Annotated in this window: 47 protein-coding genes and 8 pseudogenes (1 of these 55 running past the window's edge); 27 read left to right on the top strand and 28 right to left on the bottom strand. The window is 59.9% G+C overall.

The features are described 5' to 3' along the window. A protein-coding gene (locus tag AC244_RS18345; RefSeq protein ID WP_053250264.1) for a cytochrome c crosses the window boundary here: on the top strand, positions 1-455 show its 3' portion. The gene continues 118 nt to the left of window position 1, outside the view; the window shows 455 of its 573 coding nt (coding positions 119-573); the start codon falls outside the window, past its left edge; the stop codon is at positions 453-455. 7 nt (positions 456-462) lie between these two features. Then, a pseudogene (locus tag AC244_RS18340) lies at positions 463-685 on the top strand (penicillin-binding protein 2); the annotation flags it as partial. Between the two features lie 448 nt (positions 686-1,133). On the opposite strand, the gene AC244_RS18335 reads toward AC244_RS18340, so the two are convergent. Together AC244_RS18335 and AC244_RS18330 are read right to left on the bottom strand one after the other, a co-directional pair. Next, positions 1,134-2,384, bottom strand: coding sequence for an MFS transporter (locus AC244_RS18335; RefSeq protein WP_053250262.1), 1,251 nt, complete (start codon positions 2,382-2,384; stop codon positions 1,134-1,136). A gap of 3 nt (positions 2,385-2,387) precedes the next feature. After that, a complete protein-coding gene (locus tag AC244_RS18330) occupies positions 2,388-3,125 on the bottom strand; it encodes an MBL fold metallo-hydrolase (protein WP_053250261.1) in 738 nt (245 codons plus the stop codon). A gap of 75 nt (positions 3,126-3,200) precedes the next feature. On the opposite strand from AC244_RS18330, the gene AC244_RS18325 reads away from it, so the two are divergent. Then, positions 3,201-3,875, top strand: a complete 675-nt coding sequence (locus AC244_RS18325; protein ID WP_053250260.1) for an ArsR/SmtB family transcription factor — start codon at positions 3,201-3,203, stop codon at positions 3,873-3,875. A gap of 85 nt (positions 3,876-3,960) precedes the next feature. Further along, the gene (locus AC244_RS18320) at positions 3,961-4,611 is read left to right on the top strand and encodes a class I SAM-dependent methyltransferase (protein ID WP_053250259.1); all 651 of its coding nucleotides are present in this window, start codon (positions 3,961-3,963) and stop codon (positions 4,609-4,611) included. 204 nt (positions 4,612-4,815) lie between these two features. Here AC244_RS18320 and AC244_RS18315 read toward each other — a convergent pair whose 3' ends face one another. Further along, positions 4,816-5,301 carry an SRPBCC family protein gene (locus tag AC244_RS18315; RefSeq protein ID WP_053250258.1) on the bottom strand — a complete coding sequence of 162 codons (486 nt, stop codon included), beginning with the start codon at positions 5,299-5,301 and terminating at the stop codon, positions 4,816-4,818. Between the two features lie 6 nt (positions 5,302-5,307). Then, positions 5,308-5,616 (bottom strand): ArsR/SmtB family transcription factor, encoded by a 309-nt coding sequence (locus tag AC244_RS18310; protein WP_053250257.1) that lies wholly within the window; start codon positions 5,614-5,616, stop codon positions 5,308-5,310. Between the two features lie 32 nt (positions 5,617-5,648). On the opposite strand from AC244_RS18310, the gene AC244_RS18305 reads away from it, so the two are divergent. Continuing rightward, entirely contained in the window at positions 5,649-6,461 is an 813-nt protein-coding gene (locus tag AC244_RS18305) for an ArdC family protein (protein ID WP_234716970.1), read from the top strand. Here the strand turns inward: AC244_RS18305 and AC244_RS38170 are convergent. Together AC244_RS38170 and AC244_RS18295 are read right to left on the bottom strand one after the other, a co-directional pair. Continuing rightward, positions 6,395-6,658, bottom strand: a pseudogene (locus AC244_RS38170) (NUDIX hydrolase); the annotation flags it as partial. The gene AC244_RS18305 and the pseudogene AC244_RS38170 sit on opposite strands and share 67 nt — an antisense overlap. Positions 6,659-6,944: 286 nt before the next feature. After that, a pseudogene (locus AC244_RS18295) lies at positions 6,945-7,181 on the bottom strand (helix-turn-helix domain-containing protein); the annotation flags it as partial. A gap of 301 nt (positions 7,182-7,482) precedes the next feature. Here AC244_RS18295 and AC244_RS18290 point away from each other — a divergent pair. The 3 genes from AC244_RS18290 (at position 7,483) to AC244_RS18280 (ending at position 10,836) form a co-directional block, all read left to right on the top strand. After that, the gene (locus AC244_RS18290; protein ID WP_053250254.1) at positions 7,483-7,737 is read left to right on the top strand and encodes a type II toxin-antitoxin system Phd/YefM family antitoxin; all 255 of its coding nucleotides are present in this window, start codon (positions 7,483-7,485) and stop codon (positions 7,735-7,737) included. After that, entirely contained in the window at positions 7,737-8,144 is a 408-nt protein-coding gene (locus AC244_RS18285) for a type II toxin-antitoxin system VapC family toxin (protein ID WP_053250253.1), read from the top strand. Before AC244_RS18290 ends, AC244_RS18285 begins: the two co-directional genes overlap by 1 nt. 550 nt (positions 8,145-8,694) lie before the next feature. Continuing rightward, a complete protein-coding gene (locus tag AC244_RS18280) occupies positions 8,695-10,836 on the top strand; it encodes a TonB-dependent receptor (RefSeq protein WP_053250252.1) in 2,142 nt (713 codons plus the stop codon). Positions 10,837-11,037: 201 nt separating this feature from the next. On the opposite strand, the gene AC244_RS18275 is transcribed toward AC244_RS18280, so the two are convergent. The 4 genes from AC244_RS18275 to AC244_RS35470 all read right to left on the bottom strand — a co-directional run bounded on the left by AC244_RS18275 (position 11,038) and on the right by AC244_RS35470 (position 14,783). Continuing rightward, positions 11,038-12,156, bottom strand: a complete 1,119-nt coding sequence (locus tag AC244_RS18275; RefSeq protein ID WP_053250358.1) for an ABC transporter substrate-binding protein — start codon at positions 12,154-12,156, stop codon at positions 11,038-11,040. Positions 12,157-12,731: 575 nt separating this feature from the next. Then, entirely contained in the window at positions 12,732-13,805 is a 1,074-nt protein-coding gene (locus AC244_RS18270) for a GSU2403 family nucleotidyltransferase fold protein (RefSeq protein WP_053250251.1), read from the bottom strand. A gap of 366 nt (positions 13,806-14,171) precedes the next feature. Continuing rightward, on the bottom strand, positions 14,172-14,471 hold the full coding sequence (locus tag AC244_RS18265) for a HigA family addiction module antitoxin (protein ID WP_053250250.1): 300 nt from the start codon (positions 14,469-14,471) through the stop codon (positions 14,172-14,174). Positions 14,472-14,501: 30 nt separating this feature from the next. Continuing rightward, on the bottom strand, positions 14,502-14,783 hold the full coding sequence (locus AC244_RS35470; protein WP_082366907.1) for a type II toxin-antitoxin system RelE/ParE family toxin: 282 nt from the start codon (positions 14,781-14,783) through the stop codon (positions 14,502-14,504). A 925-nt stretch (positions 14,784-15,708) separates the two neighbouring features. On the opposite strand from AC244_RS35470, the pseudogene AC244_RS38160 reads away from it, so the two are divergent. Beyond that, positions 15,709-15,819: pseudogene (locus AC244_RS38160) on the top strand (nucleotidyltransferase); the annotation flags it as partial. Between the two features lie 334 nt (positions 15,820-16,153). Here the strand turns inward: AC244_RS38160 and AC244_RS18245 are convergent. The 5 genes from AC244_RS18245 to AC244_RS18225 form a co-directional block, all read right to left on the bottom strand. Then, positions 16,154-16,978 (bottom strand): aldo/keto reductase, encoded by an 825-nt coding sequence (locus AC244_RS18245; protein ID WP_053250247.1) that lies wholly within the window; start codon positions 16,976-16,978, stop codon positions 16,154-16,156. A 144-nt stretch (positions 16,979-17,122) separates the two neighbouring features. Next, a complete protein-coding gene (locus AC244_RS18240) occupies positions 17,123-18,019 on the bottom strand; it encodes an NAD-dependent epimerase/dehydratase family protein (RefSeq protein ID WP_053250246.1) in 897 nt (298 codons plus the stop codon). A 41-nt stretch (positions 18,020-18,060) separates the two neighbouring features. Further along, positions 18,061-18,285, bottom strand: coding sequence for a hypothetical protein (locus AC244_RS18235; protein ID WP_053250245.1), 225 nt, complete (start codon positions 18,283-18,285; stop codon positions 18,061-18,063). A 25-nt stretch (positions 18,286-18,310) separates the two neighbouring features. Beyond that, a complete protein-coding gene (gene mgrA / locus AC244_RS18230; RefSeq protein ID WP_053250244.1) occupies positions 18,311-19,336 on the bottom strand; it encodes an L-glyceraldehyde 3-phosphate reductase in 1,026 nt (341 codons plus the stop codon). A gap of 144 nt (positions 19,337-19,480) precedes the next feature. Then, a complete protein-coding gene (locus tag AC244_RS18225) occupies positions 19,481-20,383 on the bottom strand; it encodes a LysR family transcriptional regulator (RefSeq protein WP_053250243.1) in 903 nt (300 codons plus the stop codon). 213 nt (positions 20,384-20,596) lie between these two features. Here AC244_RS18225 and AC244_RS38155 point away from each other — a divergent pair. The 3 genes and pseudogenes from AC244_RS38155 to AC244_RS35450 all read left to right on the top strand — a co-directional run. After that, a pseudogene (locus AC244_RS38155) lies at positions 20,597-20,758 on the top strand (LysR family transcriptional regulator); the annotation flags it as partial. A gap of 390 nt (positions 20,759-21,148) precedes the next feature. Next, on the top strand, positions 21,149-21,811 hold the full coding sequence (locus AC244_RS18220; protein WP_053250242.1) for an XRE family transcriptional regulator: 663 nt from the start codon (positions 21,149-21,151) through the stop codon (positions 21,809-21,811). Then, positions 21,812-22,429 (top strand): annotated as a pseudogene (locus AC244_RS35450) (RES family NAD+ phosphorylase). A 60-nt stretch (positions 22,430-22,489) separates the two neighbouring features. Here AC244_RS35450 and AC244_RS37190 read toward each other — a convergent pair. The 3 genes and pseudogenes from AC244_RS37190 to AC244_RS18200 form a co-directional block, all read right to left on the bottom strand. Next, a complete protein-coding gene (locus tag AC244_RS37190; RefSeq protein ID WP_161807878.1) occupies positions 22,490-22,633 on the bottom strand; it encodes a hypothetical protein in 144 nt (47 codons plus the stop codon). A gap of 140 nt (positions 22,634-22,773) precedes the next feature. Then, positions 22,774-23,535 (bottom strand): annotated as a pseudogene (locus AC244_RS18205) (type IV secretory system conjugative DNA transfer family protein); the annotation flags it as partial. 303 nt (positions 23,536-23,838) lie between these two features. Continuing rightward, positions 23,839-24,972: an ROK family transcriptional regulator gene (locus tag AC244_RS18200; RefSeq protein WP_063934115.1), complete on the bottom strand. Its 1,134-nt coding sequence runs from the start codon at positions 24,970-24,972 to the stop codon at positions 23,839-23,841. 210 nt (positions 24,973-25,182) lie between these two features. On the opposite strand from AC244_RS18200, the gene AC244_RS18195 reads away from it, so the two are divergent. The 7 genes from AC244_RS18195 (at position 25,183) to AC244_RS18165 (ending at position 31,852) form a co-directional block, all read left to right on the top strand. Further along, positions 25,183-26,493 (top strand): extracellular solute-binding protein, encoded by a 1,311-nt coding sequence (locus AC244_RS18195; RefSeq protein WP_414735934.1) that lies wholly within the window; start codon positions 25,183-25,185, stop codon positions 26,491-26,493. 72 nt (positions 26,494-26,565) lie between these two features. Further along, entirely contained in the window at positions 26,566-27,456 is an 891-nt protein-coding gene (locus tag AC244_RS18190) for a carbohydrate ABC transporter permease (RefSeq protein WP_053250238.1), read from the top strand. A 3-nt stretch (positions 27,457-27,459) separates the two neighbouring features. Next, complete coding sequence (locus AC244_RS18185; RefSeq protein ID WP_053250237.1) at positions 27,460-28,377, top strand: ABC transporter permease subunit; 918 nt, start codon at positions 27,460-27,462, stop codon at positions 28,375-28,377. A 5-nt stretch (positions 28,378-28,382) separates the two neighbouring features. Then, positions 28,383-29,513, top strand: a complete 1,131-nt coding sequence (locus AC244_RS18180; RefSeq protein WP_053250236.1) for an ABC transporter ATP-binding protein — start codon at positions 28,383-28,385, stop codon at positions 29,511-29,513. Continuing rightward, positions 29,510-30,340, top strand: coding sequence for a glycerophosphodiester phosphodiesterase family protein (locus AC244_RS18175; RefSeq protein WP_053250235.1), 831 nt, complete (start codon positions 29,510-29,512; stop codon positions 30,338-30,340). The genes AC244_RS18180 and AC244_RS18175 overlap by 4 nt, the downstream gene beginning before the upstream one ends. A 19-nt stretch (positions 30,341-30,359) precedes the next feature. Continuing rightward, positions 30,360-31,190, top strand: a complete 831-nt coding sequence (locus AC244_RS18170; protein ID WP_053250234.1) for a glycerophosphodiester phosphodiesterase family protein — start codon at positions 30,360-30,362, stop codon at positions 31,188-31,190. Then, on the top strand, positions 31,187-31,852 hold the full coding sequence (locus AC244_RS18165) for an inositol monophosphatase family protein (protein WP_053250233.1): 666 nt from the start codon (positions 31,187-31,189) through the stop codon (positions 31,850-31,852). The genes AC244_RS18170 and AC244_RS18165 overlap by 4 nt, the downstream gene beginning before the upstream one ends. Here AC244_RS18165 and AC244_RS35445 read toward each other — a convergent pair. The 3 genes and pseudogenes from AC244_RS35445 to AC244_RS18150 form a co-directional block, all read right to left on the bottom strand. Then, the gene (locus tag AC244_RS35445; RefSeq protein ID WP_234716969.1) at positions 31,763-32,152 is read right to left on the bottom strand and encodes a type II toxin-antitoxin system VapC family toxin; all 390 of its coding nucleotides are present in this window, start codon (positions 32,150-32,152) and stop codon (positions 31,763-31,765) included. The two genes, AC244_RS18165 and AC244_RS35445, sit on opposite strands and share 90 nt — an antisense overlap. Then, the gene (locus AC244_RS18155; RefSeq protein WP_053250356.1) at positions 32,149-32,349 is read right to left on the bottom strand and encodes a type II toxin-antitoxin system VapB family antitoxin; all 201 of its coding nucleotides are present in this window, start codon (positions 32,347-32,349) and stop codon (positions 32,149-32,151) included. The genes AC244_RS35445 and AC244_RS18155 overlap by 4 nt, the downstream gene beginning before the upstream one ends. A gap of 224 nt (positions 32,350-32,573) precedes the next feature. Beyond that, a pseudogene (locus AC244_RS18150) lies at positions 32,574-33,185 on the bottom strand (LysR substrate-binding domain-containing protein); the annotation flags it as partial. A 763-nt stretch (positions 33,186-33,948) separates the two neighbouring features. Here AC244_RS18150 and aspA point away from each other — a divergent pair. The 4 genes from aspA (at position 33,949) to AC244_RS18130 (ending at position 39,976) form a co-directional block, all read left to right on the top strand. After that, complete coding sequence (aspA, locus tag AC244_RS18145; RefSeq protein WP_053250232.1) at positions 33,949-35,367, top strand: aspartate ammonia-lyase; 1,419 nt, start codon at positions 33,949-33,951, stop codon at positions 35,365-35,367. A 62-nt stretch (positions 35,368-35,429) separates the two neighbouring features. Continuing rightward, positions 35,430-36,710 (top strand): dicarboxylate/amino acid:cation symporter, encoded by a 1,281-nt coding sequence (locus AC244_RS18140; protein ID WP_053250231.1) that lies wholly within the window; start codon positions 35,430-35,432, stop codon positions 36,708-36,710. A 141-nt stretch (positions 36,711-36,851) separates the two neighbouring features. Next, the gene (locus AC244_RS18135) at positions 36,852-38,672 is read left to right on the top strand and encodes a sensor histidine kinase (protein ID WP_053250230.1); all 1,821 of its coding nucleotides are present in this window, start codon (positions 36,852-36,854) and stop codon (positions 38,670-38,672) included. Next, positions 38,648-39,976, top strand: coding sequence for a sigma-54-dependent transcriptional regulator (locus AC244_RS18130; RefSeq protein ID WP_053250229.1), 1,329 nt, complete (start codon positions 38,648-38,650; stop codon positions 39,974-39,976). Before AC244_RS18135 ends, AC244_RS18130 begins: the two co-directional genes overlap by 25 nt. A gap of 465 nt (positions 39,977-40,441) precedes the next feature. Here the strand turns inward: AC244_RS18130 and AC244_RS18125 are convergent, their stop codons facing one another. Then, positions 40,442-41,008 (bottom strand): TetR/AcrR family transcriptional regulator, encoded by a 567-nt coding sequence (locus AC244_RS18125; protein ID WP_053250355.1) that lies wholly within the window; start codon positions 41,006-41,008, stop codon positions 40,442-40,444. Between the two features lie 109 nt (positions 41,009-41,117). On the opposite strand from AC244_RS18125, the gene AC244_RS18120 reads away from it, so the two are divergent. From AC244_RS18120 to AC244_RS18105, 4 genes are all read left to right on the top strand, one after another. Next, positions 41,118-41,903, top strand: a complete 786-nt coding sequence (locus AC244_RS18120) for an SDR family NAD(P)-dependent oxidoreductase (protein ID WP_053250228.1) — start codon at positions 41,118-41,120, stop codon at positions 41,901-41,903. Between the two features lie 51 nt (positions 41,904-41,954). Further along, positions 41,955-43,049: an alkene reductase gene (locus tag AC244_RS18115; RefSeq protein WP_053250227.1), complete on the top strand. Its 1,095-nt coding sequence runs from the start codon at positions 41,955-41,957 to the stop codon at positions 43,047-43,049. A gap of 40 nt (positions 43,050-43,089) precedes the next feature. Then, a complete protein-coding gene (locus tag AC244_RS18110; RefSeq protein ID WP_053250226.1) occupies positions 43,090-44,091 on the top strand; it encodes an NADP-dependent oxidoreductase in 1,002 nt (333 codons plus the stop codon). Positions 44,092-44,200: 109 nt separating this feature from the next. Beyond that, positions 44,201-45,064, top strand: a complete 864-nt coding sequence (locus AC244_RS18105) for an alpha/beta fold hydrolase (protein ID WP_082366914.1) — start codon at positions 44,201-44,203, stop codon at positions 45,062-45,064. Positions 45,065-45,507: 443 nt separating this feature from the next. Here AC244_RS18105 and AC244_RS18100 read toward each other — a convergent pair whose 3' ends face one another. From AC244_RS18100 to AC244_RS18075, 6 genes are read right to left on the bottom strand one after another with little or no spacing between them, the layout of a single operon-like run. Further along, the gene (locus tag AC244_RS18100) at positions 45,508-47,853 is read right to left on the bottom strand and encodes an ethanolamine ammonia-lyase (protein WP_053250224.1); all 2,346 of its coding nucleotides are present in this window, start codon (positions 47,851-47,853) and stop codon (positions 45,508-45,510) included. 54 nt (positions 47,854-47,907) lie between these two features. Further along, positions 47,908-49,227, bottom strand: coding sequence for a glucoamylase family protein (locus AC244_RS18095; protein WP_053250223.1), 1,320 nt, complete (start codon positions 49,225-49,227; stop codon positions 47,908-47,910). A 1-nt stretch (position 49,228) separates the two neighbouring features. Beyond that, positions 49,229-53,077 (bottom strand): GH36-type glycosyl hydrolase domain-containing protein, encoded by a 3,849-nt coding sequence (locus tag AC244_RS18090; protein WP_053250222.1) that lies wholly within the window; start codon positions 53,075-53,077, stop codon positions 49,229-49,231. A gap of 22 nt (positions 53,078-53,099) precedes the next feature. Further along, the gene (locus AC244_RS18085; protein ID WP_082366903.1) at positions 53,100-55,562 is read right to left on the bottom strand and encodes a phosphoketolase; all 2,463 of its coding nucleotides are present in this window, start codon (positions 55,560-55,562) and stop codon (positions 53,100-53,102) included. 57 nt (positions 55,563-55,619) lie between these two features. Beyond that, positions 55,620-56,648, bottom strand: coding sequence for an alcohol dehydrogenase AdhP (gene adhP, locus AC244_RS18080; RefSeq protein ID WP_053250353.1), 1,029 nt, complete (start codon positions 56,646-56,648; stop codon positions 55,620-55,622). Positions 56,649-56,703: 55 nt separating this feature from the next. After that, positions 56,704-57,369, bottom strand: coding sequence for a CBS domain-containing protein (locus AC244_RS18075; protein WP_053250221.1), 666 nt, complete (start codon positions 57,367-57,369; stop codon positions 56,704-56,706). Positions 57,370-57,671 lie beyond the last annotated feature (302 nt).

The following is a 57,671-nucleotide window of genomic DNA, read 5'->3' as shown; positions in this document are numbered from 1 at the left end:
GACAGCAAGGCATGAAGGCGATGGCAGACGCGGCTAAGACCATCAACGCCATGTTCAAGGACACGCTGCCGTACGACGCAAAGAGGTTCAAGGCGGCCGCCGAGACCATCCGAGCTCACTCGGGAGCAGCGCTGTCTGCACTTTTCGACGGTCCAGTTACATCGTCAGAATCGAAAGCCAGTGCAAGCATCGAACCCGAGCGCCAGCAATTTGACAAGCTGGCAAACGACCTGAGCATTTACGCGTCCGCCCTTTCCATCGCAGCTGATAGAAACCCCGAAAGACTCGGCACTGGAACACGTATGCAGGCGGGCGACGCCATGGGTGGCGGACCGCTTGCAAGGAAAGTCGATGCCGCGAGAGATGCGGGATCAATGCCCGCTGAACATGCTTTCCATTTGATGCTTCAAACGTGTACGTCGTGTCACGCCAAGTTCCGGATCGAGGGCGAGTAGCCGAGATTTAGCGGCCTCCGGTCACGGGCCTACCGACGGCAACGGAGAATTGTTGGCAACCGATCTCAATATGGTGTCGCTCTATGCGGAGCCTCGAAAGATCGTCGATGCCGATGAAGTCGTCGAGAGGCTAGCGACGGTCATTCCCAATCTCGACGGGCGATACGCACAGGAAGCTGCAATCCGGCTCCGCGTTCCAATGGCTGAGACGACAGCTCAGCAGCAGGCGGATATACTGGCACTTGGCATAAGGCCAACACGGTAGGCGTGCTGTTCGCCGAGCGTGAGAAAGCGCTGTTTCATCAAACCACTCGCCGAAAATCTGTCGAGCGCAGAGCACCGTTTCGCAACGGATATTGCAACAGCTCCGCACCATTGTGACACCCTCTAAACCAACTGGCGTCAAGAACTGGCAAATAAGCTTCGGAGGTTATGAGATTAAGTAATTGATTTTGCTGTATATTATTCGATTTACGGACGATGGCCTCGTGCCGTTGTCAGTCATTTCGACGTCCGGCCGCGTGATCGCGCCCGGTCCCGGTCCCGCTCACCGTCTTCGACGTTGACGGTGAGCGCGTCTGCGAATGCGCAGCCGCCATTGACCGAGCTGCACATAATAACAGTGATTGTAGGAACGCCATCAACCGCTCTTTGCTGTCGTAGATAATCGGCGAATGATCAGCTGCTTTTATTCGTTTCTTCTGCGGCCCACCAGTAAACGGTGCCGGAGAGGAAGGTCAGGATGCCGATCGAAACGATCGCCGCGGAAAATCCGAACCGGTCGGCGATGAGTCCGGCGGACAGAGCTCCGATGGCGTAGCCAAGGTCGCGCCAGAAACGGTAGACGCTGAGGGAACGAGCACGCCAAGTTGGATGTGAGGCATCGGAAACGGCTGCTATCAGACATGGATAGACCATTGCGGTGCCGGCACCGAGAAGCAGGCTGCCGAGCAGCCACCACGCGAACTGACCACCGAGCGCGGTTATCAGAAGTCCTGCTGCTTGGACCCACATTCCGCCCACGATCAGCCCCTTGCGCCCCCATCGGTCGCTGAGAGGACCAGTCACGACCTGACCGACTCCCCAGACGATCGGATAGACCGCCTTTAGCAGGCCGATGCGTTCGATTCCGAGGCCGAGCGTCGTGAAGAAGAGCGGAAAGATGCCCCAACTCATCCCGTCGTTGAGATTGTTGACCAGCCCCGCCTGCGAGGCGGCGAACAGATTGCGGTTCTTGAAGGATGTCAGCATGAACACCTCCCGGAACGAGAACGGCGATGCCTCCTTCGACATGCCGCCCGCTTCCACGCGGACATGTTGACGGGTGTCGCGAACCAGCAGAATGGAAAGGAGGGTGCCCGCGAGGGCGTAAGCGATGCCCACATAGATCGGCACCGGGCGCAAACCGTAGCGGCTTGCGAGATAGCCCGTCAGGAAAGCGGTGAGGCCGACGGCGAGATAGCCAGCGAACTCATTCAGGCCGACCGCCAATCCCCGCCCTTTGGGTCCAACGAGATCGACCTTCATGACCACCGTCATCGACCAAGCGAACCCCTGGCTCAGACCAAGCAGGACATTGGCGGCGATCACCCATTCCCAATTCGGGGCAGCGACGATCATGAACGGCACCGGAAGCCCGACAAGCCAGCCGACCACCAGGACGCGCTTGCGGCCCCAGCTGTCAGCCAGCTGGCCGGAAACGAGGTTGGCAAGGGCCTTGACCACGCCGAAGCTGATGATGAAGGAGGTGATCAGGGCGGTCGACTGGATGTGGAACTCGTTTGCGCCAATGAGCGGCACCACAGTGCGTTCGATTCCGACCATGCCGCCGACGAAAGCGTTGATGAGAAGGAGCAAGGAGAACTGCTGCCAATTCTCCTTGAGGCCCAGCTTGACTGATGACGGCTCCCGGATCGCTGGCAGTGTCATAGATCAGGCCGTCGCAAGGACGCCGGAATTTATCGCCCGCAATTCCGCTGCCTGCGGCGGAGCGGGCGGGATGTCCTTGGTCATGAACGCGACGAACTCGCTTTCGGTCTCGATCCGGAACGCCTTGTTGAACTGCTTTTCGAAGCCGATCGTCGATGACGGGTTGCCGCTCAGGCTCCGTCCGCATACCGACCCCGCATAGGCGCCGGGCATGATGCCGAGATAGTCGGGAAGTGCCTTCAGCCTCTGGATACTGCGGAAGAGGTCTTTCGCGCCTTCCTCGGCACTGACGGCGAGCTCTGTTCGGCCGAGATCGCCCACCATGAGCGTATGCCCCGTCACCACGAACCACGGCTCCTGCGCCCGTGTCCGGTCCGTCACGAGAAGGCAAATATGCTCCGGCGTGTGTCCTGGCGTGTGCAGAACCTTGAGGACGACATTGCCGAGTTCGAGTTCGTTGCCGTCCCGGACGGCCTTGAACGGCAAGCCGACGTTCGCCTTCTCCGACAGCACGTATTCGGCTCCAGTGGCATCGGCCAACGCCCGCCCTGCGGAGATGTGGTCCGCATGGATGTGGGTGTCGATGACATAGAGGATACGCATTCCGGGCTTTTCAGCGGAGCGGATATAGGGCCCGATATCGCCGACCGGATCAATCACCGCCCCGGAAGCTCGGCCACCGCAGCCGAGAAGATAGGAAATGCCCACCGGATCGGTGTGAAGGAACTGTCTGACGATCATGAGCTTGCGAGCCTCCCGTTGCCGTGATAGAGTCATTCAACTAATATCGCGAATGATTGAGCCGGGAGGAATGAATTGTCAAGTGCGAAGAAAGCAGTCTTTGCCCGCCTCGCTGAGATCGCGCAGGGACTTGCCCATGCGCACCGCATCGAACTTCTGGAGCACCTTGCTCAGGGGACCCGCACCGTCGAAGAGCTGGTCGCATTGACCGGGCTGACCTTCGCCAACACCTCGCGGCATCTGCAGGTGCTGCGGCGATCCCACCTCGTCATCGCGCAGCGGCGGGAGAAACACGTCTTCTACAGCCTCGCTGGCGAGACCGAGGTCGTCGCTTTGATGCGGGCGATCGGCGCCGTCGGAGAGCGGAACGACGCCGAGGTCAGGCACATCGTCGCCGACTATTTCCGCTCGTCAGAGACGCTAGACGCCGTATCGCGGGAGGAATTGCTTTCCAAGCTCAAGGACGGGACGGTCACGGTGCTCGACGTGCGGCCTGAAGACGAGTTCCTGCTCGGCCACATTCCCGGCGCGCTCAGCATGCCGATCGAGCAACTCTTGCAAGGCCTGACGAAGCTGCCGAAGGATCGAGAGATCGTCGCATACTGCCGCGGCCCTTATTGCGTCTTCGCCTTCGAAGCGGAGGCCATCCTGCGCAAACGGGGGTTCAACGTCCATCGCTTGGAGGAAGGCTTCCCGCAGTGGAAGGCAGCTGGTCTGGCTGTCGAGACGGCGGGAACGGCGGTGCGATGACCGTCTCCGTGTTGAGCCGTACGCAAGGTCCATCGTTGTGGTAGCTTTGGCACGGAATTCATGACGTCCAGGGAGGAGGACTATCTTGAGGAGGCCACGCTTCATCGCCGAGCAGGCCCGGAACGCGACCGGACTGGTGGGCAGGCTCATCGCGTTCATTATGTCGCACGAAACGAAGGGCGACAACCGACGCGCGATCGACGCGCTTGACGTCAAGCCGACCGACCATGTGCTGGACATCGGCTGCGGACATGGCCGCAGCCTCCCCGAACTCGCAACGCTCGCCTCGACTGGCAAAGTGTCGGGAGCCGATCCGTCCGATCTGATGGCAGCCATCGCCATCCGGCATTGCGGACAGTTGATCCCATCCGGCAGGGTCCAGGTGGTGATCGCTGGGGTCGACGCTCTGCCATTTCCGGACGCCGCCTTCGACAAGGCTCTGTGCGTCCATGCGGTTTATTTCTGGCCCGATCTCAGCCGCTCGTTCGGCGAAATCGCTCGTGTCCTGAAACCTGGTGGACGTCTGGCGTTGTTGTTTCGTACAAATGCCAACCAGGCGGTAAATGCGTTTCCTTCGGACGTCTACCACTTCCCGGCCCTGGACGAGATGAGGAATGCGCTCGAGGCCGTCGGCTTCGCCGTCGACGTTCCAGCGGATGCGGCCATCGCGCAGAAGACTGCCCCCGTCCTCCTCATCGCCAGTATGATCGAGAACACGAAGTCAAAATTGACGTAGCTAGCTCACCGTCGAAGACCATGCCTGCGACGGGTCGCGACGCGCCATGTCCAAGAACCCGGCGATATAAGCGACGTTTCCTCTCCGCTCCGAACCTTGCGCTCTTGCCCTGGCTCTTCGTGACGGTGCTCGCGCTGCTACGGCTCGGCCGCCGCGAGCGTGGTCTAACGCGGCCAGCGGCGACCGAGTAGGGGCTTGAGACTTTCAAACCGACGTTGCTTCATGGACGGCGTCTTCGAACCTCGCCAGGATGCCTGGCCAGCCCTGCTCCGAATCGAACACGCTTCGGCTGGCCTCGGCCGCGGCTCCGTAGTTCTCCAGTTTCCTGTGTTCGAGCGAGACCTTGGTGATACCGTCTTCTACAACTGAGAACGTCACTTCGACTTCGGTGAGGAGTGACGGGTCATACTTCCAGTCCGCACCGATGCGCCATGCAAGCACGAGTCTCTCCGGCGGGTTCCACGCGAGCACGTCTCCCCATTGGCACTCCGAGCCGTCTTCGCCGACCTCGTACCATCGCCCGCCCTCGCGGGGTTCGATGTACGCGGCCGACAGCGGCGACGCGCCGATGGTGTGCGTGCGTGGCCACCATGTTCCAATAGACGCCGTGAACACCTCGAAAGCGCGCAGCCTGTCCGCGTTCACAGTCACCGAACGCCGGACGGGCGCGGGCGCGATTATCTGGTCCATGTCTGTTCACTCCTCTTTCTGTTCCACCGCTGATTTGAAACTGTCGAGCGCATCGACCCACAGAGTGTCCAACCAAGCCCGCATCTGAGCCAGGCCGTGGGGGTCGATCTGATAGATGTTCCGAGTTCCCTTCGATTCCGAGGATACCAGCCGGGCATCCTTGAGCACCTTGAGATGCTGGGACACCGCCGACTGGCTGACTGGGAGAGCGCGCGTCAGTTCCGCAACAGACCGTGGTTGCCCAGCCACGAGTTCGAAGATGGCGCGGCGGGTCGGATCTGACAGGGCGACGATGCCTGAGTAATCATAAGTCATAACTTATAATAAGCAAAAACTGATGAATGGCAATGAGCAAGAAGACGACCGGCGAGCGCAGCAACATCTATACCCGGATCACCGACCGGATCGTGGCGGATCTCGAACAAGGCGTTCGTCCCTGGATGAAGCCGTGGAGTGCGGCAATCACGGATGGGCGCATCACCCGGCCGCTCAGGCACAATGGCCTGCCCTATTCCGGCATGAACGTGCTGCTTCTCTGGTCCGAGGGTATGGCGCGAGGTTTCTCCTCGCCGATTTGGATAACCTTCAAGCAAGCCTTGGAGCTTGGCGCGGCTGTTCGAAAGGGCGAAACCGGATCGACCGTCGTCTTCGCCAGCCGGTTCACCAAATCGGAGGCCGATGGTCACGGCAATGAAGTCGATAAGGAAATCCCTTTTCTCAAGGCCTATTCAGTGTTCAACATGCAGCACATCGATGGATTGCCCGACATCTACTATGAGCGGCCGGCACCGGTGCCCGACCCAGTGGAGCGGATCGAGCATGCGGATCACTTCTTCCGTAATACCGGCGCGCTCATCCGTCACGGTGGCACTCAGGCCTATTATTCCCCCATCATGGATTACATCCATTATCTAAACAGTCGAGCTGTCTCACCGACCACCACTGCCCTTCAGGTGGACATCGGTACGGCGTGGGTAGAGGCGTTCGGTTGGCGGCCCAACAGGTGTGATCAGCGGGAAACGCCCGTGAACGTGCGGATGAGAGATGCAAGTTCCGGCTCATCGACGAGGAGTGCCGCATCGTCAGCCGAAAGCCAAGCCATTCTTCGCTGCCCTTTCTCGGGCCACTCCGTGCGCTGCTTGGTCACCTGGAGCGGATGAACAAACACTTGGAGTCGTTCGAATTCGCCGACGCCACGCTTCCAGTAAGTATAGCTGCCGATTGGCTTTTGTCCCACTTTGCCGACGATGCCAGCCTCCTCATAAGCTTCAGTCGCCGCTGCGTCGGATTTCTTCTTGCGTTTCTTTGGCCAGCCCTTCGGTATGATGAAACGACCCGTGTCACGCGAGGTGATCATCAGGATTTCGACGTTGCCCGATTCTGCAATGCGATAGGGAAGCGCTGCGATCTGCAGTCGAAGAACTGGGGCATTGGTCGAGTCGGATTTTTTGATCTTCGCCATCAACGCTTAGACTTAGCGTTCATGCTCATGTTCGGCAAATCTCAGGTGTGGCCGCAAAATCCTCCCCGCAACGATCCGCGCAGATGATCCGCTTCATCTAATCGCGTATTTCCTTCACATTATGGGCTGCTGCTGATTATGCGCGTCCTGTCAGACGACAAGCGCGCGATCTTCCAGGCGGCAACGCACGCGCAGCGCGCCGCCGCTCTTTGCGGATGTCGTCAGCAACCGTTGGGAAGTAGCCGCCATATTCAGGCAGCTCGCGATCGTGGAATGTATTGCGCCTGATCTCGCGATAGATCGTCGAGCGGTGACGACCGAGTTGGCGCGCCATTTCATTGATCGGCACCTTGCGTTCGACAAAGTGGCAGAGGCGGCGTCGATCAGCCAGATTCAGCTGCGAATAGCATCGTGACATCCAAAAATCTCCAAGGGGAAACCATTGAAATCATTGGCATGTCGCACTTCGAATTAGAATGTACATTATGTGCTTTTTAGATCGCATAATGTATCGTCTGGAAACGACGGCGTGGGATTTTCGGTAGCCGTCGTTCCATGACGTGAGGCAGATTAGTCGTCCGCGCGGACGGACAATCGAGATCGCCGATCGTGCGGCGTCGCGCGCAGGCCGTCGATCGGCCGCGTGGTACATTGGCACTTTCAATGGCAGACAAACAGGACTATATAGCTAGACAGTCTAGCCAACTTGGAGCGAAACTATGGAATGGCAACTGCAGGACGCCAAGAACCAATTCTCGAAGGTGGTGCAGAAGGCGCGCCATGAAGGGCCGCAGATTGTCACGCTGCGCGGTGAGCGCACGGCCGTCGTGCTGTCCGTTCATGACTACGACGCTCTGCGCGCCGGCCGGCCAACGCTGGTCGATGATCTGCTTGGCGGTCCCGCTTGGGACGATCAGCTCGCTGATGCGGTGAATGTACGCGTCAAGACGCCAAGCCGCGATGTGGCCTTCTGATGTATCTGGTTGACACCAACATCGTCTCAGAGGCGCGACGCGGCACGCCGCAGGCGGTGTCCTGGCTGCGCTCTGTCGATCCGCTCAGCATCCACCTGAGTGCGCTCACCCTCGGCGACATCATGCGCGGCATTGCCCTGAAACAGAGGTCGGATCCGAAGACTGCCGCGCACCTCACCGAATGGCTGCGCAAGCTGCGCCACGACCATGGCGACCGCATTTTGCCGATAACCGACCAAATCGCAGTCGAATGGGGCCGCATCGCGGCAATCCGCCCCCGCGGCGATATCGACGGGTTGATCGCCGCGACCGCGATCGTCCACGATCTCATCCTTGTCACACGCAACGTCAAGGATTTCGAAGACACAGACGCCTCCGTCATCAACCCTTGGGAGACGTCGGCGTGAGCCGCTCGGCGTCGAACACCCGCTGTATGCCGGCATTCAATGTGTCCATTCGACGGAAGTACGGGTTCCTGTTTTAGACCTCTGAAGTTGCATAATGTATCGACTGGAATGGGCGCTGAGGCCGCAGTTATCGGGACTGTGGCTTGCCGCGCAACGCTGGCTGGCTGGTGGAAGCCGCAGTTCGGCGGCAGGTACAGCCGTTGAGAGTGTCTAAAACACGTGCTTTGCAAATTGGGCAATCAGGTCGACGACCTCATCAGGCCTTCCGATTGGGAAATGATCGAGATTGTTCCAGCACCACCACTACCGCCTTCAATTCAGGGAAGGTACCGACGCTCGGCGAGGAACGGGCAGGGGCTGCGCTAACCTTTCGAAACCTGAACGTTACGCGGTGTCGAGAAACAGCGACTTAGGGACGCTTCCGCACTGCCGCCTTTGAATATCTTGACAATGATAGTCATGTTATTTAGCACCCTTCGAGCCAACGACATTCAGCGCCCTGCGGGGCCAACCAAAGTGTTCTTGGTCAATATGTTACAGGGGGCTATGGATGAAACTGCGTGTTGGATCGCTGGCTGTTTTGCTGGCGACGGTAAGCCGTATTGCTCTGGCGCAAGATGCAACGGTGCTAGAGCGTATCGAGGTGACGGCGGGCTCGTCGACGGCGACAATCGGTAATGAGCCGGAAGATTATGCCGGGGGCCAGGTAGCGCGTGGCGGTCGCGTGGGCTTGCTCGGCGATCGCGACTTCATGGACACGCCGTTCAATATCACCAGCTACACCGCGCAGACGATCGAAAATCAGGGTGCGCGGACCGTGGCCGATGTTTTGGCCAACGATCCTTCGGTCAGAAGCACCCATGCCTCCGGCGGCATGCTGGATTCGTTCTATATCCGGGGTTTTCCGATCAATGAGGGTAACTTCGGCGAAGTTGCATTTGACGGTGTCTACGGTGTTGCTCCGACCTATCGCCTGTTCACCGACTATGCCGAGCGCGTCGAGGTGCTGAAGGGGCCGACCGCCCTGCTCTATGGCATCTCGCCCAACAGCAGCGTCGGCGGCGCCATCAACGTCGTGCCGAAACGCGCCGGGGATGTCGACCTGACGCGGGTTACGACCGACTACGCTTCGGATCTCTATGGCGGCGGCCACCTGGACTTCAGTCGCCGGTTCGGTGATGAGCGTCAGTTCGGCGTGCGCTTCAACGGCAGCTATCGCGGCGGCGACACCGGGATCGACAATCAATCGCGCGACGTGGCGGTCGGCGCGCTCGCGCTCGACTATGAAGGCGAAGGATTCAGGGCGACGCTCGACGTCATCGGCCAGCGGGAAGACTTCGACGCTCCACAACGTCCATTCTTTCCGGTTGCGGGCATAGAAATTCCCGACGCGCCGGACGGGCGTTCCAATGTCCAGGAGCCATGGGAATGGTCAAAGAGCGAGGATCTGTCGTGGCTGGGCCGGGTCGAATATGACCTGAGCGACAACGTGACGCTATTTGCTGCCGTCGGCGGCGGCAACTCGCGCGTCGAGCGCCTTTTCGGCACGCCGACCCTTCTCAACTCGGCCGGCAGCGTCGGCATCACGCCGCAGAACTTCGTGTTCGATGTCGACCGGCTGACGGCGGAGACGGGCGTGCGTGCCACCTTCGACACGGAAGCCGCAGAACATACCGTGACCTTCCAGGTCAGCGGCCTTGAGCAGAGCCTCGCCCGCGGTTCGAACTCGGGAACCGCCCAGCTTACCAATCTCTTTGATCCGCTTCCGCGCCCGAGGCAGAACGTCCCGCAACCCACCCATGTGCCGCGGGTCTCAGAGAACACGTTCTACGGCGTCGCGCTTTCCGACACGATGTCGATGCTCGACGAGCGCCTGCAGTTGACGCTCGGTGGACGCTGGCAGCGCATCGACACCGAAAACTACAGCCCGGCGACCGGTGCCGTCACCACCGCATCCGACGAGGACGCATTTACACCGCTGGTCGGTATCGTGGTGCGGCCCTGGGAGAATGTTGCGCTTTACGCGAATTACGTCGAGGGCTTGAGCGTCGGCGACAGCGCCCCGACGACGGCGATCAATGCAGGTGAAACGCTCGCGCCCTATCGGTCCAAGCAATACGAGATAGGCACGAAGGTCGACCTCGGCCGCGTGGCGGTGACCGTCAGCGCGTTCCAGATCGAAAAGCCCTTCGGTCAGCTTGAGGCCCGCAGCGGCGGCCTCGTCTTCGTAGAAGGCGGCGAACAGCGCAATCGCGGCGTCGAACTCAACATCTTCGGCGAAGTGAAGCCCGAGATCCGGGTGCTCGGCGGCGTGACCTTCATTGAGGGCCAACTGACGAAGACCAGCAGCGCTGCGACCCGCGGCAACACACCGATCGGCGTACCGTCGGTGCAGGTCAATCTGGGTGCGGAGTGGGACACGCCCTTCATGGAGGGCCTGACGCTAACAAGCAACGTCATCCACACCGACGAGCAATATGTGAACACCGCCAATACCCAGGAAATCCCCTCCTGGACGCGGCTTGACCTCGGCGCCCGGTATCTGACCCAGATCAATCAAAAGCCGGTCACGTTCCGGGCCGAGGTCGAGAATGTCTTTGACCTCGACTACTGGTCCGGCGTCGCGAGTTTCGGCACGATTTCGCAAGGTGCACCGCTGACGGTGAAGGTCTCGATGACGACCGATTTCTGATGGGTGCCGCACCTCGATCTGATGGGGGGCGCGCGGATAGCACCTCCACATGGTGCCCGCGGCACCCTCTGCCCGGCAGGGCAGAGGGTGTATCACGCGGTTCGCCCTCTATCAAATCTGCAAGGGCCCCGCCGAACCGCGTTAGGACATTTGCCTTGAGTGGACCGGGGCGGCGCCATCGTGAGCCGCCCCGCCAATTGATCAATCCGCGCTGCCCGCAAGGCTCACGGCATAACCCGGCTTATAGGGAATGGGCAGGAAGCGGCGGTGATATTCGGCGAAAGTCGCGTCCGGATCGAGATCGGCGAAGAGGTCTGGATGGAACCATTTCGCCAATTGCTGGACCGCGAAGAACTCGTAAGGGCTGTTGTAAAACTGGTGCCAAATGCCATGGAAGTTCCGCGTCTTCAGCGCGGCGATCCCGGTATAGGCATCGCGGGTGGTGAACCATTCGAGCTTCGTGCGCATCTCCTCAGGATCGGCGCCCGGACCGAGCGGGATCCAGTGGCCGCCGGGCACATAGGCCTGCCAGTTGGCGCTGGTCACGACCACATGCTCAGGATTGGAAACGACGACCTGCTCGGGATTAAGTTGTCCGAAGGTGCTCGGCTGGAAGTCGCTGCCGATATTGTGGCCGGCGGCAAGCTCGACGTATTTGCCGAAGTTTTCTGCGCCGAACGAAAGGCAACAATCTTCGGAATAGCCGCCGATGCGCTCGATGAAAACCTTGGGCTGCGTCGGTTTCTCGCGCGCGATGACGTCGGTGACCTGGGCCATGGCCTGGTGGCGGAACGTGATGATCTCTTCCGCACGCGCCTCGCGCCCCATGATCTTGCCGAGCAGACGGATGGTCGGCTCCGTGTTCTTCAGTGGGTAATGGCGGAAGTCGATGTAAAGGACCGGAATTTTCAACGCCGCCAGCTTCTCGATATATTGGGCGTCTTCGTTAGCCCGCCTAGCCCCGAGATTGAGCAAAACCACATCGGGCTTCTGCACGATGGTCGATTCGATGTCGATCAGCCCGTTCTCCTGGCCCGGAAAGGCCGGCAGCGTCGCGAGCCCCGGAAAGGCTTCGAGATATTGGCCATAGGTCGCGGGGTCGGCCTCGATCAGGTCGTTGCGCCACGCGACGATGCGTGCCAAGGGATCCTGCGGCTCCAGCGACGCGATGAGATAGAGCTGCCGTCCTTCGCCGAGAAGCATGCGCTTGACCGGCACGTTCACGGTCACCTCGCGGCCTGTGATGTCGGTGACGGTGGTTGGTGTTTGCGGAGCTCTTGCCGGCTCGCTGGCAAATGCCATCCATGAGTTTAGTGTCATCAAGGCAAGGGCCGCGATCACGGCGCACAGCACCGAAGGTTTTCTCCTCAAGACAGTTCTCCTTTATTCATTGTAGGGCGCGATTTGAGCCATAGACCCAGCGCCACGAGACTTGAAAGGCCGTAAAGGCCGGCAACGAGGGGGGAACGCAACGGCGAGACCGAAGCGCTGCGTCGCGCCGACGCCAATGATGATCCCGACGATCGATGCCCCTGTTGGCAGCTTTGCGCCAGCCCCAGCACCGATCGCTGACGATCACCGCGCGTGGCTGCCGAGACGAGCGCCAGGAGCGCCAGCGTCGTTCCTCCGAGAAGTACACCCCAGGAAAAATACAGTGCCGTGCAATATTCCATGCGGTCTGGCCTCACGCTCGGTTTTTGCGTTGCACATATCATGAGTATAATACTCAAGATTATTTGGTGCTATACGCATCAGCGATTGTGCCGTCAATAGCGCCTGCACGGATCAGTGGCTCACTCGATTCACAGAGCGGGGCTCACCTACGGAGTAAAGCTTACCCAATGTCGGCTATGCCGCGTGTATCGAAATATGACACGATCACCGCTGTCATGCCGCTACCCTTTGCCGAGAGCGTTGACTTCCACACCGAGGGCGCCTGCCAGCGCCTCCTTACCGTTATCAGGCATCAGCGCGATGCCTGCCGCAAGGCCTTCCTGCCACGAGGCCCCCCGATCCCATGCCTCCTGGTATGCGTCTGCCAAGAGGTCGCCCTGCCGGGTTTGGATCATGGCCTCGAAGAGCGTGGCCGCTTGCAGGAGGTCCTTGTTCCGCTTCGCCCGCCCGAGCGCGTCCGTGAGCCGCCTTGAAGCCACAATGAGCTTGTGGACGGCATACCGTTCGGGAGCAGGCACGTTCACGCTCACGCCTTCCCGATGGAGCAGCACCGTCCGCACCGGCTCGTAGATCAGGTAGTCGAGAAACCGGAGGTTTTCCGCCGAGGCACCGCCGAGAGCGGGCATGGGCGAAGGCTTGCCCGTGTATTCATCCGACCCCCGGTTGCCCGTCAGGAATTCGACCCGGTAATTGGTCCGGTTGACGAATGCGGTCACACGCGCCTTGTCGGCCTGATGGGGAACGGCCCGAAACGAGGGATCGACAGCCTCCAAGATACCCAAGATCGGAGGCAGGCTGTCATCGACCTCCTGAGAGATCGCGAAATCCATAGCCAGGTCGGCATCGCCAGTCTGCATTGCCGTCGTGGGCAACCGGACGCCAAGGACGCCCGAGTAGCAGCCATAGGCAACCGAGCCAACGAGGACGCCACGCAGACGGAAGAACCCAGCATCCGCGAGCGCCTTCGTGACATCGCCGGCGAACCGATCGGGAGCCGACATGCCTCCCGAGCGAAGAAGGGTGGACACCAATCGGCGCCGCTCCTTGATGTTGTCCTTGATCTCGCGATGTCGCCTGACACGCGCTGCGATCTCGGGATCAGTTGCGGGGCCAACATAGCTACGCTTGTCCTTGCCCTGGGGAGTAGGGATGTCGAAATAGAAATAGTCTTTGCCTTTCACCGGGACGGTGACAAAGCGGCCCTCGAGCGGAAAGTCAGACTGCCATTGCGCGTCCAACGTCTGCTGGGCGAGTTCCGCGAACATCGTCCGGAATACAAGATCGACATCTCTCATCGTCAAGGTCTCGGTTATAATGAGTTTGCGAAAACATTATAGCTTGTCGCAGTTATAATGTTTATGCACAAACATTATAACTATCCTGCCGTCTGTCAAGGCATCAGCCGAGAGGGCCACGGCAGGCAGGCGCAAAAAAAACCGGAAAACCGCGTCAAGTGGATGTCGCTCAGTTCAATTCGATGGCTGCTCGGCTCGCTTAGACGATATTCGACGAGCGCTGCATATTGCGGACAATGACGCGCTCGCCGATCCAGGAGGAATCGATAGGGCAGCCCCAGCGTGCACGGGGGGCGTTCTCATTTCGTCCGCAAAGAATTACATAATGTATCGACTGGAATGTGCCGTACTGGGGGCAGGGTCCGGCTATGCCGCTCTATCGATTTCCGGGATCAACTCCAGTTCACCATGAAGCGCTATTTCCTCTGTCTTGAGGTTGAAGCTGGTCTGCATGTTCATCCAAAATTCCGGCGTTGTGCGGAAATACTTGGCGAGACGCAGAGCGGTGTCCGTCGATATCGGTGTTTGCTCCGCCGCTATTCGTTCGATGCGGGTGCGAGGGATATTGAGCTTTTTCGCCAGTGAACCGGCGCTCATGTTCAGAGGAAGTAGGTACTCCTCGCGGAGGATTTCGCCCGGATGGACCGGTGGAAGGATATGGGTCATCTCAAGCTCCCTGTGTGCTACGATTGGCCTTCAATGGTAGTCAACTATTTCGACGTCTTCGATACCGGCATCTGTCCATACGAAGCATATGCGCCACTGATCATTGATCCGGATCGAATGTTGGCCTTCTCTATCGCCCTTAAGGGCTTCAAGTCGATTTCCCGGAGGGGAACGCAGGTCGTCGAGAGCGGCTGCGCTGTTCAGGATCGTCAATTTACGGACGGCCGACCTCATGATGTCTGAAGGAAAGCCTTTGGGGGCTTTGCCGCGTGCAACAGCTTCGGTTTTAGCGTCCTTAAATGACCTGATCACGTCTGGCTCTTAATGCTTGTATCATATGGTGATACTGGTGAAAGTCAACCAACATGTATCACCGCACGATACAGATTCGCAATCGCGCTCCTGTTTTACGCCATCCGAAGGTGGCCGATCTTCGGCTCGATTCCTTTCACATCAGGAATTTTGTCAATGGTTCATTCAGGCGGCATCGATTTTTCCCTCGTAATCGGATCCACGGTCTGAGCCCAGAGCTTTACCGGTCCATTCTCGGGCCTGTACAACCTCACATCCGGTCGCCACGTTCAGTGGCCGCACCATTATCCCGCTTTCTACGGGCACAGGCTCAGGAGAACGGGACCAATCTCAAGGTCGGCGGTTAAAGCCAAAAGGAATCCCGGTCCGTTCACCTGGATCCGTCAGGGCTGATCCGCCCTGAGGATTAGACCTTGCGTTGCGTAGACGATGCTTCAGGCATTTTTCATGGTCGCACCTTCGATTACGACGCCGGAGCTCACGTAGGCGTTGTCAGGCCGGCCTCAATGCGTTCTTCGAAGATTGCATAATGTATCGACCGAAATCCGCCTTTGGTTCCCTACGGTGCCTCAGCGGCGTGACCACCAGCTATGCCGCCATCTAAATTTCTGGGATCAACTCAAGTTCGTCGTGAAGGGCGATTTCCTCTGTCTTGAGGTCGAAGCTGGTCTGCATGTTCATCCAGAATTCGATTTTGTCCGTGAATGTAGGTCGAGCCGTGCGACCAACTGCAGGTTTTTGGATTCGATTTCTTCAAGAGCGCCGTGATCACGGCGACGCGGCTTGGCACCACGTCCCCTGCCTTTATCCATTCGAAATCGGACCTGGCATGGTGGAACTCGACCGGCCCGGGTTGCGCGCGGCGGTTGAGTGATTATGATCGGGGCGAAGCCGCCTGTGAAGCGAAAGTTGCCTTTTGACGATGATGAACTCCAGCCTTGAACACCTGCCTGATGCCAAGAGGCGGGAACTCGCCCGTGCGGTCGAAATCCTGCGCGAGGAGTTCGAGGATGCGTTGAAAGAGGGCACGGCGGATGGCCCAGGCACCGAACCCGACGCCCGTGATCTCCATGTCGGTGCGCCCGAGGCGGCGTGTGGGTAACGCCGTTGCGGCGGATGTTGCGGCTTTCTGGATAGTCATGTGTCTCTCCTGCTTCTGCATTTGTCGGCTTTCGCGTGGCAACATTTCGCGATGCTTCGCGACGATGCCTTCATGGCCGTGTTCGCAGGTGACGTAGAACTCCGCGTCGTCCGCTCGACCGCAAATGACAGCATTGAATTTGATCAGTCTGTTCTGTGCGTCTCGGGCCAGCATTCGGCCTTGGCCGGACCAGCTGCGAGCGGCACTCGTGGTACGCACTCTTTGGGCGTCACAGGTCCCAAACCGGGCACCAGTCGCCGTTCACCAGCCGCATGCCCTTTTCCAGAGCTTCGATCCGTTTGATCTCGGTTGGCGTGAGCGTGATCTTGCGTGTGTCGAAATTCGAAACGATGCGATCCTTCTTGCCGGAAGAGGGTATGACGATGTGCCCCTTGGCCATCAGGAAGGCGAGGGCGATTTGCTCGCCCGTGGCGTCGTGCGTTTTGCCGATCTCTTCGAGAACCGGGTCGCCGACGACAGCACCGCGCGCCAACGGCGAATAGGCGGTGATGGCAATGCCGAGACTTTCGCAATGATCGATGATCGGTTGGTTCTGCATGTAGACATGGCACTCCACTTGATTGGTGGTGATCGTGCGGTCCCCGAGCAGGCGGATGCTTTCATCTATCAGCGATTTCGTGAAGTTCGAAACGCCGATCCGCTTGGCGAGGCCAGCGTCGAAGACTTCCGCAAGCTGGCCGACGTAGTCGGCAAGTGCATATTTGTTGTGGGGTGATGGCCAGTGCAGAAGGAGCAGATCGACCTGATCCGTCTGAAGCTTTTCCAAACTCTCCATGACCGACGGCATGACGGCGCCCGGTCCGTAATTTTCGGGCTTCACTTTTGTCGTGATGAAGATTTCGTTGCGTGGCACACCGGCGTCCTTGATCCCGCGGGCGACGTGCTGCTCGTTATTGTAGCCCTGGGCGGTATCGATGTGCCGACAACCCGCTTCCAGCGCCCAGATGACACCCTGATAAGCTTCTTCCGCAGATCGGTTCCACGTACCGTAGCCGATCTGCGGAATGCCGGAGACCGTTGCTTCTATTGTCATATTGTCTTCCTTCTTCCATTGCTCGGAATCCGTCCACGAAGCTTAGGGCGCGATCGGGTCGGACACTTTGGTGGTTTTGATGATTTCCTCGGAGGTAATGACTGGCACTGCCCTCACCGTGATGCTCCGACGTGCCGAAAGAGATCACACGCCAGGCACATATTTGCGCCAATTGTGTTCTTCCTTGAATCCAAGAACCTCACGAATCTTGCGGTTCGAGAGAGGTGCCTCGAACTCGCCGAGTTCTCGAACGACGGGTGTGTTCGGAGCCCAACGGCTCAGAAAGTCGCGGGTTGGCGTGGTCGCCGTGATCGTGTCATTGACTGCGTTGAAGACCTGGAAGCCAAGGCCGTCGACTTGCAGGCAAAGGTCGACGATTTGCCCCAGATCTCGGGCGTCGATGTAACTCCAAGCGTTCCGTTTGCGCGATGCTGGGTCGGCGAGGAAACCCGGAAAACGGGCGTACTCATGCGGTTCGATGACGTTGGCGATCCGCAGGGCGTAAATGTCGGCGCCGCTGCGCATCGCGAACGCTCGGGCCGTCTTCTCATTGACAACCTTGGACAAGCCGTAGCTGTCCATCGGATCGATGTCATAGTCCTCTTCAAGTGGGAACGAATGGAAATCCTTATCTCCCTCGGCAAAGCACACGCCATAGGTCGTTTCGCTGGAAGCGATAATGACCTTTCGGATGCCAAGTTTCACCGCTGCCTCTATGACGTTGTAGGTCGAGATCGTATTGACCTCGAAGGTTCGATTGTCCGGTTGAAGCAGGAGGCTCGGAATCGCCGCGAAATGCACCACGGCATCAACCGGATCCGGTCCACCTCCAGCCTGGAGACCCTCACCGCAAAAATGCATCGACAAGGCATTGAACGTCTGGCCGCTGTCGGTGAGATCTGTGATCAGCGTTTGGACGCCCGGACAGCTCAGCGAGACGAGATCGAGGTTGCGAACCTTGTATCCCCTGTCCGCCAGATAGGAGACTGCGTGGCGGCCTGCTTTGCCGCTCCCGCCGGTAAACACGATACGCTTGTTCATTTGACCTCCGATTCTTTCCGTCTTCGGAAATTCCCCCGCTGCTATTGCGCCGGCGATCCGCCTGCCCGGCAGGGGGCGGCTTCCTGTGCGTGTCGCGCTGGCCGGTGTGAAGCGAGGAAGCTCAGTGCGCGGACGATTGCGACGATGAGCGCCGGCGGATCGGCCGCGAATTCCTGATAATACGCGTCCTGATCGCGGCGCCAGCGTTCGTGGTCCTGCCGGCTGCGGGACTCGATCAACCTGGCAAATGCGAGCCCGTCGAGCATGTCTGTGTCCTTTCGGCCGTTTGGCTCACGCTTCCTTGCTGACGCTGCGCCAAAGATCGATGCCACCTTCTGTGGCGTGGTGGTCGATTTCCTGCAGATCCTCCGGGGAGAACTCCAGATTGTTAAGAGAATCGAGAGAGTCGTCGAGCTGGGCGATGGTGCGCGCGCCGATCAGCGCCGAGGTGATCCGAGGATCACGCAAAGTCCAGGCGATCGCCATCTGGGCCAGTGACTGACCCCGACGTTTCGCAATGGCGTCGAGAGCCCGGACGCGAGACAGGTTATCCTCGGTCAAGAGGCGCGTATCAAAGGAACCGGCTTTGGCCGCTCGCGCGTCATCCGGGATGCCGTTCAGATATTTCGAGGTCAGCAGTCCCTGGGCCAACGGCGAAAAGGCTATGCAACCCACGCCGAGCGCGCCCAGTGTGTCTAGAAGTCCGTCCTCGATCCAGCGGTTCAGCATGGAATAAGAGGGTTGGTGGATCAGCAGCGGCACGCCCTCGGCGCGAAGAATGCGCTCCGCCTCGCGCGTCCTTTCAGGACCATAGGACGAGATGCCGACATAGAGCGCCTTGCCCTGCCGGACCATCTGCACGAGCGCACCCACAGTCTCTTCGAGCGGCACATCCGTGGTCGGCCGGTGCGAGTAGAAGATATCGACATAGTCCAGACGCATCCGCCGCAGGCTCTGGTCCAGTGAGGCGAGAAGATGCTTCCGGGAGCCGCCTGATCCATAAGGGCCAGGCCACATGTCCCAGCCGGCTTTGGAGGAGATCACCATCTCGTCACGGTGATGTCCGAAGTCTTTCTTCAGGATCGAGCCGAAGTTCTCCTCAGCCGATCCGTATGGCGGGCCATAATTGTTGGCGAGATCGAAGTGGGTGATGCCACGGTCGAATGCACGCCGGATGATGGCGCGGCCGGCTTCGAAGCAGTCCGTGCCGCCGAAGTTCTGCCATAACCCAAGCGAAATCGGCGAAAGCTTGAGGCCTGAACGCCCGCACTGGCGATAATTGACGTCATCGTTTCTGTTCGGAGCTGCAGCATACATTTTTATCACCTCGACGTAGAATCGCAGGGCTCTTCGGAGCTGCGCGATTGTCGAGACCGGACCTATTGCGCCACGAACGTTGAATCAATGCCGCCAGCATCAATGGATCGTTGAGTTTTGCTCAAGGATGGTGTGTGATGCAGCCTATGCCAGCTGCTCGCTTTCCCGAATTGTCTGGATGAGCGCGCTGATGCCGAAGGGGCGCTGGCGCCGGCTGGAGTAATAGATCGAAAGGGGAGGGCCGACCGATGACCATTCCGGCAGCGCGATTTCGAGGCGTCCTGCCTGAAGGTGAGGACGAACCAGCCTTTCCAGGCAATAGGCGAGGCCAGCGCCGTTGATCGCCGCACCGACGGCGAGGTCGGTTGCGCCGGAAATGATCGACCCTGGTACCTCGATTTGGCGACGATCCTCGCCACGCTCAAATTCCCAGTGATAGATCTGGCCACGTCCGGTTCGGATGCGGATGCATCTGTGCCTGTTCAGATCCTCCGGCACCACGGGTCGGCCATGGCGAGCGAAATAGTCCGGTGATCCGACGGCGATCCATTGCAAGGGCGAAGTCAACGGCATCGCGATCATGTCCTCCGGGATAGTACCGCTGTAGCGAAGCCCGGCATCAAAGCCTTCCCCCGTAACGTCGACGAAATGGTCGTCGACGGCGATTTCCAGTTCAATGTTCGGATATCTTTGTGCGAAAATTGGCAGTACCGGGCTCAAAAGCAGAGGCACCGCATCGCGCAGAACATTGACGCGGACACTTCCGACAACTCCCTCGGATTGCGCCTGCAGCTCCTCCAGGCCTGAATTGATGAGGCCAAGGCCCGCGGCTACTTTCTCGGCGAGCGCCTCCCCCGCAGCGGTCGGGGCGACACTGCGGCTTGTGCGGTTGAGAAGGCGGACGCCCAGTCGTTCCTCAAGGGACTTCATGCGATGGCTGAGTGCCGACACCGTCACGTCCAGATGATCGGCCGCCTTTCGAAAGCTGCGATACTGGACGATCACTAGGAAAATCGAGAGGTCCGATAACTGGTTTCTGTTCAGCATTCGTCTGACTTGCTCCGAAGACATGTCAATGTTGCAGCTTGAACGCTTTTATCGCGGTCGGCGGGCGTGTAACCATCATCGCGGAGCAGCCCGTGTTCTTTGTATAGAAGTTCCTGAGCGAATCTAAAGCGGCCTTCCTGCGCTGCGAGACTGCCGGTGCAGGATCACCGTTCTAGAGCGCCGTTGCGACGTCCTTCGGAACGGGTCACCGACACCTGTGATGACACTTTCTCCCTGGTCTCTCCAGTCTCCGCCGGTCTCGGCATCGGCTTTGCGCCGGAATGGACGTTGGATCTGCCCAACCGCAATTTCGAGCTTCGCAAGGTGAGGGGTGCTCGCCGAAAGGCAAAGCTTGCTCGCCTGGACCCTTCGTAGCTTTCTCCATCCCGGCAGATTTTGTTCCTCGACCTGTTCCTAAACGGCTTCAGCATCCATCCGGTGCAGGCAAAAGCGCCTGCGGCTTTATAGCGATCGAAGCGCTTGAAGCAGGCCATGATGCGAGGGCGGGCGTCGCCATTGTCCACTGGACTGGTTGCGACTCGCAACTCGGCTTCCTGATAGCTCAGCACTATACGCTTCCTGATCTCCGAATTGCTGTCGATGATGGCGCTGAGGGTGAACCAAGATTCGGGATAGATGTTGTCAGTTATGCTGGATCCAACTTGCCGTTGATTTCCGGATCGGCATCGCACGGTGTTTGCAAACTTAACGAACTTGACGAACTATCGCTCCGCGCCTAAATAGTGGGGCAGGAGGGCTGAAGCCATGTCCGTCACGAAAGCAGTAGACAGCGGTTCTTCCAACGTCGCACTCTCGATGAAGCTGCCCCGGAAGGCCGATTTCGAGAAGGCCCTTATCAGGCAGTATGCCAAGGCGGTTCAACTGAGCCGGAAGGCTGGCCATCAGGTCAGCTTCCGCGTGGTCGTGGACCCGCTGGCCGGAGCGCAGACGATTTCAGTCGTCGAGGAAGAGCCCGCGCTTCGAGAGGATGCGTTTCCGGTCGAAGCGGTGGCCGATCCCGATGACGAGCTGCAGGCCGCGCTGGCGACGGCGCGGGAGCGCGGTCGACGTCGCGTGGCGGAAATCCTCGCCGAGGACGACATGCTGAGCGCGGAAGCATTCGCCGATCTGCTCGGCGTGTCGCGTGTCACCGTCAACACCAAGCGTCAGAATGGACAGGTTCTGGGGCTCGACGGCGCCAAACGCGGCTTCCGCTTTCCGGCATGGCAACTCGACCGGGACGGACGGCCCTATGCTGTGCTCCCGAAGCTGCATGAGGTCCTGGGCAGCGCATGGGCGGTTTACCGTTTCCTGGCTACGCCGCATGGCGCTCTGGATGAGCAGACGGGGCTCGATGCGCTGAAACGCGGCCAGGACGACGACGTAGTCGCAGCGGCCGAAAGCGTTGCCCGGGGTGATTTTCGCTAAATGCCTGCAATCAAGCTGCCGGCGGTTTTTGAGAATTTCCCGCTCGATATCGAGATCGTTCCCGCCGGGCGCCAATTTGGACGCATCTATGGAAGCGCCTTCCCAGATCCGTTGGGCTATGGAAAGACGCCGAGCCGATTCAGCGATCCTCGCCGGCGTGACGCTGCCAAACGGTTTGGCGTCCTTTATCTTGGCGATACGCTCAAGGTCTGTTTCCTGGAAGCAGTCCTGCGCGACCGGCGCGACGGCCTCATCGGGGACCTTCCCATCGAGGAGTAAGAACTTTACGCCCGGCGCTACGCGGAGATCGAGACAAACGCGGATCTCCACCTTGTCGATCTGCGCGACGATCATGCGATCAGGATGGGCGTACCGACGGATGTCGCTAAATCTTCTCGCCAGAGCCTAGCGCGGGCGTGGTCGCTTGCGATTCATGAACACGGATCCAAGCCGGACGGCATCATCTACCCATCTCGCCTGAATGGACATACGAACCTCGCGATCTTTGACCGAGCGGTCTCGAAGCTTGCCGCCGTGCGCCTCGTACAGCTGATCGGAGCGCGTGGACTTGCCACCGTCATCAATGACCTTCGCGTAAGTCTCGTTGACGTCGCCTGAGGGGGTGCATACCGCCTGCTGTTTCCTCTCAGGATCGTCAGCACCGCGGAGGGTAGACTATCAAAGCGCGGCTTGGGCTATGAACTTGGTGACCTCGTATTCGGCCATGCCTTCGATGCCGCCTTCATGGCCGTAGCCGCTGTCGTTGATCTCGCAGACCTGCGTTTCCGGCAAGCCGAAGCTCGCCATGTTTGCGCCGGCCATACCGGCCTTCAGGTCGCGGCACACCCTATCAGCCGTCGCGAGACTGCAGGTGAAGGCCTATCCCGCCAAACCGAAGGGCAGGCGGTTCGCCCAGGCGATCACCGTATCATAGAGGGTAAAGCGGTTGAGGGTCTCATCACTCACGTCGGATCGAACGCTCCTTTGAACTCCGGATCGGCATAATATCGAAGCCTTTTGACCCAGGCCGGCCGCTGCCCCTGTCTCAGCAGGATCATCCCGTCTTCCGGTAGCCGCATGATTTCATCGGCATTGATGAGATCACGAGCCGAGATGTGCTCGGACGACGAGTTCTTGCCCTCGCTCCAGGACCTGGTGATGTAGTGCGCATCCGTCTTTCCGATCGAGCGCGCAATCAGCTCGGCGGTTTCGATATCATTGACGCCAAAGACCTGAAGGACGGCGGCATTTGACAGGAAGGTGCCGGCGCGCTGTCCATAGGTGGCGCGCAGCCGATGGGTATCCTGGAGGATCGGCCAGAGCTGGACGCCATAGCCGGCCATGAGGCCCATGGCGCGTTCGACCGGCGCCAGGTGCCCGAGAGCGGCGAACTCGTCGAGCAGGTAGAGCACGGGCCGAGCGGGGGAGGTGGGCTCGCGCGCCATGTCGGTGAGGCTTTGGGTGATCAGCAGCCGCAGCCACCTGGAATAGGTAGAGAGCCGATCAGGCGGCAGGACCAGAAACACGGTCGCGTTGATGCGCTTGAGATCGGCGAAGCGGAAATCCGATCGGCCGAGTACGGCGGTCATGCGCGGACTGTCGAGGAAATGGGTGGGACGTTGCGCGGCCGACAGAACGCCGGCCGCTTCCCGATCGGACTTGCCGAGGTGGCGGTTGGCGGCGCGCGCAATCAGCCCGCCCGCCTCGTCCATGTCCTGCATTCGCGCGTCGTATTACTGGGGACACCGCCGTCTCGATTTCGATGTCAGCAGAACCGCGGCCCTTGGCCTTTCCTATGCCGGACAGTTCGCTGGAAATGGAATTGCTGTCTCGCTGTTGGCGGAAGGCCTGACAAGCTGTCATGAAAATCGACGGGAGGTTTGGCCACGCCTCATTTGAAGGCTCGTGGATAAGGGTAGATCTGGTTCGAATCTGTTCAAGGCGTTTGGACCTCGTTGGAGCATGCAGCCACCGTGGTTTGTTTGCTCCGCTTGTAGATCGGCAGTCCAAGCACCTTTTAACGATGGCTAATAAAATGAGCGACGGAAGGGCATTATCGCAGCGCCCATGGCCGGGGCATCACTGGGAATCTCAGAGACGATCATCTTCGGGCCGGCCCGCCGGACGCCGTAGCGGGGGCGGTCGAAAATCTGCGTCCGCTCGATCATCATCCGGGCAAGATCGGGAGGGATTTGGCCGCCGAAGACAATCGCCTGCGGATCGATCGTGGCGCGAATGGCGTTGACGAGGCGGTTGTAGGCGGGGGTTATCTCCTCCACCCATTCTGAGACCCCGGGCCAATCCCGCTCGAAATTGCGGCGCATGTAGTGGATCGATGGAACATTGACGCCGTTTCGGTTCAACCGGTCGATGAGATATTGCAAGGCCGGCCGACGTTCGGTTTCCACATCATCGAACATGCCCGAAAACTCGCCTGCATTGCCATTGCCGCCCTGCAAGAGTTCACCGTCGCTGATCACGCCGCCGCCAAAACCGTAATTGAAGCTCAGATAGGCGAAATGCCTGACGAAGCGTCCTGCTCCAAACATGGATTCAGCAATGGCTCCTGACTTGCCGCCGTTGATGACCCAGACCGGCCGGTCAAAAACGCCTGCGACAAGCGGGCCAAGTTCGATCAGGGACCATTCGTGCAAAGGAAGAGGCGCATTGTGGCGCGTGCCATCGACATGGTAGCCGGCGATCGCGAGGCCGATACCGAAGAGGTTTTCGTCAGCGAGGTCATTCTGCCTCTTCAGGTCGGCCACCTGCTGCTTCACGAGCTGCAGCGCCTGGTTCATCGTCAATTCACGAAGTGGCACCTCTCGCTCGCCCAGCGTCCGGCCGGCCAAATCCATAATACAGATGCCTATCACATCGGTATTGACCGAGATCCCGCAGGCATAGGCGTGGTCACCGTTCAGTCTGAGCATCGGGCTCGGTTGCCCACGTCCCAGGCCGGGCTTTGCAGATCCCAAAAGAATGATGCCCCGCTCCGCCAGTTGATCAAGGATGCGGTGGACGGATTGCTGCGTAAGGTCGGTATGGCCGGTGATCTCCGACCGGGAAATGCCGGGATTACGCCAGATGAGCTGCAGGATTTTCCGCTCGTTGGATGAGACCACAACCGCCTCGTTGGCGCGGAGGAAGCGTGCGGCAATCAATGGTTCCGGAGCGTAGGTGTCTGGCACGCCTGAATACCTTACTGGAAAAGTGTATTAATCTTATCTGCCTGATGCGAGTGTTCCGTGTTTATCGGCGAATTACGGTCTTTTCAAGCGACGTTGAGCGTCATGGAATTGTTACACGTAAAGTGTAATAAGCGCCGTCGAAGGTCGAGCGAGGTTCGGCCGACCCGAAAACAGGCGAGGGCGATGATGAACAAGTTTACTCTGGCGGCTGTAGCCGCGCTCATGGCAGGCGCCGGTGAGGCGGAGGCCACCAATATCGAATTCTGGTATGGCAATACTGGCCCGGTCGAAACCGCCATCAAGGCGCAGTGCGATGCCTTCAATGCTGCCCAGAGCGGGCACAAGGTGAACTGCGTCGGCCAGGGCAGCTATGAAGTTTCCATGCAGAAGGCGATTGCCGCCTATCGCGCCAAGAACCACCCGGTTCTCATCCAGTTTTTCGACGCCGGCACGCTCGACCTAATGCTGTCGGACGCTGTCGAGCCGGTTCAGGACCTGATGCCTGATGTCAAGTGGGACCAGTATATCGCCGGCGCCCGCGCCTATTATGAAACCTCGGGCGGCAAGCTGTTCGCCCAGCCCTACAATTCCTCGACGCTCCTGTTCTACACGAACAAGACGGAACTCGAGAAAGCCGGCATCACGCAGACGCCGACCACTTGGGAAGAGGTGATCGAAGCCGCTCGCAAGTTGAAGGCCGCCGGTCATGCCTGCCCGTTCGTCACCGATGGCGATACCTGGCGCGTGCTCGAGCAGTTCTCGGCCCGCCACGGCCTGCCAATCGCCACCAAGCATAACGGTTATGACGGCCTCGACGCCGAATACGTGATCAACACCACCTTTGCCGCCCGGCATCTTGCCAATCTGGTCGAGTGGCGCAAGGAAGGCCTCGTCCGCCTCGCTGCCGACACTAAGGCCGGCAACTATACCGCCGCCTTCAACGCCGGCGAATGCGCGATGATGGAGGGATCCTCCGGCTCCTACACCGCGGCCACCAAATCCTTCGACGGCAAGTACGAACTGACCGTTGACATGGCGCCGATGTACAAAGGCTATGAGCGTCACAACACCTTTGTCGGCGGTGCTTCCATCTACGTCATGAAGGGGCACGACGCGCCCGAGCTCGAAGCCGTCAAGGCTTTCCTCGGGTTCCTGCGCCGCCCCGAACAGCAGATGTTCTTCACCGCAGCCACGGGTTACGTGCCGGTCACGGCTGATGTGCTGGATGCCATTGCCGGGAGCGATGAGGCGAATTCGCCGAAATACGCGACCGCCAAGGTCGGTGTCGAATCCATGAACCAGCCGGCGACCGCCGATACCCGTGGCATCCGCCTCGGCTTCTACGTTCAGTTCCGCGAAGTCTTCATGGAAGAAACCCAGAAAGCCTTTGCCGACCAGCAGACCATGCAGGTGGCGCTCGACAACACCAAGACGCGTGGCGACCAGCTGCTGCGCCGCTTCGAGCAGACCTACAAGGGCAAGACGTTACCCTGATCATCACCGTTACATCCGCAGCATGGGGCGGTTCGCCGCCCCATGCCCTTGTTTTGCTTTGGGACTGTATCCATGTCGTCGGAATCCTCCCTGTTCGGTCATTGCTGGCTACCGCTTCTGCTCGTGGCGCCGCTGATGCTGCTGATCGTCCTGTTTTTTTACGTGCCGGTCTTCCAGGCCTTCTACTGGTCGTTTTTCCTGGAGCAACCGTTCGGCGGCGGCTCGGAATTCGTCGGTCTCCAGAATTTTGCGCGTGTCCTGTCGGATCCTGAATTCTGGATGGCCGGCTGGCGCACGATCGTCTTCATGCTGACGGCGTCGACGCTTGCGGTCGCGGTGCCGCTGATGCTCGCCATCGCCGCCGACCGCAAGATCGGCCTCTCCTATGCGGCTCGAAACATCCTCGTCTGGCCGAAGGGCATTGCCGGCGCCGCGATCGGTGTCGTCTTCGCCTTCATCTTCAATCCCTTCGTTGGCCTGATGGCCCCGCTCAATGCGCTGTTTCCCGGCCTGTGGAACCCCGGCATGGACGGAACCGACGCTTTCGTCACCCTGGTTGCCGCGCATGTCTGGAGCGGTATTCCATTCAATTTCGTCATCCTTCTCGCCGGCCTGCGCTCGATCCCGCCGACCATGTATCAGGCGGCGGCGATGGACGGAGCCAGCCCGTGGCGGCGCATTGCCGATGTGCAACTGCCACTGATCATGCCGCAGCTCTTTCTGACCTTCGTGCTGGAATTTACCGAAAGCATCACATCGGTCTTCGCGCTGATCGACACCATGACCGGCGGCGGCCCGGGCGGCTCGACGACCCTGCTCGTCTACAAGATCTATATCGACGGTTTCCGCGGCTTCGATCTTTCCGGCGCCTCTACCCAGACGGCCATTCTGATGGTCTTCGTCCTTCTCCTCGCGGCCTGCCAGTTCGTCTTCCTCGGCCGGCGCATCAACTACGAGCGCTGAGCCATGGTCGAGAACGCACGCTCCATCAACATCGTCGCCAGCATCCTGCTGGCCATCGGCATCCTCTATATCGTCGGGCCGCTTTATCTGACGCTCTCCACCGCCTCGCAGTCCTACGAATACATCCTGACCAACGGATTGGCCTGGGTGCCGGGCACCGAGCTGTTCACCAATATGGCTAAGGTCATCCACGACACGCGCATCCCGGTCCAGATGTTGAACAGCATGATCGTGGCCTTCTCGAATGCGCTGGCCACCTGTGCTCTGTCCTTCCTGTCGGCCTATGCGATCGTCTATTTCCGCATCCGCTGGGCCGGCGTGGTCTTCGCGCTGATCCTGGCGACGATCATGCTGCCGCTCGATATCCGCGTCATCACCACCTATCAGGTTGCGTCCAATATCTTCTCACCGCTCAACGCGGTGCTGGATGTCACCGGCCTCAATGCCCTGACCGCCAACATGTTCGGTGCGCCGGTTCATCTCGAACTCAGCGTGCTCAACACGCATTTCGGCCTGGTTGCGCCGCTGGTGGCGCATGGCACTGGCACGTTTCTGTTCCGGCAGTTCTTCCTGACCCTGCCCAAGGATCTGTTCAAGGCGGCACGCATGGATGGAGCAGGCCCGATCCGTTTCCTGATCGACATCCTCTTGCCGCTCGCCCGCCCGAGCGTCGCCTCGCTGTTCGTGCTCACCTTCCTGAGCGGCTGGACTCAGTATCTCTGGCCACTGGTCGGTGCCTCGACGCCCGACATGCAGACCGCCGTGGTGGGGCTCGCCCGTCTCGTGCCGGATTCCGATGGTCAGGTGCCCGATTTCCCGATGATCATGGCCGGTGCCGTGCTCGTCTCCCTCGTTCCCCTCACGATGATCGCCCTTCTGCAGCGCTTTCTCGTCCAGGGTCTGGTTCTTTCGGAGAAATGACTAGAATGACCGCCATCGACACAGCCATTCGCGCCACTGCTGCCGATATCGAGCTCATCGGCGTCACCAAGGCCTATGACGCCAAGACCACCGTCATCCCGCCGATCAATGTGGCACTGCGCCCGGGCGAGTTTACCGTCGTGCTCGGTCCTTCCGGATGCGGCAAGTCCACACTTCTGCAGATGATCGCGGGCCTCGAGCGGGTCTCCGGAGGCAAAATCGTCATCGGCGGCCGTGAGGTCCAGGACCTCGAGCCAAAGCACCGCGGCTGCGCCATGGTGTTCCAGAACTATGCGCTTTATCCGCACATGACGGTCGCCGAAAACATGGCCTACAGCCTGAAGGTCGCCGGTGTTTCGAAGGCCGATCGGGCACAGCGGGTTGGCGTGGTTGCGAAGATGGTCGGCCTTGCCGACTTCCTCCCCCGCAAGCCGGGCCAGCTTTCCGGCGGTCAGCGCCAGCGGGTCGCGATCGGCCGTGCCATCATCCGCGAGCCGGGCGTACTTCTGTTCGACGAGCCGCTGTCGAACCTCGACGCGCAGCTGCGCCACGACATGCGGGTCGAGCTTGCCGACCTGCACCGCCGCATTGGCGCCACCAGCGTTTTTGTCACCCATGATCAGGTGGAGGCCATGACGCTCGCCGACCGCATCCTCATTCTCAACAAGGGCCTTATCGAGCAGTTCGATACGCCGAAGGCGATCTACCATCATCCGGCTTCCGTCTTCGTCGCCAAATTTATCGGTGCGCCGCCGATGAACATTTTGGCTGTCACGGGCGATGGCTCGGCGCTGCGTCTGGCCGATGGGCAGGTGGTCGCCAATTATGCCGACAAGGGCAGTTTCCAGCTCGGCATTCGCCCGGAAGACATCGCGGTCAATGCCGGCGGTTCGATCAAGGCCGAGATCCGCTATCGCGAAGATCTGGGATCCCATGAAATCCTTGAAACGAATATCGCCGACCAGAATTTGCGGATCACAATGCCCTTCGGCGCCGAGATCGATACGGAACAGACGCTGTCCTTGTCTTTCCCGCGGGCACGTCTGCATCTCTTCGATAGCGAGACCGGCCGCGCCATTCACAACGCCTTCGATGACGCCAAGACCGCGCCTACGTTCGTGAAAGAATACCAGTGAGCTACAGAGAGTTTATTGCCGACAAGGCCCGCGATTGCGCCATCGTCGCGCATCGCGGCATCTGGCGGGATGCGCCGGAAAACAGCCTGCTCGCCATCCAGCGGGCGATCGATGCCCGCTATGAGGTGGTGGAGATCGATATCCGCCGCAACGCCGATGGTGGATTGTTCCTGCTGCATGACGAGACGCTGGAGCGCATGGCGGGCCTTGATGCCGAGCCGGAACACCTGTCGTCGCGGCAGCTTTCCGGGCTGTCCCTGCGCAACCGTGATGGTGGTGCGCAGAACGCATTCACCACGGAAAAACTGCCGCGCCTCGCCGAGGTGTTCGAACTGACACGCGACCGCATCTTTCTGCATCTCGACGTCAAGGAACGCGAGGTCATCCCGGATGTCATCGCCTGCGCCAAGGCCATGGGCGTCGAAGGCCAGGTGGATTTCTGGGCCTCGCTGAAGAGCGAGAAAGACCTCGCCTGGATCCGAGAAATGATCGAGCCGCATGACATCCTGTTCATGGCCAAGACCCGGCTAAACGTACCGGATGCCGCGACGCAACTGGCGCTTCTGTCCGAACTCGCGCCGACGGTCTGTGAAATCTATTTCGATAACCTCAAACAACTCTCCGCCCTCGATGGCCCACTGCTTGAAAGCGGCATGGCGCTCTGGGTCAATACGCTCGATTGCGTCGCCTGCGCCGGCTTCACCGATACGGCTGCCCTTGCCGATCCCGACGCTGTCTGGGGACGGCTGATCGATGCCGGCATCTCGGTCATCCAGACCGACGAAGCGGCGGCTCTCAAGTCCTCTCTCGCGGCTCGCCGCGCCTAATCTGCTCAAGGAAAACAAAATGACCCATTACAAGGACTATATTGCCGATCCCAAGCGCGATGCCGCCATCGTCGCCCATCGCGGCGCTTGGCACGGCGCACCGGAAAACAGCCTGGCCGCTATCGAACGGGCGATTGCCGTCGGCGCCGATATCGTCGAACTCGACATCCGCAAGAGCGCCGATGGCGAACTTTTCATCATGCATGACGACACGCTGCTGCGTATGGCCGGCATCGATCGTGACGCCGAAACCTTCACCATGGCCGAACTGCAGGCGATCGCGCTACGTGAAGATGATGGCGGCGAGCATCGCCCGGCCACCGATCAGCGCATTCCGACTTTGAAACAAGCGCTGGAAATCATCCGTGGCCGCATCTTCGCCGATCTCGACCTCAAGGATCGCGGGCTCTTTTCCGAAGTCGCCGCCTGCGCCCGCGAAATGAATGCGGCGCCCTACGTCGATCTGAAGACGCGCGTCATGATCCGCGAGGAACTCGACTGGGTTCGAGCCCAGAACATCGAGGGCGTGCCCTTCATGGCGATGGCAAAATTCACCGAGGACGGCATTCGCGACACCATGGCGCTGCTGTCGGAGATCAAGCCGTTCATGTGCGAGATGCGTTTCGACCGGATCGAGACGATCGCTGACAACATCGGGATGTTCGGCGACGCCGGCATGGCTTTGTGGATGAACACGCTCAACATGGCTGCCAGCTGCGAGTGGCTGGACGAAACGGCCCTCGACGATCCCGACAGAATCTGGGGCCGGCTGATGGATGCCGGCATCAGCGTTTTCCAGACCGACGAGCCGGAAGCCCTGAAGGCTTATCTCAAGGCACGTCGCGGATGAAATTCGTCAGCGACGAACTGCTCGCCGCCCTGATGGGCGACATGCGCGAGGCGGCAGAGATAGAAATCCTGCCACGCTTCCGCGCCATCACCGCCGACACCATCCGCGCCAAGACGGCAGCGGATGATATCGTAACGGATGCGGACATCGGCGCCGAGCGGCTGCTCTGCGAGAGGCTTTCTGAGCGTATGTCCGGCGTCGCCATCTTTGGCGAGGAGGCGGTGTCGGATGACGCTTCCATCCTGAAGCGCCTTGCCGATGCCGATCTTGCCGCCGTCATCGATCCGGTTGACGGCACCTGGCATTTTGCTCATGGAACGCCGATGTTCGGCAGCATTCTTGCCATGGTTTCCAGCGGCGAGACCATTGCTGGACTGATCCATTACCCGATCCTCGGCGATTTCCTCGTTGCCCGCCGTGGCGAGGGCGCCTGGCATGTGGCGGCTGACGGCACGCGCACGCGTCTGTCCGTCGTGGCACCGACGCCGATCGAAGAGATGCACGGCTTCATCCCGTTGCATATGTTCGAGCCGGATCTGCAGGAAAAGCTGGCACCGCGCGTGTTGCGTTTTCTACGCACCACGACATGGCGTTGTTCGGCCTGGGAATACCGGATGATGGCGACCGGGGCGATGAGCTTCACGCTTGTCCCTGGTCCATAAGGCCGCTCGCTGATCAAGGAGAACCGAGGCCAGCAAATGGGCATCTGTGTAGCCAATACCCATACTGAAAATGCCGTGGCGATCAATCATCATCATGATTTCGTCGTGCGTTGCGACGAACGCTTCACGCTGAGCTGCTAGGAAAGCTATCACGCTCCCGCGTTCCTGAAGGCTGCCAAGTGCCAGTTCGCCAATCACAGCCGGATGGCAGAGTAGGCGATCGTCCTCAATGATCCTACACAGCTCCGCATCGGCATGCCGGAAATGATCAATCCAGACCGAGGTGTCTGCAAGTATCACTTGACAACTGCGCTCCGGCGGCGTGGGGCTGCCTCCGCATCCGGCATAGTTCCTCCAAGCGCGATGAGGCGTTTTCCCGACTCCACACGAACAAGCGTCTCCAACGCTTGGCGGACCAAAGCGGCGGTTTCTTTTGTGCCGGTTAGGGACCTGGCCCTTTCCATGAGAGTGTCGTCGAGGTTGATAGTCGATCGCATCATCTGGTTTCCTGATTGTGGCGTTATAAATAGCACCATTTGGTGATGAAATATACGCCTAGCTTGCTGCGACACAGACAGTGATGACGATGTGCGAGCAACCAACCCTCCTCGATGAGTGTGACTACATATTCAACATCCCTGATGCGGCGGACGAAGACCTGCCAATATCGGTCTTGTTGGACAGTGGTTTAGCCTGGAGCGACAGGCGACGGGTTGAGTCCTCAGGCGGCCCGCATCGAAATCTCGGCAGCATCCTGAAGCGCGCGTTCCAATCGCAGGACGGCCGATCGCTGGGGGCGGTTCACGGGTTGTTCGAGATAGTAGTTCCCTGGGCCGGGCGTCTTTGCAATCAAAGGACAGATCTCAAGACCCAAGGACTCGGCCAAAGGCCCGCACACGGGAACGTGCCCGACTGCGAGCCCCAATCCTTGACTTGCCATCACGAGCGCCAAGGGCGTCGTGTCAACTATTTCGAGTCTGAGATGGTGTCCATGCATCGGACCGAAGTTGTGGTTCATCAGCGCTGTCCACCCCATCGCGTGTGATGCGACATCCAACAATCGGTATGAAGCTAGAGTGTCCAGAGAGTTGATGTGGGCGAGATCCTGCTTGCGGCACATGACAACGTGCGACATGCCCATCAACCAGGTTGGATGACGGACCAAATGCGGTTCTTCACCAAAGCGAATCGCCAGGTCTGGGTCTGCCTTGCGTTGTGCGCCCTCCATCACAAGCTCAACACGGATCGACGGGTTTTCGCGCTCGAAGTCTGCAAGCACTCGCGGGAGCCAGATCATTGCCATTAGCTGGCTTGCAAGCAGCGTCACTCGTTCAACCCGCTGCTGATGGGGGTCTTATGATTTCATCAGCGTTGATGGCGCAGGATGTGCTCGGATGCCGAGTTTTTGCCCTCGCTCCGGAGCAGCCATGCGCGATGAGGCTCCGCGCCTGCATCACTCGAAATATGCCTAAATCAGCTGAGGAAGCTTACTAGCCGCAAAAGACGCCACTGGTGTTCCAGATCGAATGCAACGATCGCTAGAAACCTACACGCTTTGGCGCTCCATAGCCAATAGGTGCTGGCTGGAGATCTCCTTCGGCGTCTGAAACCCCAGGCACTTGCGCGGGGTGGTGTTGAGACCTTCACACAATGCGCGGATCTCCCGATTGGTCACATCCAGGACGATAGTCTCTGCCGGTAGGTAGCGCCGGACACGCTTGTTGGTGTTTTCGACCGTGCCTTTCTATTTGGGGTGGCCGCAAGTGGGCGAAGCGCCACTTATGGACATCCCTCGATGGGCGCGTCGGTGGCGGCAATCGTTTCAGAACTGGCTGCTGGTCGCCAAGTGTAGAAAAATGTGTGTGGGGCTGGCAGCGGGGGCAACGTGAACGGGGCCACGGGCGATTCGGATTACCGAACGCGCAAACCACCCTCCATCCGGAAATCCGAACACTGTCGAACGGCTCGGCAAACAGGAATGTTTGATTTCAATGACTTAGCGGCGCGGCTCACGCCCGCTCGAATTGGCACGCGTGTTGCTCTCTTCAGGCGACACCCGCTCGGCAGCGGGTGGATGGAGAGGAGTAAAACGCCCAATGACTGTTGCCTTGAGCCGTACAGAGCATGACCTGCTCGGGGACCGTGAGGTCCCCACGGACGCCTATTACGGCGTTCACACGCTGCGCGCCGTCGAAAACTTTGCGGTGACCGGCATTCCGATTTCACACTATCCGGACCTGATCCGCGCGCTCGCGCAGATCAAGATGGCGGCGGCGCGGGCGAACATGGAGCTGCGACAGCTCGATGCCGAGAGGGCCGAGGCGATCGTTGCCGCCTGCCGGGAAATCGAAGCCGGGTCTCTCAACAATCAATTCGTGGTGGACGTGATCCAGGGAGGAGCCGGCACGTCCACCAACATGAACGCCAACGAAGTCATCGCCAACCGGGCGCTGGAGATCCTGGGGCACGCCCGCGGCGACTACCTGCTCCTGCACCCGAACGAACATGTCAATCTCGGCCAGTCCACCAACGACGTCTATCCGACGGCGCTGAAGCTTGCGACCTATAGCGGGATCTTCCGCCTGATTGATGCAATGGCCCATCTCCGGGCAGCCTTCGAGCGCAAGGCAGACGAATTCCACGACATCCTTAAGATGGGTCGGACCCAGCTGCAGGATGCGGTGCCGATGACGCTGGGGCAGGAGTTCTCCACCTACGCGGTGATGCTGGCCGAAGACGAGCAGCGCTTGCGCGAAGCTGCGTTGCTGATCCGCGAGATCAACCTTGGCGCCACTGCCATCGGCACGGGCATCACCGCCCATCCCGATTATGCGGCTCTGGTTTGCCAACTGCTCGTGGAGGTCAGCGGCGTGCCCGTGATCACTGCGCCCAATCTTATCGAAGCCACACAGGATTGCGGTAGCTTCGTCCAGCTTTCGGGCGTCTTGAAGCGCGTCGCGGTCAAGCTTTCCAAGGTCTGCAACGATCTTCGCCTGCTCTCCTGCGGCCCGCGGGCGGGCTTCGGTGAGATCAACCTGCCGCCGCGCCAGGCAGGCTCCTCGATCATGCCCGGCAAGGTCAATCCGGTGATCCCTGAACTCGTCAACCAGATCGCCTTCGAGGTGATCGGCAACGACCTGACGGTGACCTTTGCCGCCGAGGCGGGCCAATTGCAGCTCAACGCCTTCGAGCCGATCATCGCCCACAGCTTGTTCAAGAGCATCGGCCACCTCAGCCAGGGATGCCTGATCCTCGCCGACAAGTGCGTCGACGGCATCACCGCGAACCGCGAGCGCCTGGAAGCGAGCGTTCTGAACTCGATCGGCATCGTCACCGCGCTCAACCCCATCATCGGCTACGCCAATGCGACCGAAGTCGCGGCAGAGGCACACCGGACCGGAAAGGGTGTCGCCGAACTCGTGGAGGCGCGCGGGCTGATGACGGCCGAAGCGCTCGCCGAAGCCTTGCGCCCCGAGGCGCTGACCAAGCCGCGCCCGATGATGGCGCGTAGCTGAACCGCCCAACAGTTGACCAAAAACCGCCCGGATGAGCCGGGCGGGGGAGGAAGGAGATCATCATGAAGATAAACAAGCAGACGACCTGGATCGTCATCGCAATGATCCTGGGCGTCGTCGTCGGCTACGGCTGCAACGTCTTGTCGGGCAGCCCGGCCGCAGCAAAAGACATCGCCGGCTATTTCGCGATGGTGACCGATATTTTCCTGCGGCTGATCAAGATGATCATCGCGCCGCTGATTTTCACGACCCTCGTCGCCGGCATGGCCGGCATGGGTGATGCCCGTACTGTCGGGCGCATCGGCGGCAAGGCGCTCGGCTGGTTCCTGATGGCGTCGCTCGCGTCGCTGGCGATCGGCCTCGTCTTCGCGAACCTTTTTCAACCCGGCGCCAATGTCGGCGTGCAACTCCCCGATGTCTCGGCCTCGGCCAACCTGAAGACGTCGTCGCTCAACCTCAAGGACTTCATCACCCACGTCTTCCCCCGCAACATCTTCGAGGCGATGGCGAACAACGAGATCCTCCAGATTCTCGTCTTTTCGGTATTCTTCGGCCTCGCGCTCGGCAGCCTGAAGGACACGAAGGCCCGCGCCCTGATCGAGGTCATCGAAGGCGCTGTCCCGGTCATGCTGAAGGTGACAGACTACGTCATGCGTTTCGCACCAGTCGGCGTCTTTGCCGCCGTGGCGAACGTGGTCACCGTCCAGGGTCTCGGCATCCTGATGGTCTACGGCAAGTTCGTCGGCAGCTTCTACGCAACGCTTGTCGTGCTTTGGGCCGTGCTGATCGGCGCAGGCTTCCTGGTGCTCGGCGCCAACGTGTTCCGCCTGGTCAGGGAAGTGCGCCAGCCCATGCTCGTCGGCTTTTCAACCGCCTCCAGTGAAGCGGCTTATCCGCGCGTCATGGAAAAGCTGGAAGACTTCGGCGTGAAGGAGCGTGTTATCGGCTTCGTCCTGCCGCTCGGCTATTCGTTCAACCTCGACGGCTCGATGATCTATACGGCCTTTGCCGCCCTGTTCATCTCCCAGGCCTATGGCCTGCCGCTCACCATGGAGCAGCAGATCGTCATGCTGCTCGTCCTCATGGTCTCGAGCAAGGGCATCGCCGGCGTGCCGCGCTCCGCGCTGGTCGTTGTCGCCGCCGTGCTGCCGATGTTCAACCTGCCGGAGGCCGGCGTGCTCTTGATCATGGGCATCGACCATTTCCTGGACATGGGGCGCACCGCCACCAATGTCCTCGGCAATGCGATCGCTACCACGGTCGTTGCCAAATGGGAAAACGCGCTCGACATTCCTGACGAAGCGGAACAGCGCACGCGCGAAAGACTGGTCGCGGCCGAATAGGCGGATGCCCAAAGACAAACTGCCCGCTTTCCCTTGAGAAGGCGGGCAGTTTCCCGCAGGCTCGCTCGGCCTCATCGGATGTGGTAGGGAGCCAGATCAACAACACTGCTGCGGCGTGCGCATCCGCTTTCAATCGTTACCATGTCGATCGCCTCTTTCATTCGCAAATACGGTTTGCTGCTGTCTAGCCTCGTCACCGTGGCGTTCGCCGTCGGCATTGCCGGCTTTCGCGTCAGCGAGAACCTAGGGCTCGCGGAGCTGCAAAGAACGGGAACGCAGCGCCTTGAGCTCTACGCCACCAGCCTGAACAGGCAAATCGACAAATACGCCTACTTTCCGGCGACGCTCGGCCTGGAGAGAGACGTGATCGACCTGGTCGCGCACGGAAAGCCGCTCACCGACACCGTCAACCGCTACCTAGAGCAGCTTAACCAGAGGGCGGGCACGCTCTCGATCTATCTGCTCGACCGGCAAGGACACGTGATTGCTGCCAGCAACTGGAATCGGCCGGACAGTTTCATTGGCGAAGACCTGTCCTACCGCTCCTATTTCCACGAATCCATGCAGGGCCGGCCTGGACGGCTGTTCGGCATCGGCACGACCCGCGGCCAGCCGGGCTACTATCTGTCCTCGCCCTTGCTCGCTCATGGCGAGGTCATCGGTGTCGCTGCGGTCAAGGTCAGCCTCGAACAGCTGGAACAGTCCTGGGCAACCGTCGAGGTGCCTGTCATCGTCACGGACCAGAACGGTGTCGTTATCCTCGCGTCCGCACCATCCTGGAAATTCACCACGCTGCGCCCGCTGCCGGACCAGGAACGCCGTCGGCTGGAGCGCAGTCTGCAATACAACGCCCGACCGCTTCCCTCGCTCGGCCTGACGCGCGAGGAGCCTTTCGGCGAAAATGCCGCCCTTGTCCGGCTCGCGCCTCAGGTCGACGTCGTCGGCAGCTCCAGGCTGTCAGGCAATTTTCTGGCGCAGGCCGCCCCGATGGGCGACACCGGCTGGTCGTTGACTGTGCTTTCTCCCGCCGGTCAGGTTAGCGCGATCGCGTGGACGCGCGCGGCGCTCGCCTCGGTCGCCAGCGCCCTCGTCGGTATCGTGCTCGTACTGCTCGACCAAAGGCGGCGCCATCTGCGCGACCGGCTACGGGCGCGCGAGGCGTTGCAGCGGGCCCATGATGAATTGGAGCGCAAGGTGGAGGAGCGGACACGAACGTTGCGTGCTGCGCAGGACGAGCTCGTCCATGCCGCCAAGCTTGCGACCGTCGGTCAGATATCCGCGGGCCTCGCCCATGAGATAAACCAGCCTCTGGCGGCGCTGCGTACCCTTTCCGGCAATGCGGTCAAATTCCTCCGTCGCGGCGACGTCGCGACTGCCGAAAGCAATCTCGACCGCATCGGCAGCATTGTCGATGGACTGGGCACCCTCACCAACCAGCTCAAGTCCTTCGCCCGCAAATCCTCGGGCACGTCGGGTCCGGTCGACGTGCGGCGCGCCGTCGACAATGCGCTGTTCTTGCTCGACCAGCGTCTGCGTCGCGCGAACGTGGCCGTGTCTACCGAGATCGAGGCGGAACAGGTGACGGCCTTGTGCGATGCCAACCGCCTGGAGCAGGTGATGGTGAACCTGGTTGCCAATGCGCTGGACGCGATCGAGGGAACGGCGTCGCCGACGCTGCGTCTTCACGGCTGGCGCGAGGGAACGCGCGTGGTCATAGAGGTCCGTGACAATGGGCCGGGCTTGCCGGAGCATGTGCGTGCGCACCTCTTCGAGCCGTTCTTTACGACCAAGGAAAGCAACAGAGGCTTGGGTCTCGGCTTGGCCATTTCATTAGAAATCGTGCACCATTTCGGTGGAATGCTGACGGGCGCGAACCATCCCAAGGGCGGCGCGGTTTTCACCGTCACTCTTCCCGCAGCTGATATCGGAGAAACGCCATGGGCGACAACCTCAAGGTCCTGATCGTCGAGGACGAGCCGAACGTCCGGCTCGGGTGCCAGCAGACGCTCGAGCTCGAAGGCATGGAGGTCGAGGCGGTGGAAAGCGCCGAAAAGGCACGGCGGCTCGTTCCCGCGGAATTTCCGGGCGTCGTCGTCACCGACATCCGCCTGCCGGGTGATGACGGCATGGCCCTGATGCATGACCTCCTACGGCAGGATCGCGATCTGCCGGTCGTCTTGATGACCGGGCACGGCGACGTTTCGCTGGCGGTTCAGGCGATGAAGGACGGAGCTCACGACTTCATTGAAAAGCCGTTCTCGCCCGACTATTTCGTCGAGATCGTGCGTCGGGCGCTGGAAAAACGCAGGCTGACGTTGGAGGTGCGCGAACTGCGCGCGCGACTTGAGAACAGGCAATTAACCGCCAGCCGCATCATCGGAGATTCTGCTGCCATCGAGCGCGTACGCCATCTCATCGGCGAGCTTGGAAACAGCGCAGCCGACGTGCTGATTCAGGGCGAGACCGGGACCGGCAAGGAGCTCGTCGCGCGCTGCCTGCATGATGCGAGCCCAAGGCGTAGCGGCAATTTCGTCGCCATCAATTGCGGCGGCGTGCCTGAGAACCTGTTCGACAGCGAAATCTTCGGCCATGAGCCTGGAGCCTTCACCGGCGCCGCCAAGCGCCGGATCGGTAAGATCGAGCACGCCAATGGCGGCACGCTGTTTCTCGACGAGATAGAAAGCATGCCGATGGCCATGCAGGTCAAGCTGCTCAGGGTGCTGCAGGAACGCACGCTCGAGCGCCTCGGGTCAAACACCCCGATCCCGGTCGACTGCCGTGTCATCGCGGCGACCAAAGTCGATCTGGCAGTGCTTGCCGAAAAAGGAGAGTTCCGCGCCGATCTCTATTATCGCCTGAACGTCGCGACACTGCCCTTGCCGCCCTTGCGCGAAAGGCGCGAGGACGTCGGTCTCCTGTTCGAGCATTTTGCTCTGCAGGCGGTATCACGCCACGAGCGCGCCGTGCTTGCGCCTGACGCCGAACGCACGCGACGTCTGCTCGCCTACAATTGGCCCGGGAACGTGCGCGAGTTGCGCAATGTCGCCGAGCGTTGCGTGCTGGGGATCGCAGCCGGCTTCCCGCCCTTCGGCGGAACGACGGACACCGCCCCTCGGCCGCTGGCGCGAACCGTCGAAGCCTTCGAGTGTGCCCTCATCGCCGAAGCCCTCGGCCGCAATGGCAACAGCCTGGCCCGCGTCAGCGAGGAATTGCTGGTGCCGAAGGCGACCCTGCACGACAAGATCCGTAAATATGGCCTGGCGTGATGCTGGCCCACCGGTGTTGGTTTGCGGCGCACAGGAAAGACGGCACGCGGCGCGCGTTGCCAATCCCCTCAGAAGCGGCGCGGCGTCCGCTGGAGTTGACCAACCTCTCGACCGAGTTCCCGTAACCGGCGAGGGGGCGAGCACCCTTGCCGCCGGTCGCCTCTGCGCCGGCCGTCGCCATCTGCAAGTGGCCATGCGCCTCGTTCTATGGAAACCATCGTCCGTCGGTCGCGGGTTCAATAAGGTTCAAGGCGAGCAATTTGAAGTTTCGGGCTTGGCGGCTTTTGCGGTCCGCCGAGCGTCTGCAAAGGGGGAAGCGGACGTTCAATCGCCGCTCAGTTCCGGTCTGGTTCGCGCCATAGGCGGCCGCTTGTGCTGCCGATTCCACTGAATTGCCGTATGCCCCAAGCAGCACAGGTTCCGGCGATTGCACGATTGCCAGGATATATTCGGCAAAGGACCACCTCATTCGTTGGCGGAAACTTGGCTGATCCCGACATCGATCCAGGCACGCGTCTGTTCCAGGACCTCGTCCGAAAGCGCTGGGTCGTCGATCGCCCGGGCGAGGATCATTGCCCCTACCATCGCCGCCCAGGTTCCGATTGCCGCGCGACGCCTGTCTGCCGGGCTCGCCCTTGAGAGCGCCTCGTCGATACGGTCGATCTGTGATCGAAAGCCCGCTGTCATTGCCGCGCGCGCCGCCGCGGTCTGGTGGCGGATGTCTGCCGCTAGCCCTGCCGTCGGGCAACCATCGGCGGCATTGTCGCGATGGTTTGGCGAAAGATAGGCGTCGAGATAGGAGCGAAGATCGGCCCCTCCGACCGTGCCCGCAGAGAGGACATGGGCGAGGGTCTGGGCCACCAAGTCGTCCTTTGAATCGAAATGGCCATAGAAGCCGCCATGGGTGAGGCCGGCGGCCTTCATCACTTCCGCTACGCTGACCGCATCGAACCCCTTCTCGCGGAACAGCCGGCTGGCTGCATCCAGGATGCGGCGGCGATTCTCCCCCATCTGCTCTCGACTGACTCTCATTTCAAAATTCTCCGCTGGTCCATTGACATTTAGATGATGGTCATCATATTTAAGGTCATTCATGATGGCCGTCATGAATATAAGATCCATCAGAGAAGAGAGCAATCCCATGGCCACTCCCACCGTCCTCATCACTGGAGCTTCCTCCGGTATCGGCGCCACCTACGCCGAGCGTTTCGCCCGCCGTGGCCACGACCTTGTACTGGTCGCCCGTGACCGGACACGAATGGAGGCTTTGGCGACCCGTCTGCGCCAGGAAAACGGCGTGACTGTCGACATCCTGCAGGCAGATCTCACCGAGCCTGGCGACCTGACTGCCATAGAGACTCGGCTCCGTGACGATCATCTTATCGGGGTTCTCGTCAACAATGCCGGGGCGGGCCTGGCAGGCAGCTTCGAGAACCAGGCAATCAACGACATGGAGCGCCTTGTCGCACTCAACACCACCGCCGTCGTCAGGCTCGCCAGCGCCGTGGCGGCACGCTTCGTGGAGGCCGGCGAAGGAGCCATCATCAACATCGGTTCGGTGGTCGGGCTTGTTCCGGAGTTTGGCCAGACCGTCTACGGGGCGACCAAGGCGTTCGTCTTGTTCCTGTCTCAGGGGCTGAGCCTCGAACTCGCACCGAAAGGTGTTTACGTGCAGGCGGTGCTTCCCGCAGCAACCCGCACCGAAATCTGGGAACGTGCAGGTGCCGATATCAATGCGTTGCCGCCGATGATGGACGTCGGCGAATTGGTGGACGCAGCCCTTGTCGGCTTTGACCGCCGTGAAGCCGTGACAATTCCCCCGCTCCCCGACGCAGGGCAGTGGGACACTTACCAGTCTGCGCGACAGGCCATGCTCCCAGGATTTGCCCAAGTCCATGCAGCCGCGCGCTATCGCCCTGCCGCCTGAGCTGCATCCACCTGACGACCAAAGAACCGCAACCCCAACGAAAGCTATACGATGGCCCACACTACGCTGTTCGAGCCCTACACCCTCGGCTCACTGACCCTCTCCAATCGCATCGTCATGGCGCCGCTGACACGCAATCGTGCTGGCCCGGGCTTCGTTCCGGGCGATCTCGCCGCGCAGTATTATAGCCAGCGCGCCTCGGCAGGACTGCTGATTTCCGAAGCCACGCAGATCTCGCAGCAGGGACAGGGCTATCAGGACACGCCCGGCATCTACTCTCAGGCGCAGATCGACGGCTGGCGCAAGGTCACCGATGCCGTGCACGCCAGGAATGGCCGGATCTTCCTGCAGCTCTGGCATGTCGGTCGCGTATCGCACGTCGACCTGCAGGAGAGCGGCGCAGCGCCTGTCGCGCCTTCGGCGATCAGGGCCGCGACCAAGACGTTCGTGAACAACGCCTTCGTCGACGTGTCGGAACCCCGCGCGTTGGAGCTCGACGAGCTTCCGGGCATCGTGAACGATTTCCGACAAGCGGCAGCAAACGCCATTGCCGCCGGTTTCGATGGCGTCGAGATTCATGGGGCCAACGGCTATCTGCTCGATCAGTTCGCCAAGGACGGCGCCAATTCCCGCACGGACGCATATGGCGGTTCTGTCGAGAATCGCGCCCGCCCGATGCTGGGGGTCACGGCTGCTGTCGTTGACGAGATCGGAGCGGAGCGCACCGGCATCCGGATTTCGCCCGTCTCTCCCGCCAACGGCGTCTCGAGCAGCGCCCCGCAGGCGCAGTTCGACTATATCGTCGATCAGCTGGACGCCTTGGGCATTGTCTATCTCCATGTCGTCGAGGGTGCCACCGGCGGACCGCGCGATGTCGCGCCGTTCGACTTCCAATCGCTCCGCCGACGCTTCAACAACACCTATATCGCCAACAACGGTTATGACTTGGAACTCGCGGCGTCACGGCTCGCCGAGGACAAGGCGGACCTGTTCGCCTTCGGGCGTCCGTTCATCGCCAATCCCGACCTCGTGGAACGGCTGAAGACGCGCGCGCCGCTGGCCATGTTCGATCAGGCGACGCTCTATGGCGGCGGCTCCGCCGGCTATACCGACTATCCCGCGATCGCCGCCTCAAACCGACCATGAGCCATCGATCCAGGCAAAACGACACAGAAAAGAAAACATCATGAAAGCCTTCCTCGTCGATCGATACAAGAAAAAGGGCGCTCTGCGGCTTGGCGAGAAGCCGGAGCCGGTATTGCGGGATGACGACGTCCTGGTCGAGATTCACGCGGCCGGGCTCAATCTTCTCGATTCAAAAATCCGCGATGGCGAGTTCAAACTCATCCTGCCGTACCACCCGCCCTTCATCCTGGGGCACGACGTGGCCGGAACGGTCGTCCGCGTCGGACCGAATGTCCGGCGCCTCAAGCCGGGCGACGAGATCTATGCCCGGCCGCGCGATGGCCGGGTGGGAACATTCGCGCAGTTCATTGCCATCAACGAAGCCGACGTGGCGCTGAAGCCCAGGAACCTCGACATGGCGGAATCAGCTTCCATCCCTCTGGTGGGGCTGACTGCCTGGCAAGTGCTGGTCGAGCGGGCCCGCGTGCAAAAGGGGCAGAAGGTCCTTATTCACGCGGGCTCCGGCGGCGTCGGGACATTCGCGATCCAGCTCGCCAAGCATCTCGGGGCGACAGTCGCGACAACGACCAGCGCAGCGAATGTCGAGCTGGTCAAGGGCCTCGGCGCTGATATCGTGATCGACTACAAACAGCAGGATTTCGAGAAGGTCCTGTCCGGTTATGATGTCGTCCTTAACAGCCTGGACGGCGACACCCTTCACAAATCACTGAATGTGCTGAAACCCGGCGGAAAACTGATCTCGATCTCCGGTCCGCCGGACCCCGATTTCGCTAGGGAACAAGGGCTGAACTGGTTTCTACAGCAGGTCACGCGCCTCTTGAGCTTCGGCATCCGGAGGAAGGCCAAAGGACGGCAAATCAGCTATTCGTTCCTGTTCATGCGTGCGAACGGCGAGCAATTGAGCCAGATCGCATCGCTGATCGAAGCCGGGATCATTCGCCCGGTCGTGGATCGGACCTTTCCGTTCGAGGCGACCAATGAAGCCTTGGCCTACATCGAAACCGGACGGTCAAGAGGCAAGGTCGTCGTCAAGCTGAGGTGACGGCGTCGTCGTCTTTGCCTCGAAGCAATTTGGCGCCGAGAGCGCACATCTGTCACATTTCTCTAAGGAAACGATCGTGAACGTCACCCAACTATCACAAACGAGCTCCCTGAAGTGGAACGACGCTCCGTCCAAGAGCGTCGAAGTTGCAGGGACAAAGTTCGTCTACCGGCGGCTTGGGCCCAAGGACGGTGTCCCGGTGATCATGCTGAATCATTGGGGCGCGGTCTTGGATAACTTCGATCCGCGCATTATCGACGGCCTCGCCGCGACGAGGCCGGTGATCGCCTTCAACTATCGGGGAGTCGGTGCATCGGGCGGCGAGGCTCCGCTTACGGTGGCAGAGATGGCGAGGGATGCGATTGCCTTTATCCGAGCGCTGGGATTCCAGGAGGTCGATCTGCTCGGCTTTTCTCTTGGCGGCTTTGTGGCACAGGACATCGTGCTGAAAGAGCCCGGCCTTATTCGCAAGGTCATCCTGGCAGGAACCGGCCCGGCAGGGGGCGAAGGCATCGCAAAGGTAGGGCTTGTGTCCTGGCCGCTCATCCTCAAAGGCATGCTGACCTTTCGGGACCCGAAAATCTACCTCTTCTTCACCTCAACCGCGACTGGCCGCCGCGCTGCGAAAGACTTCCTGACACGGCTGAAAGAGCGCACTGCGGATCGCGACAAGCCGATCACGATGGGCGCGTTCCTAAGGCAACTAAAGGCGATCAAGGCTTGGGGTGCGCAGGCGCAACAGGATCTCAGCGAAATCAGAAAGCCTGTCCTGGTTGCGAATGGCGATCGGGACAGGATGGTACCAAGTAGCAACTCCGTCGATTTAGCGCGCCGCCTGCCGAACGCCGAGCTTATCCTATATGAGGATTCTGGACACGGGGGCGTCTTCCAGTATCACGAGGCCTTCCTGAGAAAGGCGCTTGAGTTTCTCGCGCGCCAAGCACCAACACCGCCGGCAGCGCATCCGGAGTGAACAGCCCGGTCGCAGCGACGATCTTCGTCGCGTGCGGTTTCGCCGAGGCGAAGGCTCAGCGGATAGCTCGTCTTGCCGACCGGCCTATCTCGCCAGCGCCAAACTGGCGCAGCGGAGAAGCCGCTCTGCGTCCGGTCTCAGCCCAGCGCCGGACATTGCTGCCGCTATCGGCGAGCGGCAGCTTTGGGTCGAAACGAGCCGCGGGCCCGCCGACCGCGAATGTCTAAGTATCCTGCGCAAACACGCTGGTTGAGAGAGGATGCAGCCCTAAGTGGCAGGCATCAGACCTCCAACCATCGTTGCTACCCCTCGATTTTTTCGCGGATCACCAATCGGGCCGTCCGGTGACGGCTTCTTGAGAACGGCATCCAATGCGTATGTTCCGGCCGGGTCACCTTACTAGCCTTCGAGCTTGCGGCACTGGGACGAACACGCTGTCGTGCCTACCCATATCGCCGACTGTTATTGACCTGTTTGCCGACGATTTCCCTGATGATGGTCAGGGTTTCCTTGGCGGCTTCCTTTGGGTGGAGGGCAGTATCTGCGACATTGCTCACGAGTCTCGTGATATCGTGATCGATACCCTTCTCCGTCCATCGCTTGCCCTTGGCGACTGTGATGTAGACCGAGTAGGCGTGGTGCATGGTGCCGGGGCGCTCGCCAATGATGTGGAGAATCCCTCTCAGGCTGTCGGGGTCCGCTTTCTCGAAGAGCATCTCGCCGATCCGATAGCCGGCTCGCACCCTTCCGCTGGTGACGACAATGTTCTTGTCGCCCATGGTGACGCCGGCTTCCGAAAGCAGCTTGCGCATCTCCTCCAGGTAGGGGGAAAGGTGTCCATCGTCCATGATGGCCTTAGCGTTCAGGCCGTCCGAAATGACGATCTGGCCCTTGGGCATGTCGCTTCCCCAGGATGCTCTTATTCTCTCAATCTCCGTGATCGAATCTGGGCTCAGTATTTCACCGGTGCTCGGGTGGGCGATGTAGTCGTTGCGGTCGCTGGATAGGGTGTGCACCGGCACGGCGTCAGGTACGGCGGCGATAAACTCAGGCGTGAGTTCAGCCCAGAGTGATTGTTTGGCGTCATCGTACAGGCCCTTCACTTTGGACGCGAGCGCTGGATTGAGATCCCAGATTTCTTTTCCATGCCCTGTTGCGAGATCGACACCTCTTTCTTCAACTTCCCGGATCCTCTCACGACCTTCGGCATAGACCGCTTCTTTTGACCGTCCCTCACCTTTGGCGAGGCGGTACTGGTAGTATACCCACAGCGGATCACCGTAGTTTGCGGTGAAGGTGTTGTCCTCGGCAACGATCCCGATGCGCTTGTAGAACTCCCACATCGCATCATTGACCTTGAAGCCGAACTTTTCCCTCAGCCGCACGTGATCCTGGAACGCGGTCGTCAGATAGCTCAACATCGGGTCATTTTTGGTCGGCAGCGCAATCAGATAAGCCGGATTGGCCGGCATGATCTGGTCCTGGCACCAATCCAGATCGTCCAGGCTGACCGTCATGTGCAGCGTGGTGCAGATATCGAGGCCGATGGTGAGCCCATGGAGCTTGCCCATGACCATGTCCTCGAGGCAGCACCGCACGAGTTGTTCGCGGCTCTTAAAGACCTCCGGCCCAATGAAGCCGGCAACATCGTTGACATGCAGCCATGCGCCCTTGGGCTGGACCTTTGCGAGTTCGATGCCGACCGCTCTACTGAAGCCGTACTTTCGAGACTCGAGCACCATCATATCGACGCCGTTCGCCACGCCGTTGGTGAATTCCGAACCCTGCCCGGTCTCGAAGTAGAGGCCATATCTCTCCCCGGCCTTCGCGCGCGCATATTTCAGTATTTTCTCATTGGTAATATCGAAGATCTTGTTGCAGTCATCTGTTCCAGCGAGGCTCTGGAACACTGTGGAAACGGTTCCCGGGAAACGCTCATTCACCTCGTCCTGGACATCGATGTGCGCGAGCACGCACCAAGGGATGACGTCGCCCAGCTTGAAAGCGTCGACGATGTCCTTGAGCGCGCGTTCGACTGTGGCGACGCTGTCTACCGTGCTGTCCACCGGGTTGGTACCGATGACGATGTCTCCGGTTGCATAGGAGAAAGCATCGAAGACCTGCCAGGCGATGTCGTCGGGGTGATCGGTTGGTGAATTCGGCTGGATGCGTGCGCCCATGTATCCCTTCGCCCCCAGCTTGGTATCGGGCATGACATTGAAAATTTTCTGGCTGACGGAGATCAGCTCCTCATTGTTCATGAGTTTCGGCACAAAGCCGATGGTATCGCTGGTCAGCCCGTTCATGGCGCCTTTGATTTCTTCTTCCGATCCCGTCAGAAGAAATTCCTTCAGTCGCCCCATCGTCCAGTCTTTGATCTTTTGGAACTGAGCCTGGTCAGTCGTCTGCCAGATAAGGCGCTGCAGATCGTCCTCAAACAATGGGTGATCGTGAAGGTCACTGAGTTTTGTGTTGGTCAGAAGAGCTCGAGCGTTACGGCGTGTCGTGTCGTCTAATGCGCCCACTCCAATCGTCTGATCCCCCTCCTTGAACTCGTTCGCAGCGCCGATGACCTGTTGGTAGGCTTGTTGATCAAAACTGCCCTTAACCCTGCTGACATAAGCAAATACATCTTCGCCCTGACCGACGTCCCCAATCTTGATGGGTTCTCCGCCAACCGCTGCCATCGCGCTGTGGCTATAGCTTGCGACCGCGGCAGTTCCTGCCATTATCAGGAGATCCCTTCTGCATAGTCCGGCATGCTGATTAGAGAACAAGCCCTTGCTCATGGCCATTTCCTTTCTGCAGACGGTCGATATCTTGGTTTGAACGATGCGGCGGGCTCATAGCCAACCGCCGGAGAACCCCGCACGTCTAAGGCCTTTGACCAGCGGCGGACATCGACGCATGACGTTCCACAGCAATCCGGTTCGGTAGTTCTCGATCATCAGAACCACGGGGCCTTGGTCGACGCCGAAATGGTAAGGGCTGACCCACCATCCGGCTTCGCTTCCTTCTACGGTATAGGTTCGGTTGAAGGATGGCTTGAATCCGTAAAGCCGTGTCATGCCGAGATTCATGCGCGCGCAATTAAAGATGGTCGGGATGACGATCTCCGGTGCGAACGGCAACGAAGCGACGACGGCCCAGGGCGATACGGTTCCGTCGTCGGGGCCGAAGGGTGCACCGCGGGCGGAGTAATCGAAGAACTCCCGCTCGAGGCCGCCGACGTTGCGCCTAGTCCAACCGGGGCCGTCGCTGGCGGTGAACCCCCAGCAATGCTCGCCATATCCAACAAAGTTCAGCGGATTGCGGATGGCGTACTCCTGCTGGACGAAGGTCGCATGCCGGCTGTTCTGAAAATAGTCGCTGTTGTGCTCGCGCATGAATTCGTCGCTTATGCCGCGAAAGTCGATCCACATGTGCGAGAGTTGGTGCGTGAACAGCGGACCCGAATAGAGCAATTCGCGGCCAAAGAGGTTCCGCCAGTCATAGCTTTCCGTGTAGGCGGCGTAGGACTCCGCCGGCAGCGGATACGTCGGCGAGCCGAGACCGAGGATATAGAGGAGCAGGCCTTCGTCGTAGCCGCGCCATCGATAGGGAATGAAGCCGTTCTCCGGGCGCCAACCGTGGGTCAAGGTTAGTCCGTGATCGCGGGCCCAGTTCCAGTCGGCACGTTCGTAGAGTGCATTGGCCAGGCGACAAACGTCGGCTTCTTCGTCCGAACCCCCGTCGAAGTAGGTCGCCACCGTCAGCGCTCCCGCGAAAAGGAAGGCCGAGTCGATCGTCGACAATTCGCATTCCCAAACGCGTCGGCCGGTTTCGATATCGAGGAAATGATAGAAAAAGCCCTTGTAGCCGGAGGCATTGGGCTCCGGCCCTTGCGGACACTCCAGAAGAAACTGCAGCCGGCGTCGCGCAATCTTCGCGGCAAACTTCCGAATTATGATGCCGCGCTCGACGAGAACCGGGATCGTGGCGAGCGCCATGCCGATCGCGGCTATACTCGCGGGAGCATCTGCTTGGGTTTTGTCGCGCACGAGGCCGTTGTCCGGATTGGTGCAATGCAGATAATAGAGCAACGTCGTGAACTGAAGCCGAGCGAGATCCTGCTCGGTCGGCATGCGCTTCAGTTCTGGATCTGTCGACAGCAATTTCGACATCCTAGCCAACCCCAAGACGAACATCATGATCTCGCCCGTCGTCTGAGAGTAGAACGCACCGCTCAGCGACGCCCTTGCCGTCAAGGCTCAGAGAATGGGGAACCTTTCCAGGTTCGCAGTCCCTGCTCACCTTGATATGGTAGGTTGCCGACCCAAATCGAAAGTCAACTTCATATGCTGGCCAATGGTCCGGTATGGACGGCTCAACAAAAAGTTGACGCCCCTGACGCCGAATGCCGAGAATTGCTTCCAGACCAACACGATACAGCCAGCCAGCCGATCCCGTGTACCAGGTCCAGCCGCCGCGGCCCGTGTGAGGAAACGCACCATAGACGTCAGCGCTGACGACATAGGGTTCGACCATGTAGCGCTCGGTGTCTTTGGGTGACAGGGCATGGTTGATGGGGTTGAGCATACTCCAGAGCTGAAACGCGCGATTGCCATCCCCGAGCAACGCGGTCGCCAGCGCCACCCAGGCGGCGGCGTGGGTGTATTGGCCGCCATTCTCTCGAATACCGGGCACATAGCCCTTTATGTAGCCTGGTTGCAGTTTGCCTTTATCGAATGGTGGATCAAAAAGTTGAACTAACTTGTTCTCGGTGTGAACGAGCCGCTCCCAAACCGCTCGCATCGCTTTAGAAGCGCGGTCGGCGTCTCCTGCGCCGGAGATGACCGCCCAAGCTTGAGGAATAGCGTCGATCTGGCACTCGTCATTCGAGAGGGACCCAAGGGGAGTGCCATCATCGAAATATGCGCGGCGATACCAGGAGCCATCCCAGGCATGCTCCTCCAGTGACATGCGCAAGGCCTCGGCGCTCTCCTTGCACCATGATACCCGTTTTTTATCTCCCATTACCGATGCAATCGCGGCAAATGATCTGAGCACGGTCAGAAAGAACCACCCGTTCCATACACTCTCGCCTTTGCCCTCGGCGCCGACCCGGTTCATGCCGTCATTCCAGTCGCCCGTCCCCATCAATGGGAGCCCGTGACTTCCTAGTCGTAGACCCCGATCAAGCGCCCGGCAGCAATGCTCATAGATGGTCCCGCTTTCCTGGCAGACTTGCGGAACCTCAAAGCGTTCTTCCTCCTCGTTGCTCAGAGGAGGCGATACGATGAAAGGAACGTGTTCGCTCAGGAGCCCGTAGTCTCCTGAGATCGAGACATAGTGATGGACAACGTATGGCAGAAAGTAGAGGTCATCGGTCATACGCGTGCGCACTCCGGCGCCCGACGGAGGATGCCACCAGTGTTGGACATCCCCCTCGGTAAATTGGCGTGAAGCGGCGCGAAGGATGTGCGCGCGCGTCTCGGCGGGCGCGCAATGTGTAAGGGCTGCAACATCCTGGAGTTGGTCGCGAAACCCGTAGGCGCCGCCGGATTGATAGAAGCCCGTTCGCGCCCAGATGCGGCAAGACAGCACCTGATAGAGCAACCAGCGGTTCATCATGAGGTTAAAGGCCGTATCGGGCGTACGGACCGTGACAGCGTTCAACACCTGATCCCATTGTCGGGAAGCTTCTGCCAGCGAGCTCCTCGCACTCCTCGGTTCAGCATGCTCGCGGACGAGCCTGCTGATCTCCTCGCGATCCTTTGCCTGCCCAAGCACGAATACCAGTTCGACGGTTGATGCTGGAGGGATTGAAAGGTCCACCATGAGGGCTGCGCACGGGTCGAGCGGGGATCCGAGGCGCCCGCCGAGATCCAAGTTTTCCAGTCCCGCCGGTTGAGAAACCGAACCTTCTCTGCCGAGAAACTCACCCCGATCGCATGTGAACGATCGTACGGGCGCACTTGAGGCCACGAATGCCAATTCTCCGGAAAAATCACTCGCAACATGGCTCCGAGCAACGATGGCACCAATTTCGCTGTCAAATTCGCATTCGACCTGAGCGTGCCCGTCTTCCCGTAAGATGCCGAGCACCCATTCGATGAAATAGGTGGCGGTGAGATCGCACGCATGCCTTCCATCGTTTCGTATAGCAAGGCGGATGATCTTGACGGGCGCCGTGACCGGCACATGGACAGTCATTTCATGATGCAGAAGCCCGCGATCGCTCTCGTAGCGTGTGTAGCCTTGCCCGTGCCTCACCGTAGTCGCCGAGGATTGTCCTAGAGGCAAAGGCGTCGGCGTCCACAACTTCGCTGTTCGCTCATCGCGCAAGTATACTATTTCGCTGGGCGAATCTGAAACCGGATCGTTTGACCAGGGTGTCAGCCTGTTTAATTGGCTGTTGCCCGCCCAGGTGTAGCCAAGACCGCTGTCGCTCGTCATGCAGCCAAACGCGCTATTGGCAATGACATTGCACCACGGCGTTGGCGTCGCGAGATCGCCGTCCGTTGCGATTACATATTCGCGCCCGTCTTTGGTGAAACCACCGCGGCCATTCCAGAAAAGCAGGCTATCTCGAGCCGCGCGACGTCTTTCGTGCGCGCCGTAAATGTGCGCTTTCGTTTCTTTCATTGCCGGCAAAGTAATGGCCGATTTTGGCGCAAGCTGCTCTGCAAGTGATCCTCGGCTGCAACATAGTACGGCGCGTGCCGCCGCCGCGATGGCATCCGCCGCGTTGGTCGTGGGTGGGAAATGAACGCCCCCGGCCTTGCCCAGCGCCGCTTCCACGTAGCTCGATGCCTTAGTGCTCAACGGCATTCTTCCACTCGCCTCTGTCTCATCGAGGATCACGAGATCAAAGGGAAATCCACGACCGGTGATGAACGCGTGGGCGTTGATGACAGCGTCTACGAGAGCTTCCTCACCTGTTTTGTCAATTCGCAGGAGCAGAATAGGGAGGTTTCCGGATATCCCCGTTGACCGTAAATTGCTGCCGATCGGACGCTTCTGACCGGTGCCGTCCCAAAAGCCAGAGTGCGAAAATGCCAAGTGCCCCACGAGCCGATTGTAGAGGGTTACGTCTTGAGGGGAAGGGGATGGAGAAGCGCCTCCGTGGGCGTAACTGGCCTTGGCGCCTGATAATGCGCGACGAGCGGCGTCGATGTTGGCGAACCGCTTTGCAATCGTTGCAGCGGCTGCGCCATCCTCCGCCGCGCCTGTTACAAATGCGACTTGCTGCATTCCTGAGGGCTCTAGAACGACTATCCGGCGCAGGCTGAAGATAGGGTCGAGTACGGGGCCTGTGGTGGCTGACAGGTTTCTGCCCGGCATAAGGGCGTTGGGACCTGATGGCGTCCTCCTCCGGCCAAGAAATCTGTAGCGGTCGGTGTCATACTCCACCGAACGATGGGTCTCGTCACTTGAAGCGGACACGTGCGTCGCCAAGATCGGCTTCTCGGCCCCACTGCGCGGTCGACGTCGCGCGAATAATGCGGTTGTTTCACCGTCGAACCAGGTTTCGATGAAAAGCTTCGCAAATGCCGGATGTGCACTGTCGGCGCGTCGGCCGTTCAGGCATATTTCAGAGTAGCTTGTCAGCTCAAGCCTTCTCGCTTTGTTTCCCCTGTTGCGGAGTTGGAGCAACCGCACCTCGGCATCGCAATCGGAGGCGACACATACCTCCCACCGAATGTCTATGTCTCCGAGGACACAGCGGTACTCAGCGCGATCGCCGTGAAAGAAATGCTGATAGACAGCACCTGGATGGCGGATCGGTTGTCGGCCAATCGTCCAGACCTCATTGCTCTCAAGGTCTCGGATGTAGCAGAACTGGCCCCAACAGTCGCGTGTGCCGTCTTCTCGCCAACGGGTGATATCGAGGCCGCGCCAGGATCCGTATCCAGAACCAGCCTCCGTAAGAAGCACGTTGTATCGACCGTTCGAAAACACGGCAACATCAGGGGGCACGCCCGCCTCGCGGCTTGCGCTGACGCCACTCCTGCCAACTGGACGAACCATCAAACCGATCCTTCAATCGGGGCTAGACATTGTCACCTTCCGTGGAAGTCGTTGCTTTTGCTTGCTCCGAAGCTCCGACGCCCCATTTCCAGCCGGTAATCGACGGCATGTCGTCGCCATGTTTCTCGATGTATTCGCGATGCTCGATCAGCTTGGCCTGAATGGCCTGCTTGAAATAGGCAGCCCGCGCGCCGAGTTGCGGCAGACGGTCGATGACATCGCTCACCAGGTGGAAGCGGTCGAGTTCATTTAAGACGACCATGTCGAACGGTGTCGTCGTGGTGCCCTCTTCCTTGTAGCCGCGAACGTGCAGATTGCCGTGGTTCGCTCGGCGATAGGTAAGGCGATGGATCAGCCACGGATAGCCGTGGAAAGCGAAGATGATTGGCCTGTTCCGCGTGAAAATTCCATCGAAATCCCGATCCGAAAGGCCATGGGGGTGCTCCTCCGCCGGCTGCAACTTCATCAGGTTGACGACATTGACGACGCGGACCTTCACTTCCGGAAGGTGCTCGCGCAGCAACTGGACCGCCGCCAATGTTTCGAGCGTCGGGACGTCGCCGCAGCAAGCCATAACGACATCTGGCTCGTTCTCCCTGTCGTTGCTCGCCCAATCCCATATGCTGACCCCCATGCTGCAATGGCGCACGGCTTGCTCCATCGTCAGCCATTGCGGACCCGGCTGTTTTCCCGCCACGACCACGTTGATGTAATTGCGGCTGCGCAGGCAATGATCGGTCACGGAAAGAAGCGTGTTGGCATCCGGCGGAAGGTAGACGCGGACGACTTCTGCTTTCTTGTTGACGACGTGATCGATGAAACCCGGATCCTGATGGCTGAAACCGTTGTGGTCCTGACGCCAGACATGTGAACTCAAGAAATAGTTCAGCGACGCCACGGGGCGGCGCCAGGGGATCTCATTGCAGACCTTCAGCCACTTGGCATGTTGGTTGAACATCGAGTCGATGATGTGGATGAAAGCCTCATAGCAGGAGAAGAACCCATGGCGGCCGGTGAGCAGATATCCTTCGAGCCAGCCTTGGCACTGGTGCTCGCTGAGGACCTCCATGATACGCCCATCCGGCGAGAGATGATCGTCCTCGGGGTAGATCTCGGCCATGTAGCAGCGGTCGGTGACCTCGAGCACGTCCTGCCAGCGGTTGGAATTGTTTTCGTCCGGACTGAACAAGCGGAAGTTCCGGCTGTCCATGTTGACCTTCATCACGTCGCGCAGGAACTTGCCCATAACGCGAGCGGCCTCCACCGTGGTCGCACCGGGGTGCGGAACATCGACGGCATAGTCGCGGAAGGCCGGCATCTTCAGATCGCGCAGCAACAGCCCACCGTTGGCGTGCGGGTTGTCGCTCATCCGGCGATGCCCCGATGGTGCCAGAGCGGCAAGCTCCGGCCTCAGTCGACCCTCGTCGGTGAAAAGCTCCTCCGGGCGATAGCTTCTCATCCATTGTTCCAGGATGCGGATGTGTTCCGGCTTGTCCATCTCGCCCATCGGTACCTGGTGCGATCGCCAGTAGCCCTCACATTTCTTGCCGTCGATTTCTTCCGGGCAGGTCCAGCCCTTAGGCGTGCGGAAGACGATCATCGGCCAGGCAGGTCGATTCACACTCCCTCCGGTGCGCGCGTTTTCCCAGATCTGCCGGATCTCCGCCATGGCCGTGTCGAGCACGCTTGCCAATTGCTGGTGGACACTCGCCGGATCATGCCCTTCGATGAAATAGGGCTTGTAGCCCATCCCTTCGAAGAACTTCCGCAGTTCTTCGTGCGGGATGCGTGCGAGGAAGCACGGGTTGGCGATTTTATAGCCGTTCAAATGCAGGATCGGCAGGACGCAGCCGTCGCGAGCGGGGTTCAGGAATTTGTTGCTTTGCCAACCAGTCGCAAGCGGCCCGGTCTCGGCTTCGCCGTCGCCAACGACACAGGCAACGATGAGATCGGGATTGTCGAATGCCGCGCCATAGGCATGGCTGAGCGCATAGCCGAGTTCGCCGCCCTCATGGATGCTGCCCGGTGTTTCCGGCGCCACATGGCTCGGAATGCCGCCGGGAAAGCTGAACTGCTTGAAGAGCCGCTGCATTCCCTCGTTATCCTGGCCAATGTCGGGATAGAACTCGCTATAGGTCCCTTCCAGATAGGCATGGGCCACCAGCGATGGCCCTCCATGCCCCGGACCGATCACGTAGATCATGTTGAGATCGTCGCGCTTGATGACCCGGTTGAGATGCACGTAGAGCATGTTGAGGCCGGGTGAGGTTCCCCAGTGGCCTAGCAGACGCGGTTTTATGTGCTCTCGCTTCAGGGGCTCGCGCAGGAGCGGATTGTCGAGCAGATAGATCTGGCCGACCGAAAGATAGTTCGAGGCCCGCCAATAGGCATCCATCAGGCGAAGTTCGTCTGAAGACAACGGGGTTGGCGAATGTGATTTTCCGGATGCTGTCTCGTTCATCGATGCCGTATCAGCCGAAACCATCTAAGCCTCCCGATCAATGAGATATGTTGAAATCCCTCCGGCTTGCCGTCACGCAAGCTAGTGAAGTCGCATGACTATGCGACCGTCGATCTTGCCCGCTTCCATTCGATGGAAGATGTCGTTGATGCTCTCGAGGCTCTCCCAGGAAAAATGAGGTTTCACCTTGCCTTCTGCGGCAAACTGTAACGATTCCTCCAAGTCCTGGCGGGTGCCCACGATCGATCCACGCACAGTAATGCGCTTCAAGACCGTCTCGAACACGGGCAGAGAAATCAATCCAGGGGGAAGGCCAACCAAGGCCATCGTTCCCTTCGACCGCATGAAACCGAAGGCTTGTTCCATTGCGATCGGAGATACAGCGGTCACGAGGGCTCCATGAACACCGCCGTTCGTAGCTTTTCTTACCTGGTCAATGGCATCTTCAGCCTTGCCGTTGACCGTGATGTCCGCGCCAAGCTGCCTCGCCAGCGTCAGCTTTTCTTCGAATATGTCGGCGGCGACGACGTTCATGCCCATAGCCTTGGCATATTGCACCGCCATGTGGCCCAGACCACCGACACCTGACACGGCTACCCATTCTCCGGGACGGACCTCGGTTTCCTTCAGGCCCTTGTACACCGTGACCCCAGCGCAGAGTACAGGCGCAGCGGCTCCGAACTCCAATCTGTCTGGAACGCTGGCGACGAAATTGGGGTCCGCAAGTCCGAATTCTGCGAACGTGCCGTTCACGGAGTATCCTGTATTCGATTGCGAGCCGCACAGCGTTTCCCAACCTGTTCTGCAGTAAGGACAATAGCCGCAGGCGGTATGGAGCCAGGGTACTCCGACCCTGTCGCCTTCCTTTACTCTCTTCACACCGGTGCCCACGGCTGACACAAACCCAACACCCTCATGCCCCGGTACGAACGGGGGGGATGGCTTTACGGGCCAGTCGCCATTGGCTGCATGCAGATCGGTGTGGCAAACGCCCGTCGCTTCATATTTGACGAGTATCTGCCCTGCTCCTGGAACCGGGATCGCCATCTCCTCGATGCTGAGCGGAGTGCGGAACTGTCGAACGACAGCCGCCTTCATCGTCTTTGCCATGTCCATGCTCCTCCAGTTGGATGAGTTCGAAGCTGTTCGAGGCAAGTGAGGCCAGCTAATGCGGATGAGGGTCTGAGAAATGCTCTACCACGCCTCTGACGCCGCGAACGTTCTCGGCGAGGATTCGTGCTGCCCTCCGGCAGTCGGCAGTCTTGACGTCGCCCCAGAGGTGCACGATGCCATCGGCCACATCGACCCTCACATCCAGTGCTTCAAGCCCGGTGTTCTCTCCAAGGCGGACGACGATGCTGCGTCGGATGGCTTCATCACCTGCTGCGGTTTCGTCCTGTTTTGCTGACAAGATCGCCTGCAACAGATCGGCGCGGCTGACGATACCGACCAGGACGCCGTTTCGAAGGACAGGAATACGCTTGATGCCGCGTTCCTGCATGACCGTGGCAACACGCGCGACAGACATATTTTCGTCGATTGTAATGGGATTGGCCGTCATAGCGTCACCAACCCTCCACGAGGAGCGCTTCACATATGCGTTGGCCCTATCTTCGGCAGCAAGTGCCGCTTCGACCATCGGTGCGACGCCGCCCAACTCGGTCCGCCGGATCAGATCGCCTTCGCTGATCAAGCCCACCAGACACCCTTCATCGTCAACGACGGGCACGCCGCTAATGTGATTGTCGAGCATGACTCTGGCTGCGTGTCTGACGCTGTTGTCAGGGGATACATTGACGATCTTCGTCGTCATCACATCTTTGACAAGCATATCGATCTAACTCCGGTGAGAGGCATACCGTCATTAGCGCGGCGAATGTTAAACCTGTTGCTGCGGTTCGACAACCTTTCCGCAACATACGGCTGTTGTTCTTGGACGGTGGTTGAAAGACGTGAAGGCCTAGGCTTCGCCAGCCTTTGAGGTTTTGTGCCACCGCTAGGAGCCTGTCCAGATAGGTCGTTGCGACGGACATTTGTTGCAGGATAGGCGGCTCAGGCGGGCTTTGCGAGGGTGAACAGCTTGAGGAGGTTGTGGGCGGTGCAGATCATGGCCCACTCGGCACGCACTTTTTC

The organism is Ensifer adhaerens, from assembly GCF_001270265.1.
Taxonomy (GTDB): Bacteria; Pseudomonadota; Alphaproteobacteria; order Rhizobiales; family Rhizobiaceae; genus Ensifer; species Ensifer adhaerens_B.
Note: the sequence above shows the minus strand (reverse complement) of the source record. Positions and strands in the feature narration are given on the sequence as shown.

What these genes read in the sequence shown, in the direction of transcription:
- AC244_RS18335 (WP_053250262.1), bottom strand. Translation starts at nt 2,384, where the DNA reads ATGACACTGCCAGCGATCCGGGAGCCGTCATCAGTCAAGCTGGGCCTC.
- AC244_RS18330 (WP_053250261.1), bottom strand. Translation starts at nt 3,125, where the DNA reads ATGATCGTCAGACAGTTCCTTCACACCGATCCGGTGGGCATTTCCTAT.
- AC244_RS18315 (WP_053250258.1), bottom strand. Translation starts at nt 5,301, where the DNA reads ATGGACCAGATAATCGCGCCCGCGCCCGTCCGGCGTTCGGTGACTGTG.
- AC244_RS18310 (WP_053250257.1), bottom strand. Translation starts at nt 5,616, where the DNA reads ATGACTTATGATTACTCAGGCATCGTCGCCCTGTCAGATCCGACCCGC.
- AC244_RS18305 (WP_234716970.1), top strand. Translation starts at nt 5,649, where the DNA reads ATGAGCAAGAAGACGACCGGCGAGCGCAGCAACATCTATACCCGGATC.
- AC244_RS18290 (WP_053250254.1), top strand. Translation starts at nt 7,483, where the DNA reads ATGGAATGGCAACTGCAGGACGCCAAGAACCAATTCTCGAAGGTGGTG.
- AC244_RS18285 (WP_053250253.1), top strand. Translation starts at nt 7,737, where the DNA reads ATGTATCTGGTTGACACCAACATCGTCTCAGAGGCGCGACGCGGCACG.
- AC244_RS18280 (WP_053250252.1), top strand. Translation starts at nt 8,695, where the DNA reads ATGAAACTGCGTGTTGGATCGCTGGCTGTTTTGCTGGCGACGGTAAGC.
- AC244_RS18275 (WP_053250358.1), bottom strand. Translation starts at nt 12,156, where the DNA reads ATGACACTAAACTCATGGATGGCATTTGCCAGCGAGCCGGCAAGAGCT.
- AC244_RS18270 (WP_053250251.1), bottom strand. Translation starts at nt 13,805, where the DNA reads ATGAGAGATGTCGATCTTGTATTCCGGACGATGTTCGCGGAACTCGCC.
- AC244_RS18265 (WP_053250250.1), bottom strand. Translation starts at nt 14,471, where the DNA reads ATGACCCATATCCTTCCACCGGTCCATCCGGGCGAAATCCTCCGCGAG.
- AC244_RS18245 (WP_053250247.1), bottom strand. Translation starts at nt 16,978, where the DNA reads ATGACAATAGAAGCAACGGTCTCCGGCATTCCGCAGATCGGCTACGGT.
- AC244_RS18240 (WP_053250246.1), bottom strand. Translation starts at nt 18,019, where the DNA reads ATGAACAAGCGTATCGTGTTTACCGGCGGGAGCGGCAAAGCAGGCCGC.
- AC244_RS18235 (WP_053250245.1), bottom strand. Translation starts at nt 18,285, where the DNA reads ATGCTCGACGGGCTCGCATTTGCCAGGTTGATCGAGTCCCGCAGCCGG.
- mgrA (WP_053250244.1), bottom strand. Translation starts at nt 19,336, where the DNA reads ATGTATGCTGCAGCTCCGAACAGAAACGATGACGTCAATTATCGCCAG.
- AC244_RS18225 (WP_053250243.1), bottom strand. Translation starts at nt 20,383, where the DNA reads ATGCTGAACAGAAACCAGTTATCGGACCTCTCGATTTTCCTAGTGATC.
- AC244_RS18220 (WP_053250242.1), top strand. Translation starts at nt 21,149, where the DNA reads ATGTCCGTCACGAAAGCAGTAGACAGCGGTTCTTCCAACGTCGCACTC.
- AC244_RS37190 (WP_161807878.1), bottom strand. Translation starts at nt 22,633, where the DNA reads ATGGCCGGCGCAAACATGGCGAGCTTCGGCTTGCCGGAAACGCAGGTC.
- AC244_RS18195 (WP_414735934.1), top strand. Translation starts at nt 25,183, where the DNA reads ATGATGAACAAGTTTACTCTGGCGGCTGTAGCCGCGCTCATGGCAGGC.
- AC244_RS18190 (WP_053250238.1), top strand. Translation starts at nt 26,566, where the DNA reads ATGTCGTCGGAATCCTCCCTGTTCGGTCATTGCTGGCTACCGCTTCTG.
- AC244_RS18185 (WP_053250237.1), top strand. Translation starts at nt 27,460, where the DNA reads ATGGTCGAGAACGCACGCTCCATCAACATCGTCGCCAGCATCCTGCTG.
- AC244_RS18180 (WP_053250236.1), top strand. Translation starts at nt 28,383, where the DNA reads ATGACCGCCATCGACACAGCCATTCGCGCCACTGCTGCCGATATCGAG.
- AC244_RS18170 (WP_053250234.1), top strand. Translation starts at nt 30,360, where the DNA reads ATGACCCATTACAAGGACTATATTGCCGATCCCAAGCGCGATGCCGCC.
- AC244_RS18165 (WP_053250233.1), top strand. Translation starts at nt 31,187, where the DNA reads ATGAAATTCGTCAGCGACGAACTGCTCGCCGCCCTGATGGGCGACATG.
- AC244_RS18155 (WP_053250356.1), bottom strand. Translation starts at nt 32,349, where the DNA reads ATGCGATCGACTATCAACCTCGACGACACTCTCATGGAAAGGGCCAGG.
- aspA (WP_053250232.1), top strand. Translation starts at nt 33,949, where the DNA reads ATGACTGTTGCCTTGAGCCGTACAGAGCATGACCTGCTCGGGGACCGT.
- AC244_RS18140 (WP_053250231.1), top strand. Translation starts at nt 35,430, where the DNA reads ATGAAGATAAACAAGCAGACGACCTGGATCGTCATCGCAATGATCCTG.
- AC244_RS18135 (WP_053250230.1), top strand. Translation starts at nt 36,852, where the DNA reads ATGTCGATCGCCTCTTTCATTCGCAAATACGGTTTGCTGCTGTCTAGC.
- AC244_RS18130 (WP_053250229.1), top strand. Translation starts at nt 38,648, where the DNA reads ATGGGCGACAACCTCAAGGTCCTGATCGTCGAGGACGAGCCGAACGTC.
- AC244_RS18125 (WP_053250355.1), bottom strand. Translation starts at nt 41,008, where the DNA reads ATGAGAGTCAGTCGAGAGCAGATGGGGGAGAATCGCCGCCGCATCCTG.
- AC244_RS18120 (WP_053250228.1), top strand. Translation starts at nt 41,118, where the DNA reads ATGGCCACTCCCACCGTCCTCATCACTGGAGCTTCCTCCGGTATCGGC.
- AC244_RS18115 (WP_053250227.1), top strand. Translation starts at nt 41,955, where the DNA reads ATGGCCCACACTACGCTGTTCGAGCCCTACACCCTCGGCTCACTGACC.
- AC244_RS18110 (WP_053250226.1), top strand. Translation starts at nt 43,090, where the DNA reads ATGAAAGCCTTCCTCGTCGATCGATACAAGAAAAAGGGCGCTCTGCGG.
- AC244_RS18100 (WP_053250224.1), bottom strand. Translation starts at nt 47,853, where the DNA reads ATGAGCAAGGGCTTGTTCTCTAATCAGCATGCCGGACTATGCAGAAGG.
- AC244_RS18095 (WP_053250223.1), bottom strand. Translation starts at nt 49,227, where the DNA reads ATGTCGAAATTGCTGTCGACAGATCCAGAACTGAAGCGCATGCCGACC.
- AC244_RS18090 (WP_053250222.1), bottom strand. Translation starts at nt 53,077, where the DNA reads ATGGTTCGTCCAGTTGGCAGGAGTGGCGTCAGCGCAAGCCGCGAGGCG.
- AC244_RS18085 (WP_082366903.1), bottom strand. Translation starts at nt 55,562, where the DNA reads ATGGTTTCGGCTGATACGGCATCGATGAACGAGACAGCATCCGGAAAA.
- adhP (WP_053250353.1), bottom strand. Translation starts at nt 56,648, where the DNA reads ATGGCAAAGACGATGAAGGCGGCTGTCGTTCGACAGTTCCGCACTCCG.
- AC244_RS18075 (WP_053250221.1), bottom strand. Translation starts at nt 57,369, where the DNA reads ATGCTTGTCAAAGATGTGATGACGACGAAGATCGTCAATGTATCCCCT.